The 56,242-nt window shown below is 41.1% G+C and carries 63 protein-coding genes, 1 tRNA gene, 1 riboswitch and 2 other annotated features (1 of these 67 cut by a window edge); of the genes, 26 read left to right on the top strand and 38 right to left on the bottom strand.

The window, feature by feature from the left end; translation table 11 throughout:
- The 4 genes in view from queD to M1F37_RS04530 are tightly spaced (at most 18 nt apart) and all read left to right on the top strand, a layout consistent with a single transcriptional unit that may run on beyond the window.
- Positions 1-201, top strand: the 3' portion of a protein-coding gene (gene queD / locus M1F37_RS04545; RefSeq protein WP_247934898.1) for a 6-carboxytetrahydropterin synthase QueD. The gene continues 243 nt to the left of window position 1, outside the view; the window shows 201 of its 444 coding nt (coding positions 244-444); its start codon lies off the left edge, out of view; its stop codon occupies positions 199-201.
- On the top strand, positions 194-910 hold the full coding sequence (gene queE, locus M1F37_RS04540) for a 7-carboxy-7-deazaguanine synthase QueE (protein WP_247934897.1): 717 nt from the start codon (positions 194-196) through the stop codon (positions 908-910). Before queD ends, queE begins: the two co-directional genes overlap by 8 nt.
- Positions 911-928: 18 nt before the next feature.
- Positions 929-1,420 (top strand): preQ(1) synthase, encoded by a 492-nt coding sequence (gene queF, locus M1F37_RS04535; RefSeq protein ID WP_004250766.1) that lies wholly within the window; start codon positions 929-931, stop codon positions 1,418-1,420.
- Between the two features lie 11 nt (positions 1,421-1,431).
- On the top strand, positions 1,432-1,581 hold the full coding sequence (locus M1F37_RS04530) for a hypothetical protein (RefSeq protein WP_247934896.1): 150 nt from the start codon (positions 1,432-1,434) through the stop codon (positions 1,579-1,581).
- 94 nt (positions 1,582-1,675) lie between these two features.
- On the opposite strand, the gene M1F37_RS04525 is transcribed toward M1F37_RS04530, so the two are convergent.
- Both M1F37_RS04525 and M1F37_RS04520 read right to left on the bottom strand, forming a co-directional pair.
- A complete protein-coding gene (locus M1F37_RS04525) occupies positions 1,676-2,344 on the bottom strand; it encodes an MIP/aquaporin family protein (protein WP_247934895.1) in 669 nt (222 codons plus the stop codon).
- 109 nt (positions 2,345-2,453) lie between these two features.
- Positions 2,454-3,245 carry a DUF2785 domain-containing protein gene (locus M1F37_RS04520; RefSeq protein ID WP_247934939.1) on the bottom strand — a complete coding sequence of 264 codons (792 nt, stop codon included), beginning with the start codon at positions 3,243-3,245 and terminating at the stop codon, positions 2,454-2,456.
- Between the two features lie 271 nt (positions 3,246-3,516).
- Here M1F37_RS04520 and M1F37_RS04515 point away from each other — a divergent pair, with 271 nt between their 5' ends.
- Positions 3,517-4,281 carry a (S)-acetoin forming diacetyl reductase gene (locus tag M1F37_RS04515; RefSeq protein WP_247934894.1) on the top strand — a complete coding sequence of 255 codons (765 nt, stop codon included), beginning with the start codon at positions 3,517-3,519 and terminating at the stop codon, positions 4,279-4,281.
- Positions 4,282-4,433: 152 nt separating this feature from the next.
- Here M1F37_RS04515 and pepF read toward each other — a convergent pair whose 3' ends face one another.
- The 6 genes from pepF to M1F37_RS04485 all read right to left on the bottom strand — a co-directional run bounded on the left by pepF (position 4,434) and on the right by M1F37_RS04485 (position 9,636).
- A complete protein-coding gene (gene pepF, locus M1F37_RS04510) occupies positions 4,434-6,239 on the bottom strand; it encodes an oligoendopeptidase F (RefSeq protein WP_247934893.1) in 1,806 nt (601 codons plus the stop codon).
- Between the two features lie 10 nt (positions 6,240-6,249).
- Positions 6,250-6,993, bottom strand: coding sequence for a 16S rRNA (uracil(1498)-N(3))-methyltransferase (locus tag M1F37_RS04505; protein WP_247934892.1), 744 nt, complete (start codon positions 6,991-6,993; stop codon positions 6,250-6,252).
- Position 6,994: 1 nt separating this feature from the next.
- Positions 6,995-7,945 carry a 50S ribosomal protein L11 methyltransferase gene (gene prmA / locus M1F37_RS04500; protein WP_247934891.1) on the bottom strand — a complete coding sequence of 317 codons (951 nt, stop codon included), beginning with the start codon at positions 7,943-7,945 and terminating at the stop codon, positions 6,995-6,997.
- Positions 7,946-8,083: 138 nt separating this feature from the next.
- The gene (locus tag M1F37_RS04495) at positions 8,084-8,518 is read right to left on the bottom strand and encodes an NUDIX hydrolase (protein ID WP_247934890.1); all 435 of its coding nucleotides are present in this window, start codon (positions 8,516-8,518) and stop codon (positions 8,084-8,086) included.
- Between the two features lie 49 nt (positions 8,519-8,567).
- Positions 8,568-9,110, bottom strand: coding sequence for a hypothetical protein (locus M1F37_RS04490; protein ID WP_247934889.1), 543 nt, complete (start codon positions 9,108-9,110; stop codon positions 8,568-8,570).
- Positions 9,111-9,165: 55 nt separating this feature from the next.
- Positions 9,166-9,636 (bottom strand): DUF3013 family protein, encoded by a 471-nt coding sequence (locus M1F37_RS04485; protein ID WP_219966991.1) that lies wholly within the window; start codon positions 9,634-9,636, stop codon positions 9,166-9,168.
- A 115-nt stretch (positions 9,637-9,751) separates the two neighbouring features.
- Between M1F37_RS04485 and M1F37_RS04480 the strand changes: the two genes are divergently transcribed.
- The 7 genes from M1F37_RS04480 to M1F37_RS04450 all read left to right on the top strand — a co-directional run bounded on the left by M1F37_RS04480 (position 9,752) and on the right by M1F37_RS04450 (position 15,381).
- Positions 9,752-11,023 (top strand): replication-associated recombination protein A, encoded by a 1,272-nt coding sequence (locus tag M1F37_RS04480; RefSeq protein ID WP_247934938.1) that lies wholly within the window; start codon positions 9,752-9,754, stop codon positions 11,021-11,023.
- 264 nt (positions 11,024-11,287) lie between these two features.
- Positions 11,288-11,360: transfer RNA gene (locus M1F37_RS04475), tRNA-Lys, on the top strand.
- A 95-nt stretch (positions 11,361-11,455) separates the two neighbouring features.
- Positions 11,456-11,872, top strand: coding sequence for a helix-turn-helix domain-containing protein (locus M1F37_RS04470; RefSeq protein WP_247934937.1), 417 nt, complete (start codon positions 11,456-11,458; stop codon positions 11,870-11,872).
- 223 nt (positions 11,873-12,095) lie between these two features.
- On the top strand, positions 12,096-12,611 hold the full coding sequence (locus M1F37_RS04465; protein ID WP_021767032.1) for a DUF308 domain-containing protein: 516 nt from the start codon (positions 12,096-12,098) through the stop codon (positions 12,609-12,611).
- Between the two features lie 521 nt (positions 12,612-13,132).
- Positions 13,133-13,576: a DUF1269 domain-containing protein gene (locus tag M1F37_RS04460; protein WP_247934936.1), complete on the top strand. Its 444-nt coding sequence runs from the start codon at positions 13,133-13,135 to the stop codon at positions 13,574-13,576.
- Positions 13,577-13,604: 28 nt separating this feature from the next.
- Positions 13,605-14,021 carry a helix-turn-helix domain-containing protein gene (locus M1F37_RS04455; RefSeq protein ID WP_148130190.1) on the top strand — a complete coding sequence of 139 codons (417 nt, stop codon included), beginning with the start codon at positions 13,605-13,607 and terminating at the stop codon, positions 14,019-14,021.
- Positions 14,022-14,235: 214 nt separating this feature from the next.
- The gene (locus M1F37_RS04450; RefSeq protein ID WP_247934888.1) at positions 14,236-15,381 is read left to right on the top strand and encodes a low temperature requirement protein A; all 1,146 of its coding nucleotides are present in this window, start codon (positions 14,236-14,238) and stop codon (positions 15,379-15,381) included.
- Positions 15,382-15,773: 392 nt separating this feature from the next.
- Here M1F37_RS04450 and M1F37_RS04445 read toward each other — a convergent pair whose 3' ends face one another.
- Positions 15,774-16,430 carry a hypothetical protein gene (locus tag M1F37_RS04445; RefSeq protein ID WP_247934887.1) on the bottom strand — a complete coding sequence of 219 codons (657 nt, stop codon included), beginning with the start codon at positions 16,428-16,430 and terminating at the stop codon, positions 15,774-15,776.
- Positions 16,431-16,656: 226 nt separating this feature from the next.
- Here M1F37_RS04445 and M1F37_RS04440 point away from each other — a divergent pair, with 226 nt between their 5' ends.
- Complete coding sequence (locus tag M1F37_RS04440) at positions 16,657-17,190, top strand: hypothetical protein (protein WP_247934886.1); 534 nt, start codon at positions 16,657-16,659, stop codon at positions 17,188-17,190.
- A gap of 102 nt (positions 17,191-17,292) precedes the next feature.
- On the opposite strand, the gene M1F37_RS04435 is transcribed toward M1F37_RS04440, so the two are convergent.
- The gene (locus M1F37_RS04435; RefSeq protein ID WP_247934885.1) at positions 17,293-18,774 is read right to left on the bottom strand and encodes a M protein trans-acting positive regulator PRD domain-containing protein; all 1,482 of its coding nucleotides are present in this window, start codon (positions 18,772-18,774) and stop codon (positions 17,293-17,295) included.
- 297 nt (positions 18,775-19,071) lie between these two features.
- On the opposite strand from M1F37_RS04435, the gene M1F37_RS04430 reads away from it, so the two are divergent.
- The 5 genes from M1F37_RS04430 to M1F37_RS04410 all read left to right on the top strand — a co-directional run bounded on the left by M1F37_RS04430 (position 19,072) and on the right by M1F37_RS04410 (position 21,033).
- The gene (locus M1F37_RS04430) at positions 19,072-19,308 is read left to right on the top strand and encodes a GlsB/YeaQ/YmgE family stress response membrane protein (protein WP_247934884.1); all 237 of its coding nucleotides are present in this window, start codon (positions 19,072-19,074) and stop codon (positions 19,306-19,308) included.
- An 82-nt stretch (positions 19,309-19,390) separates the two neighbouring features.
- On the top strand, positions 19,391-19,963 hold the full coding sequence (gene amaP, locus M1F37_RS04425; protein WP_247934883.1) for an alkaline shock response membrane anchor protein AmaP: 573 nt from the start codon (positions 19,391-19,393) through the stop codon (positions 19,961-19,963).
- A gap of 11 nt (positions 19,964-19,974) precedes the next feature.
- Entirely contained in the window at positions 19,975-20,145 is a 171-nt protein-coding gene (locus tag M1F37_RS04420) for a DUF2273 domain-containing protein (protein ID WP_247934882.1), read from the top strand.
- 53 nt (positions 20,146-20,198) lie between these two features.
- Positions 20,199-20,807, top strand: coding sequence for an Asp23/Gls24 family envelope stress response protein (locus M1F37_RS04415; protein ID WP_247934881.1), 609 nt, complete (start codon positions 20,199-20,201; stop codon positions 20,805-20,807).
- Between the two features lie 22 nt (positions 20,808-20,829).
- A complete protein-coding gene (locus tag M1F37_RS04410) occupies positions 20,830-21,033 on the top strand; it encodes a CsbD family protein (protein ID WP_247934880.1) in 204 nt (67 codons plus the stop codon).
- A gap of 201 nt (positions 21,034-21,234) precedes the next feature.
- On the opposite strand, the gene M1F37_RS04405 is transcribed toward M1F37_RS04410, so the two are convergent.
- Complete coding sequence (locus M1F37_RS04405; RefSeq protein ID WP_247934879.1) at positions 21,235-21,690, bottom strand: GNAT family N-acetyltransferase; 456 nt, start codon at positions 21,688-21,690, stop codon at positions 21,235-21,237.
- 69 nt (positions 21,691-21,759) lie between these two features.
- Between M1F37_RS04405 and M1F37_RS04400 the strand changes: the two genes are divergently transcribed.
- The gene (locus tag M1F37_RS04400) at positions 21,760-22,419 is read left to right on the top strand and encodes a prepilin peptidase (protein WP_247934878.1); all 660 of its coding nucleotides are present in this window, start codon (positions 21,760-21,762) and stop codon (positions 22,417-22,419) included.
- Here the strand turns inward: M1F37_RS04400 and trpA are convergent.
- From trpA to M1F37_RS04330, 14 genes are all read right to left on the bottom strand, one after another.
- A complete protein-coding gene (gene trpA / locus M1F37_RS04395) occupies positions 22,391-23,167 on the bottom strand; it encodes a tryptophan synthase subunit alpha (protein ID WP_247934877.1) in 777 nt (258 codons plus the stop codon). The two genes, M1F37_RS04400 and trpA, sit on opposite strands and share 29 nt — an antisense overlap.
- A complete protein-coding gene (gene trpB, locus M1F37_RS04390; protein ID WP_247934876.1) occupies positions 23,160-24,383 on the bottom strand; it encodes a tryptophan synthase subunit beta in 1,224 nt (407 codons plus the stop codon). Before trpB (M1F37_RS04390) ends, trpA begins: the two co-directional genes overlap by 8 nt.
- The gene (locus M1F37_RS04385) at positions 24,361-24,960 is read right to left on the bottom strand and encodes a phosphoribosylanthranilate isomerase (RefSeq protein ID WP_247934875.1); all 600 of its coding nucleotides are present in this window, start codon (positions 24,958-24,960) and stop codon (positions 24,361-24,363) included. The genes trpB (M1F37_RS04390) and M1F37_RS04385 overlap by 23 nt, the downstream gene beginning before the upstream one ends.
- The gene (trpC, locus tag M1F37_RS04380; RefSeq protein ID WP_247934874.1) at positions 24,947-25,714 is read right to left on the bottom strand and encodes an indole-3-glycerol phosphate synthase TrpC; all 768 of its coding nucleotides are present in this window, start codon (positions 25,712-25,714) and stop codon (positions 24,947-24,949) included. The genes M1F37_RS04385 and trpC overlap by 14 nt, the downstream gene beginning before the upstream one ends.
- The gene (gene trpD, locus M1F37_RS04375) at positions 25,711-26,715 is read right to left on the bottom strand and encodes an anthranilate phosphoribosyltransferase (protein ID WP_247934873.1); all 1,005 of its coding nucleotides are present in this window, start codon (positions 26,713-26,715) and stop codon (positions 25,711-25,713) included. Before trpD ends, trpC begins: the two co-directional genes overlap by 4 nt.
- A 10-nt stretch (positions 26,716-26,725) precedes the next feature.
- Entirely contained in the window at positions 26,726-27,292 is a 567-nt protein-coding gene (locus M1F37_RS04370; RefSeq protein WP_247934872.1) for an aminodeoxychorismate/anthranilate synthase component II, read from the bottom strand.
- Positions 27,289-28,650, bottom strand: coding sequence for an anthranilate synthase component I (gene trpE, locus M1F37_RS04365; RefSeq protein ID WP_247934871.1), 1,362 nt, complete (start codon positions 28,648-28,650; stop codon positions 27,289-27,291). Before trpE ends, M1F37_RS04370 begins: the two co-directional genes overlap by 4 nt.
- 71 nt (positions 28,651-28,721) lie before the next feature.
- Positions 28,722-28,953, bottom strand: a binding site (T-box leader).
- Positions 28,944-30,122 carry a tryptophan synthase subunit beta gene (gene trpB, locus M1F37_RS04360; RefSeq protein WP_000208440.1) on the bottom strand — a complete coding sequence of 393 codons (1,179 nt, stop codon included), beginning with the start codon at positions 30,120-30,122 and terminating at the stop codon, positions 28,944-28,946. Its footprint overlaps the feature before it by 10 nt.
- A gap of 161 nt (positions 30,123-30,283) precedes the next feature.
- Positions 30,284-30,514, bottom strand: a binding site (T-box leader).
- Between the two features lie 34 nt (positions 30,515-30,548).
- The gene (locus tag M1F37_RS04355) at positions 30,549-31,778 is read right to left on the bottom strand and encodes a DegT/DnrJ/EryC1/StrS family aminotransferase (protein ID WP_247934870.1); all 1,230 of its coding nucleotides are present in this window, start codon (positions 31,776-31,778) and stop codon (positions 30,549-30,551) included.
- Positions 31,779-31,820: 42 nt separating this feature from the next.
- Entirely contained in the window at positions 31,821-32,513 is a 693-nt protein-coding gene (locus M1F37_RS04350; RefSeq protein WP_247934869.1) for a sugar transferase, read from the bottom strand.
- 107 nt (positions 32,514-32,620) lie between these two features.
- Complete coding sequence (locus tag M1F37_RS04345; RefSeq protein ID WP_247934868.1) at positions 32,621-34,363, bottom strand: ABC transporter ATP-binding protein; 1,743 nt, start codon at positions 34,361-34,363, stop codon at positions 32,621-32,623.
- Positions 34,353-36,098, bottom strand: a complete 1,746-nt coding sequence (locus M1F37_RS04340) for an ABC transporter ATP-binding protein (RefSeq protein WP_247934867.1) — start codon at positions 36,096-36,098, stop codon at positions 34,353-34,355. Before M1F37_RS04340 ends, M1F37_RS04345 begins: the two co-directional genes overlap by 11 nt.
- Before the next feature lie 54 nt (positions 36,099-36,152).
- Positions 36,153-36,788, bottom strand: a complete 636-nt coding sequence (locus M1F37_RS04335) for a DUF421 domain-containing protein (protein ID WP_045611060.1) — start codon at positions 36,786-36,788, stop codon at positions 36,153-36,155.
- Entirely contained in the window at positions 36,785-37,240 is a 456-nt protein-coding gene (locus M1F37_RS04330) for a DUF3290 family protein (protein WP_247934866.1), read from the bottom strand. The genes M1F37_RS04335 and M1F37_RS04330 overlap by 4 nt, the downstream gene beginning before the upstream one ends.
- Before the next feature lie 133 nt (positions 37,241-37,373).
- Between M1F37_RS04330 and M1F37_RS04325 the strand changes: the two genes are divergently transcribed.
- The 4 genes from M1F37_RS04325 to M1F37_RS04310 all read left to right on the top strand — a co-directional run bounded on the left by M1F37_RS04325 (position 37,374) and on the right by M1F37_RS04310 (position 40,828).
- Positions 37,374-38,201 carry an exodeoxyribonuclease III gene (locus M1F37_RS04325; protein WP_247934865.1) on the top strand — a complete coding sequence of 276 codons (828 nt, stop codon included), beginning with the start codon at positions 37,374-37,376 and terminating at the stop codon, positions 38,199-38,201.
- An 11-nt stretch (positions 38,202-38,212) separates the two neighbouring features.
- Positions 38,213-38,599, top strand: coding sequence for a bleomycin resistance protein (locus M1F37_RS04320; protein ID WP_247934864.1), 387 nt, complete (start codon positions 38,213-38,215; stop codon positions 38,597-38,599).
- Between the two features lie 133 nt (positions 38,600-38,732).
- A riboswitch (purine riboswitch) is annotated at positions 38,733-38,828 on the top strand.
- A 156-nt stretch (positions 38,829-38,984) separates the two neighbouring features.
- Positions 38,985-39,566, top strand: a complete 582-nt coding sequence (locus tag M1F37_RS04315; RefSeq protein WP_247934863.1) for a xanthine phosphoribosyltransferase — start codon at positions 38,985-38,987, stop codon at positions 39,564-39,566.
- On the top strand, positions 39,566-40,828 hold the full coding sequence (locus M1F37_RS04310; RefSeq protein WP_247934862.1) for a nucleobase:cation symporter-2 family protein: 1,263 nt from the start codon (positions 39,566-39,568) through the stop codon (positions 40,826-40,828). Before M1F37_RS04315 ends, M1F37_RS04310 begins: the two co-directional genes overlap by 1 nt.
- A 32-nt stretch (positions 40,829-40,860) precedes the next feature.
- On the opposite strand, the gene M1F37_RS04305 is transcribed toward M1F37_RS04310, so the two are convergent.
- The 3 genes from M1F37_RS04305 to M1F37_RS04295 form a co-directional block, all read right to left on the bottom strand.
- Entirely contained in the window at positions 40,861-41,265 is a 405-nt protein-coding gene (locus M1F37_RS04305; RefSeq protein WP_000651221.1) for a PaaI family thioesterase, read from the bottom strand.
- A 69-nt stretch (positions 41,266-41,334) separates the two neighbouring features.
- Positions 41,335-42,816 (bottom strand): UDP-glucose--hexose-1-phosphate uridylyltransferase, encoded by a 1,482-nt coding sequence (locus tag M1F37_RS04300; RefSeq protein WP_247934935.1) that lies wholly within the window; start codon positions 42,814-42,816, stop codon positions 41,335-41,337.
- 18 nt (positions 42,817-42,834) lie between these two features.
- Positions 42,835-44,013, bottom strand: a complete 1,179-nt coding sequence (locus tag M1F37_RS04295) for a galactokinase (protein ID WP_247934861.1) — start codon at positions 44,011-44,013, stop codon at positions 42,835-42,837.
- Positions 44,014-44,177: 164 nt separating this feature from the next.
- On the opposite strand from M1F37_RS04295, the gene galR reads away from it, so the two are divergent.
- On the top strand, positions 44,178-45,179 hold the full coding sequence (gene galR, locus M1F37_RS04290; RefSeq protein WP_247934860.1) for a LacI family DNA-binding transcriptional regulator: 1,002 nt from the start codon (positions 44,178-44,180) through the stop codon (positions 45,177-45,179).
- Positions 45,180-45,246: 67 nt separating this feature from the next.
- Here galR and M1F37_RS04285 read toward each other — a convergent pair whose 3' ends face one another.
- The 3 genes from M1F37_RS04285 to M1F37_RS04275 form a co-directional block, all read right to left on the bottom strand.
- A complete protein-coding gene (locus tag M1F37_RS04285; protein WP_247934859.1) occupies positions 45,247-46,284 on the bottom strand; it encodes an alcohol dehydrogenase catalytic domain-containing protein in 1,038 nt (345 codons plus the stop codon).
- Positions 46,285-46,638 (bottom strand): stress response transcriptional regulator NmlR, encoded by a 354-nt coding sequence (gene nmlR, locus M1F37_RS04280; RefSeq protein ID WP_247934858.1) that lies wholly within the window; start codon positions 46,636-46,638, stop codon positions 46,285-46,287.
- A gap of 228 nt (positions 46,639-46,866) precedes the next feature.
- On the bottom strand, positions 46,867-47,757 hold the full coding sequence (locus M1F37_RS04275) for a cation diffusion facilitator family transporter (protein WP_247934857.1): 891 nt from the start codon (positions 47,755-47,757) through the stop codon (positions 46,867-46,869).
- A gap of 132 nt (positions 47,758-47,889) precedes the next feature.
- On the opposite strand from M1F37_RS04275, the gene M1F37_RS04270 reads away from it, so the two are divergent.
- Positions 47,890-48,426, top strand: coding sequence for a TetR/AcrR family transcriptional regulator (locus M1F37_RS04270; RefSeq protein WP_247934856.1), 537 nt, complete (start codon positions 47,890-47,892; stop codon positions 48,424-48,426).
- 288 nt (positions 48,427-48,714) lie between these two features.
- Here M1F37_RS04270 and pnuC read toward each other — a convergent pair whose 3' ends face one another.
- From pnuC to M1F37_RS04235, 7 genes are all read right to left on the bottom strand, one after another.
- Entirely contained in the window at positions 48,715-49,521 is an 807-nt protein-coding gene (pnuC, locus tag M1F37_RS04265; RefSeq protein WP_247934934.1) for a nicotinamide riboside transporter PnuC, read from the bottom strand.
- Between the two features lie 271 nt (positions 49,522-49,792).
- Positions 49,793-49,963: a hypothetical protein gene (locus M1F37_RS04260; RefSeq protein ID WP_247934855.1), complete on the bottom strand. Its 171-nt coding sequence runs from the start codon at positions 49,961-49,963 to the stop codon at positions 49,793-49,795.
- Positions 49,964-50,051: 88 nt separating this feature from the next.
- Positions 50,052-51,572 (bottom strand): ABC transporter permease/substrate-binding protein, encoded by a 1,521-nt coding sequence (locus M1F37_RS04255; protein WP_247934854.1) that lies wholly within the window; start codon positions 51,570-51,572, stop codon positions 50,052-50,054.
- Positions 51,565-52,293 (bottom strand): ABC transporter ATP-binding protein, encoded by a 729-nt coding sequence (locus M1F37_RS04250; protein ID WP_247934853.1) that lies wholly within the window; start codon positions 52,291-52,293, stop codon positions 51,565-51,567. Before M1F37_RS04250 ends, M1F37_RS04255 begins: the two co-directional genes overlap by 8 nt.
- 14 nt (positions 52,294-52,307) lie before the next feature.
- The gene (locus tag M1F37_RS04245; RefSeq protein WP_247934852.1) at positions 52,308-53,072 is read right to left on the bottom strand and encodes a nuclear transport factor 2 family protein; all 765 of its coding nucleotides are present in this window, start codon (positions 53,070-53,072) and stop codon (positions 52,308-52,310) included.
- A 3-nt stretch (positions 53,073-53,075) separates the two neighbouring features.
- On the bottom strand, positions 53,076-53,519 hold the full coding sequence (locus M1F37_RS04240; protein WP_247934851.1) for a MarR family transcriptional regulator: 444 nt from the start codon (positions 53,517-53,519) through the stop codon (positions 53,076-53,078).
- Positions 53,520-53,662: 143 nt separating this feature from the next.
- Complete coding sequence (locus M1F37_RS04235; RefSeq protein ID WP_247934850.1) at positions 53,663-54,856, bottom strand: O-antigen ligase family protein; 1,194 nt, start codon at positions 54,854-54,856, stop codon at positions 53,663-53,665.
- 284 nt (positions 54,857-55,140) lie between these two features.
- Here M1F37_RS04235 and birA point away from each other — a divergent pair, with 284 nt between their 5' ends.
- A complete protein-coding gene (birA, locus tag M1F37_RS04230) occupies positions 55,141-56,076 on the top strand; it encodes a bifunctional biotin--[acetyl-CoA-carboxylase] ligase/biotin operon repressor BirA (RefSeq protein WP_247934849.1) in 936 nt (311 codons plus the stop codon).
- Positions 56,077-56,242: the final 166 nt, after the last annotated feature.

The raw sequence follows: 56,242 nt of genomic DNA, 5'->3' as shown, positions 1-56,242 counted from the left end.
TTAGAGCCCCACTTGGATCATCGCTATCTCAATGAAACCCTGCCCTATATGAACACGACTGCTGAAAATATGGTTTACTGGATTTTCCAAACCATGAACCAAGAGTTGCCAGACAAGCGCGGTCTCCGTTTGGAATACGTTCGCCTCCATGAGACTCCAACTGCCTTTGCAGAGTTTAGACGGGAGTGGTTAGATGACTAGGGAACGTGTCCTTAAACTACCAGTCCTGGAAATTTTCGGTCCAACCTTCCAAGGTGAAGGTCGTGCTATTGGGCAGAAAACCATGTTTGTCCGTACTGCAGGTTGCGACTACCACTGCGACTGGTGCGACTCTGCCTTCACTTGGGACGGCTCTGAAAAGCCAACTCGCATGACAGCTGACGAGGTCATTGCTGCCTTAGATAAACTAGGAAGCTACGACTATGTAACCCTATCTGGGGGAAATCCTGCTATCCTAGCAGCCAACATGGCCGAGCTAGTCACCAAACTCAAGGAACGCGGTGTCACTCTGGCTGTTGAGACCCAAGGCTCCCGCTGGCAAAATTGGTTAAAAGACATCGACCAAGTCACCCTAAGTCCCAAACCTCCCTCATCCAAGATGGAAGTCAATTTTGAGACCTTGGATTTTATCGTTTCCCAATTGGATCCAAATAAGGTTACCTTTAAAATTCCTGTCTTTGATGATGCAGATTTGGCCTTTGCCAAAGGGATTCAAGAACGCTACCAACCAGATGTCCTCTTCTTATCGGCAGGAAATCCTGAGCCCAAGGCTAGAGGCAATATTGTCCAAGACCAACTGGACCGCCTCAAAGAACTCTGGGAACGCGTCGCTGCTGACGACAGCTGGGGCAATGTCCGCGTCCTTCCCCAACTTCATACCCTCCTCTACGATAACCAACGTGGTGTTTAAGATTAGAAAGAAAAAATCATGTCACAACAAGAAGAAATGAAAAACCTCAGCCTCCTCGGCAACAAAGAAACCAACTACATTTTCGAATATCAACCAGATGTCCTCGAATCCTTTGACAATCGTCATGTGGAAAATGACTATTTCATCAAGTTCAACTGTCCTGAATTTACCTCACTTTGTCCCATCACTGCTCAACCAGACTTTGCAACTATTTATATTTCCTACATTCCTGACAAGCTCTGTGTCGAGTCAAAATCCCTCAAACTCTACCTCTTTAGCTACCGAAACCATGGAGATTTCCATGAAAACTGTATCAACACTATCGGGAAAGACTTGGTCAACTTGCTAGACCCTCGCTATTTAGAAGTCTGGGGAAAATTTACACCTCGCGGTGGCATTTCAATCGACCCCTACTACAACTACGGTAGACCTGGAACCAAGTATGAAGGATTGGCAGAACAACGTCTCTTCCAACATGACCTCTATCCAGAGAAAATTGACAACCGTTAAACTCATACTCAATGAACATCAAAGAGCAAACTAGGAAGCTAGCCGCAGGTTGCTCAAAGCACTGCTTTGAGGTTATAGATAAGACTGGCGAAGTCAGCTCAAAACATGGTTTTGAGGTTGTAGATGGAACTGACGAAGTCAGTAACATATACATACGGTAAGGTGAAGCTGACGTGGTTTGAAAAGATTTTCGAAGAGTATCATACGAAAAAGCCCTGTTTCTCAAGATGAGAAGCAAGGCTTTTTAAGTTTCAATTATTCTTCAGTTCCAAGGAAGTTTTTAGCAACAAGGGCTGCAAGAACTCCACCAACGATTGGTGCAAGGATGAAAATCCAAACTTGTTGAAGTGCTGCGCCACCTACCAATACAGCAGGAGCCAAGCTACGAGCTGGGTTTACTGAAAGTCCAGTGATGTTCAAGCCAGCTAGAATCAAAGCTGTCAATGACAAACCGATCACCAAACCAGCGATTGCGCCATTCCCTTTGCTTGCTGAAGTTACAGTCATGATCACCAAAACAAACAAGAAAGTTGCGATGACTTCAAACAAGAAACCACCAAAGACAGTTACACCGTTTGCCAAGGCATTTTCACCAAGACTTGCAGTTGACATACCTGAATTTGCCAAGAGGAAGAATACAGAAACAGATGCTAAGAAAGCACCAACTACTTGACCAAGGATGTAGTTTACAAGTTCTGAAGATGACAAACGTTTGTTAACAAACATAGCGATAGAAACAGCTGGGTTCAAGTGAGCACCTGAAACAGTTCCGATTGAGAAAGCTGCAACTACGATTGCCAAACCAAAGGCAAGAGCAATCCCAAGGTGTCCAAGACCTTCAACACCATTTCCAAAAACAACAGCTCCTGTTCCGATGAACACAAGCATAAAAGTACCGATCAATTCAGCAACAAATTTTTTCATATTAAGTCTCCTTTTTTCAAACTATGTATTAGTCTATCAGAAGGAGGAAAGGGTTTCAAGAAAAGTGCTTGGAAATTTTGTGCAAGTTTTCACATTTAATAGTCGAAATCTAATATTGAAAAGATTGAATAGCTTCTTTCAAGTCATCTTGTAAACTATTTCTCTGGTCGAGTTGAACATAGACTTCTAAGAGACAGGATCTGAAATTGGAAATTTTATAAAAATCTTCCCTATCTTCTATCGGGAAATCAAGGGACTTTATCCAAGAAGCCAGTGTCGCTTGCTCCACCTTTCCTTGCAAAATAGGTTCATAAAGCACTCTGGCCAAGCGCCAGTCCTCATCATCAATAAACCGAATCGAAACTCTTTTAAACATAGGACCAAGGATCTCAAACACCTCATCAATTCGACTTGCAGAAAAGTCTGGATGACAAACAACTTCAGTCAAAAGATCAGCCCCATGAGCAAAAGCATGCACCCAACCATATTGACTTGAAAAACCTGTCGTATCCTCTTCTTTTTCAAGGTAATGCAACCCTTGATCGAGCATCGTATTTCTGATATCAGTCTTAAGCACTTGATAAAAAAGAGACTGTTGATTGCCATCGGCAGATAAAAGATTAGCATAAATAAGTGCCCTAAAAGAACGTTCAAGCGTTGAAGCTCCTGTCTTATCACTCTCTTTATCTAGCCCACCATCAGAGACAATCTCAGCAGCAATCAACTGAAATTGCTCCTTAGTAAATAACTCTTCTTGAATCCCCCTAGCCAGACTGGTAAAAACCAATTCATCACGAATATCTGGATTGGGATCCCCTAAGTGCTCAAGTAACCATAGGAGTTCTTCTTGACGATAGCTCGGTTTTTCTTCTATTACTTTTCTTTTCAATTCTTGATACATCCCCATACCTCCAATCATACACATCTATTATACAACATTCTTTTCTAGCTATCATCATTATAAAAGATAAATAGGTTAGTCTCAGATATTTTTTCACTCTTAGAGGGTTGATTTTTTCCAAAAAGTAGGTATTTGTTTGACACAAATTTCACAAAGGTATATACTAAAAAGTGATAGGACTTCTTTTAGAGTCTATCACAACTCACTTATAACCCTTTGCTGTTCTTTTATGAACGTTTGAATGGTATCACGGATACCAAGGAGGAATCATATGTCTAAAGTAGCTATCGTTACAGGTGCAGGTCAAGGGATCGGTTTTGCAATCGCAAAACGCTTGGTTCAAGATGGTTTTAAGGTTGGAGTTTTAGACTACAACGCTGAAACAGCTGAGAAAGCAGTTGCTGAATTGTCAGCAGATAAGGCTTTTGCTGTTGTAGCTGATGTGTCTAAACAAGCAGAAGTAGCTGCAGCTTTCCAAAAAGTTGTCGATCATTTCGGAGACTTGAACGTTGTTGTAAACAACGCTGGTGTCGCTCCTACTACACCTCTGGATACAATTACAGAGGAACAATTCGCTCGCACATTTGCTATTAACGTCGGTGGTGTGATTTGGGGAGCACAAGCTGCTCAAGATCAATTTAAAGCACTTGGTCACGGTGGTAAAATCATCAATGCTACTTCACAAGCAGGTGTTGTCGGAAATCCAAACTTGACTGTTTACGGCGGTACAAAATTCGCTGTTCGTGGTATTACTCAAACATTGGCGCGTGATTTAGCAGAGTCAGGTATCACTGTCAACGCCTATGCTCCAGGTATCGTTAAAACACCAATGATGTACGATATCGCTCATGAAGTTGGTAAAAATGCAGGAAAAGATGACGAGTGGGGTATGCAGACATTTGCAAAAGATATTACCCTAAAACGTCTATCTGAACCAGAAGATGTAGCTGCAGCAGTTAGCTTCCTTGCTGGACCAGATTCAAACTACATTACAGGACAAACCATTATCGTTGATGGTGGTATGCAATTCCATTAAGATCAAAAAAGTGAGGTTGGAAAACAATCCAACCTCTTTTAATATCTGGCGATTCTAGATAGGAATCTTTTTTGTTCTAGAATTTTATTTTTAAAGCATATAAAATGAAGTACATTCTATATCTTTATCATTATCCAAAGATATCTCTTACCCTAGACTTCCAATTCCCCCAACTGGGCACTGTAGGCAATAATCTGATCAACTGTGTCTGACAAGAACTGGATGGTATCACGAAGTGGTTTGTCCGTTGAAATGTCCGCTCCGATAATCATGGCTGACTCAAGCGGTGTCTTGCTACCACCTGATTTGAGGAGATTGAGCCAATCTTCAGCTCCAGTTTCTGAATGTTTCAGATGGAGGTAACCCGCAGTCGAAATCACTAGTCCTGCTGAGTAGGTGTAACTATACAAGCCCATGTAGTAGTGAGCTTGACGCATCCAAGTCAAAGCTGCATCATCATCAATCTCAATGGCATCGCCCCAGAAATCCGTCAAAACTTCCTTCATAATGCTGTTGAGCTTGCTTGCTCCGAAGGTTTCTCCTTCTTCAATCAATGTATAAACCTTACGTTGGAAGGCTGCTTCCAAAAGGTGAGTGATAAAGTTATGGAAGTAGGTGTCTGTCAAGCGGTGAGCAAGGGCAAAGCGTTTTTGACGAGGGTCATCAGACTGGTGCTCTAAGTAGTCACTGAGAAGCAATTCATTGAAAGTTGACGGCGCTTCAACATAGTAGGTCGACATGTGGGCGTTAAAGTAGCTTTGATGATTATCTGAAAAGATGAATTGACCAGAATGTCCGATTTCATGAATTAAGGTATAGACATCGCTCAAACGGCCTGTCCAGCTCATGAGAACATAAGGATGCACGCGATATGGGTCCGCCGCATAACCACCAGAATCCTTGCCACTATTAGCAGCAAAATCCACCCAGCGCTCTTCTTGATAACGAGCAACTTCCTGACAATATTCTTGACCCAAAGGTTCTACCGACTTCATGACCAAATCATAGGCGTCATCAATAGTCACTTGAGGATTAAGGGCGCTATCCAAGTCCAATTTCCAGTCTGCAAAGGTCATCTTTTCAAGACCATTTACCTTGGCAACATGCTTGAGGTATCTCTGAGCAACGGGCGCAAAATCCTTCATGATGAGGTCAATCTGACGATCAAACATAGCACGGTCCACTTCTTGCTCAGCTAGAAGATAGTCAAAGACGGAGTCATATCCCTTCATATCTGCCAATAATTTTTCAGACTTGACTTGGGCTAGATAGGCAGCCGCAGCCGTATTTTGGTGCTTACGAAGCCCTTCTGAGAAGGAACAGAAAGATTTCTCACGAACCTCAGCATCCTCGTGGTTTTGGTAGAAATTCTCATAGGTCACAAAGCTATTTTTGTAGGTTTTGCCATGGGCTTCAAAGTCAGCCATTTCAAAATCCCCAGCTCGCATCTTAGTGTAAATATCCTGTGGACTGTAGAAAACTTCACCCAGATTGGTCAAGGCTTTTTCCACATCAGCCCCTAGATAGTGGGCTTTTTTGATTTTTGCCTGACGAATGGCTGCCGTTAAGTGAGGCAATTCCCCCAAACGGTCCAAGACTTCCTCGTCCGCTGCCACCAAGGCATCGTCAAAAAAGGTCAAGTCTACGCTGGCATCTGTTTCAAATTCCATCCCAGCTTGGGCAATGTTAGCAAATTCGTCATTGCTATAATCTGTCGTCTGAGGCATAAAACCATAGTTACCAATATGGCTCATCTGAATGTAGATTTGTTCCAATTCTGCAAAGGCCTTCTCGAAATCCTCAAAAGTGTGAAGATTGCCCTTGTAATCACGGCTAAACTGGTTGATGTCTTCGCGAGCCTTCTCGATCGCACGCAAGAAATCCTCACGGTCTTGGTATAGGGCTGTTAAATCCCAAAGTTCCTTCTCTGGAAACTCTGAACGGTGTTTTTGTTCCATTTTCTTCCTCTTATTTCTCTAATTCTAATAAAACACTAAGGGCTGATAAGGCGTAAAGCGGTGCTGTTTCTGCTCGCAAAATGCGAGGGCCAAGTCCTGCTAAGACTGATCCCTTAGCTTCAAAACTCTCAATTTCTGCAGGTGAGAGACCACCTTCTGGACCAAAGATAAAGAGCAATTTGTCTCCTTTCTCGAGTCCAGTAACTGCTTGTAAAAGCGCAGCGCTTTCTCCTTCTTTAGCTGATTCTTCATAGGCCACTACGATAGAGTCAAACTGGTCAAGTTGGGCTAGAAAGTCTGCTTTTTTCTCAAAAAGCTTGATACTTGGAACAACATTACGCTTGCTTTGTTCTGCTGCTCCAAGGGCAATTTTTTCTAGTTTTTCAACCTTTTTACCCAATTTCTTGCCATCCCACTTGGCGACCGACCAGTCAGCAGGGAAGGCCCAGATCTGGCTAGCTCCGAGTTCTGTTACTTTCTGAGTGATGAACTCCAGCTTGTCTCCCTTGGGAAATCCAGATGCGATGGTCACTTGGACTGGCAGTTCCACATTGTCATCCAATTCCTCAATTAACTCAAACTGACGACCCTCTACATTTACCACGCGCGCCAAACGCTTAATGCCATCATCAAAGACCAAGGTTACCTGGTCATCTTCTTTCAAACGCATGACCTGAAACATATGCTTGCTGGTTTCCTTGTCCTCAATGGTGACAGGAGAGATTGCACTACCTTTAACAAAATACTGTTGCATGCTAGCCTCCAATCACACCTGAAATATCCTTGGTCTTCTTGAAAACATAGGCATTCCATTCGCCTTGAATCATATGGGTTTCAAGGAAAAATCCAGCTGACTCAGCCGATTCGCGCACCATGTCCCACTTATCCTTAATAATCCCACTCATGATCAGGTAGCCTTCATCCTTGACCAAACGATAAGCATCCTCTGTCAGGTGAATGAGAATATCTGCCAAGATATTAGCCACGATAACATCTGCCTCAATCTCAACACCCTTAAGCAAGTCTCCTGTTGCTACATGGATGTTTTCCATACCAGGATTGAGCTCAATATTTTCCTGAGCGACTCGAACCGCCACATCGTCCAGGTCATAGGCAAAAATTTCTTTAGCACCAAGTAGCGAGCTAGCAATGGAAAGAACCCCTGAACCAGTCCCCACATCTAGTACCGTCTCACCACCACGGAGAACCTGCTCCAAGGCAAAAAGGCTCATCTTGGTCGTTGGGTGGGTTCCAGTTCCAAATGCCATTCCTGGATCCAGCTTGATAATCTTTTCTCCAGCAGTCGCCTCATAGTCTGTCCAAGACGGCACGATGGTCAAATCATGAGTAATACGAGCTGGTTCATAGTATTTCTTCCAATTGTCCGCCCAATCTTCCTCAGCCAAGGCAGTTGTCCCCATCTTGACCTCTCCCAGATCCATAAAATCTGTCAATTCTGCTAAGTGAGCCTGCAAATCTGCCTCAACCACTGCTATATCAACCGTATCAGGATAGTAGGCTGTCACCACGATTTCTTCCTGTTGCTCAACCTCAGGGAAAATCTCACCAAAGCGATCCACATTTCCCACATAGTCCATGCTGTCTTCGATTGCAACACCTTGGGCGCCTAACTCAATCAGGAGATTAGAGACCAGCTCCTCTCCCTCGCGCTTAACTGTAACTTTTAACTCTTGCCATGTTTCCATAATTAAGATACCAAGCCCGTAAAACACAAAGCCAAAATAGGAACTTCTCTGAAGACGCTTGTGTCTATGAGAAGTTTATCTTTTTTGTCACAGTGTTTAGGGCGAGTTCAGTTTAGAAATTTAACTGAACCATCCTTTCTAATCACTTACTTTTAAATAATCCCTCAATCTTCTCTGCAACTGAGGTATAACTTGACTGGAAGTAAGAAATTCCTCAACTTTCATCAGCTGATAGGCCTGCCCTTCATCTCCAAATACGATACTGTCAAACTGATCTTGACTTAGCTGACCAACCATAAAGACCGACTGCTTCCACTCAAAAAGCACACTTGAGTATACTTTACTCCAAAGCAGGCACTCTTCAGTTAGATGAATTCCTAGTTCTTCATAGACTTCACGCTGAGCGCAGTCAAAAGGACTTTCATCCCCTTCACGGCCACCACCTGGCAAATCCCACATGTTGGGACAAAGGATATCGTCCTTGTCATCACGTAAGATAGTCAAAACCTTACCCCCACAAATCAAGGCAATCTTAGAGCCTGTAAAATCCATTCTGCTATCCAATAATTCCATGATATTTACTCTTTTCTATGATAATAATTACTCTCTAAGAAAATACAAGCTAGTTTTCTTCGATTACTTTTTGGCACTCTACATCCCAGTACGCCTGCCATCTACCATGTTTTTTAGCAAAATAAACCGTAAACTCATCATTTACATAATCTGCAACATAGCGAAGATTAGGCGGGTTTTCCTCAAAACTTAATATCCAAGGATGGAAGTAAAATGTCCTTTCCCACTTCTTCTGAGTATAGCCGAGATCCTTAGCATACTGAGGGATGGGTTGTTGCAACTCACTTTCCAAATGGGACTGAATGGCATTGTCAAAACTATTCAAACGAGCTAATAGTTGCTGAAACTGCTCTTCTTCCTCCGTCTTAAAACCAACTAGAAATTCAAATTCCTCAAAATCTTCAGGAAATTCAAGTTCTGTGATTTTCCCATCCTCAGCATAGCGTCCTTCCTCATTAACAAGGCGACGAGCTCCTGATTTCAATACTCTCTCGAAATCCAGATCCGCAAAGCGATTGCGGGGAAGAATATCAACTGACGGCTCAGTTTTAGCTGACCTTCTCCTGAAAAACTGTTTGACTTTTTCTAGCATAGTCTCCCCCTTCTCCTTGAATTCATTATTTAAAAATGTCCACTTAGAATCTTTTCTAATACCTCGGATAAGGATAAAATTCTCCCTCTTCCAAGCCTGCTTTTCCTTCTTCAAAGACTTCTTGGTTCCATTCCATGACAAATTCTTCTGCTTCTGGGTCTTCCAAAAAGTCCATGAGAGCATCTAGTCCAACCTCTGCAGTATCTTTGAGAAATAGCGCAAAATAAGCTAAAAATTCACGAGAAAAACCTTTCTTCGGCAGGTAAGGGATGACCGTGAGATAGTCTTCTTCATTAACAGTTGACTTGGCAGGGTTGTAAAAAAGTACCGCTTCTTCAAAAAGGATATCATCTGACGAAACCTCTCCGTCTTCATCTAACATCTCCACCCCTGCAGCATTTTGTGCCTCTAACAGAAAACTCACTTCCACCGCATGATTGCGCTTATCCCAGCTAATCTCATAATCAAAAGGAAAGTTCTTGTCCAACTCTTCTTGTAAAACATCTAAAAATCCGTATGTTGCCATTTTGTCCTCTTTCTATACGACTCTTTAATCGCCCCGAATACTCGGAAATATGCTAAAATAGATACTACCATATTACCACATTCGTATCAGAAAATCCATGTTAGAAAGGACTGCTATGCCAGACAATCTCGCGCTTCGTATGCGCCCCAAAACCATCGACCAGGTCATCGGTCAGGAGCATCTAGTTGGACCAGGCAAGATTATCCGCCGCATGGTGGAAGCCAATCGCCTATCCTCTATGATACTCTACGGGCCTCCGGGTATCGGAAAAACCAGTATCGCTTCGGCCATCGCTGGAACGACCAAATATGCCTTTCGAACCTTCAATGCAACTGTTGATAGTAAAAAACGTCTCCAAGAAATTGCTGAAGAAGCTAAATTCTCAGGTGGCCTTGTACTGCTACTGGACGAGATTCATCGTCTTGACAAGACTAAACAAGACTTCCTCTTGCCTCTCTTGGAAAGTGGACTGGTCATTATGATTGGAGCGACGACTGAAAATCCTTTCTTTTCTGTCACGCCAGCCATCCGCAGTCGTGTTCAGATTTTTGAGTTGGAACCCCTGTCTAACCAAGATGTCAAGGAAGCCATTCAAATCGCCCTAACTGACCCTGAACGAGGTTTTGATTTTCCAGTTGAGTTAGATGATGATGCCCTTGATTTTATCGCAACATCTACCAATGGAGATCTCCGTTCTGCCTTCAACTCACTGGATTTGGCCGTTCTTTCGACTCCGGCAAATGATGACGGTATCCGTCACATCACGCTCGATATCATGGAAAATAGCCTGCAGAGAAGCTACATCACTATGGACAAGGATGGGGATGGACACTATGATGTTCTCTCTGCTCTGCAAAAATCCATCCGTGGCTCGGATGTCGATGCCAGTCTCCACTATGCCGCTCGCTTGATAGAGGCCGGTGATCTTCCTAGTCTCGCTCGTCGCTTGACCGTCATTGCCTACGAAGATATCGGCTTGGCCAATCCTGAAGCGCAGATTCATACCGTCACTGCTCTGGATGCGGCGCAGAGGATTGGTTTCCCTGAGGCTCGTATCCTCATCGCCAATGTCGTCATTGACCTGGCACTCTCACCTAAGTCCAACTCAGCCTATGTGGCTATGGATAAGGCTCTAGCTGACCTTAAAACATCAGGTCATCTGCCAATTCCTAGACACCTAAGAGATGGTCACTATAGCGGAAGCAAGGAACTTGGCAACGCCCAAAACTACCTCTATCCTCATAACTATCCAGGTCACTGGGTCAAACAAGAATACCTACCAGAAAAAATCCGTGACCATAGCTACTTTTCTCCAGAAGATAGTGGAAAATACGAACGGGCCCTGGCTCAACGCAAGGAAATCATTGATAAATTACGAAACTTGTGAAATCCTTTTCAAAAAATTGCATTTTCCTCTTGATTTTTTTTGAAAAAGTGGTATCATATAAACATAGAAACGCTGTGGTGTACGACTTCACACTTAAGTGTTGACCGACTATTTTTTGTATTATTAGGGAAACAAAAGTCTTCTAACAGCATGTAGGCCGTCTCACACGGAAACAGCTTCAGTTAGAGCGAGTTGCCCACCTGCTTAATTGCGCGGGTTCAATACAAACCGTGAAGTTTCGGCACCAATACAGCTTTTTTGTTTGCCTCCTTAGCTCAGCTGGCAGAGCAGCGGACTCTTAATCCGTGGGTCACAGGTTCGAGCCCTGTAGGGGGCATCTAAATCAACAGGAAAAAGCCTTGATTTATAAGGCTTTTTTGCTTGTCTATAACTGATTTGCCCCATCATTTGCCCCACATTTTTTTATGAGCAATCTTTCCAAACATCTCTGATTACGAAAAACAAAAAAGCTATCCTACCTTTGCAAATTTGGATAAGATAGCAGAATATTTTAATGCAACTCCAACCCAACTATTTGGAACTAGTAAAGAGATTGAGTTAGAAAAGAGTGTTCTTGAATCTAATGAATACTCTGATAAAGTAAGTGAGATTTTAAAAGCTGTCAAATACATCGAAGATTTTCTAGAAACTGATGGACAGTACTTAGAGGATTTACTTTACTTAACAAGAGGCAACCAACTATACACAGAAGATGGAGAAGAGTTGTATATTGATCCAACTTCTCAGAAAAGAGCACTTCATAACCAATATGAACCTGGTTTTATTGTAGCAAGGGATAAATCTCCACTAGAACTCTTAATTGAAAATAAGGAATTGTTTGATAAATAGAAAAAGCGAGGATAACCTCGCTTCAGATTGAAGTTAAAATCTTTAGAAGACACTTTTATAAGGACTTTGTCTTCAATCTGTGAAAAGGAGTGAAAACTCCTTTTCTTTTTGTAAGTCAGACTGAAACTTCCAAATTGTTTATTTATTTTATTGACATTTTCTATAAAAATAAGTACAATAGTTTTATTAGCAAACTATACTATACTATATAGGGGGTATTGAAATGAAATTTTCTAATCGTTTACTGCTATTCCTTGCAGGAGTTGTTTTTGTCCTTTTAGGACTTTTCCTATTTACAAACCCAGTAGCTAATCTTGTTGCTTACAGCTGGTGGATTGCATTTGATTTACTGGTTTCTTCTATAGCAGCTATTTTAGGCTATTTCTCTGCACCAAAAGAGCTTCGCTCACCTGTTTATCTTTTCCAAGGATTTGTTAGTCTTCTCTTAGCTCTTTACCTCGTTGCTTATGGCTTTTTGACCCTGCCGGTCGTCATTCCGACCATTGTAGGAATTTGGTTAATTGTAGAAGCCATTATTGCTTTCTTTAAAGGCAATCGTCTAGGATTGATTTTCCCTATTATTGGTAGCAATATCACGTGGGTAGCCTTGCTTGAATTTTTACTAGGTCTAGTGATTCTGTTCAATCCAGTGGCTACAGGTGTCTTTGTCGTTTATGTCATTGCCTTTGCATTTTTAGTTACTGGCTTCACCTACATTATTGAGGTCTTTCGTAAATAGTCTAGTTGCTATTTCTATCGCATTCAAAAAAGCTGGGAAATCATATTCTCAGCTTTTTTGTCTCTTTAATTATCACTTTTTCGCATTCCATTCTGCGTAGAATTGCTCCAAGTATTCTTCCAAAAAGTGATGGCATAGTGCTCTAGCATTCGATAAGTTGCAATAATAACCGGTCGAGAACGGGGCATCGACTCAATCATACCGAAAATAAAAGAGCGAATGTTATCTGCAAAAAGAAAGCTTAGATTCTTTGCGATTTCAACAAAAAAAGCACTGTTTGTACTGACCCCAAAAAGTTAGACAAGTAATTTAAGTGAAGGATTTAGTTCTGTATTTCACAGGACTAATGTAAGTGGCTCATTTGGACTATCCTCCTGTTTTGTTTTGTCACTTACAGTATAGTCCTTTTAGGCTTTTCAGAATTAAAACAGTTTGTTCAAACTGAAAATACAAAATTAGCTCAGGCTTCAATTGTAAAAGCTGAAAATGGTGTTGTTAACGTCAAAGATAGCTTTGATTTGATGAATTCCCTAGGAGATGATTATTTCGAAGGCGGATTAATTGGTAGTTTAATCGGAATTTTAGGTGGACCACTAGGTGTTCTCTTTGGTTTTGCTACTGGTGGAGCAATTGGCGCCTCCGTTGGTTCAGACAAAGAATTGATCAATTCGGCATTAACTACAACCGTTAGTAAAAAGTTGACTAATGGCGAAGTAGCTATTATTGCACTTGTACAAGAAAATGATGAATCTGTTTTAAATGCTATTTTTGAAAAGTATCAGGTTGACATTGCTAGATGGGATGTCGCTACTGTTGCGGCAGAGATAGAGTCAGCTCTCAAAATTCAAGAAGATTTAGAGCATCAAGCTAAAGCTCGCTTAATTGCGGATAAAAAAGAAGCTCGTCGTGAAAAATTTGATAAATTGAAAGCTAGTATTAAAGAGAAATTTTCGAAAAAAAATTAACAGACTGAAGAGACTGAGGTAATTAGGAATCGGTAAACAGTCCATCTCTGATTACGAAAAACAAAAAAGCTATCCTACCTTTGCAAATTTGGATAAGATAGCAGAATATTTTAATGCAACTCCAACCCAACTCTTTGGAACGAGTAAAGAGATTGAGTTAGAAAAGAGTGTTCTTGAATCTAATGAATACTCTGATAAAGTAAGTGAAATCTTAAAAGCTGTCAAATACATCGAGCATTTCCTACATACTGATGGACAGTACTTAGAGGATTTACTTTACCTAACAAGAGGCAACCAACTATACACAGAAGATGGAAAAGAGTTGTATATTGATCCAACTTCTCAGAAAAGAACACTTCATACCCAATATGAACCTGGTTTTATTGAAGCAAGAGAAAAATCTCCACTAGAACTCTTAATTGAAAATAAGGAGCTATTAGATTAAATAAAAAAAGCGAGGATATCCTCGCTTTTCTATTGTAAAATCTTATTCTTCATTATCAATCATCAAACACTCCGCCTGTAATCTGGTACATGAGGTAAATGTGCTCCAAGATTTTGACAATTCGCGCCACATGAAATTATTTAAGCATATCCTTTTCTCTCATTACCATTTTCTGTTATAATAAATAGTACTTCTAAAATAGAAAGGTCTTAAGATGACAACTCTTATTAAACATAAACGTGTAGAATTTTCAGAACTTTTTTATGACTTAGTTTTTGTTTTTGCAATTTCAAAAGCAACTGCTTTAATTCACCCTCTTCATAGCGGTGTTGTGGCTTGGGATTCTTTACTTGATTTCTTCATCTCTGTCATGGTTATCATCAATTCCTGGATGATTCAAACCATTTATACCAATCGCTATGGAACAAACTCGTTATTTAACATGGTAATCATGTTTATCAACATGGGACTTATGCTCTTTATGTCCAATATGATTGGATACAATTGGCAACAATGGTTCTATTATACCTGTTGGGCTGTTGGTACATTGACCCTTACCTTATTTTTTCAATATTTGGTTGAATTTTTTAGAAAATCAACCGATAATACTGATCGGGAAAGTATCAAAGGTTTTCTATGGTTAACAGGTCTAGGAAGTTTAGGAGTCTATCTGGCAGCTCTTTTTCCTATTTACGTTGGAGTCTATATCTTTATTGCTAGTATTCTGCTAACATTTATTGTGCCAATTTTCTTGATTACTAAAGATGAGCATTTCCAGGTAAATCTTCCCCATTTAATCGAGCGCGTCTCCCTTCTTGTGATTATTACGTTTGGAGAGATGGTTGTTGGGCTAGCTAGCTTCTTTACAGTCGAGAATTTCTCGATTTATTCGGTTCTCAATTTCGTTATCATGCTTTCCCTGTTCTTGTTTTATTTTGGCGAATTTGACCATGCTATTGATGAAGGATCTAGTCAAAAGGGATTATTTGTAATTTATAGTCACTATCCTATTTTCATCGGGCTTATGTTGATGACAGTTTCGATGGGTTATCTCCTGAATCCCGAGGCTAATCTTCTCGTTGCAATCAGCTTCTTTTATATCGGAATTGGCCTCTTCCAAGCTGCTGTCCTAGCAAATGGGCCCTATAACAAAAACTATCTTCGCTATCCGAGAAGTTACTACTGTGCTCAAGCGACACTCTATCTGGCTGCCTTGATTCTCTCTTTGATTTTCGCTTCTAATCCTATAACAGTGTTGAGTATTGCAACCATTTTAGCTCTAGCTATAGCCATTCATTTTATTTATTTTTATATGACACAGAATAAAAAATATTCCAAATCTAACTGGGGGATATTTTAATGAGTTTATAACATTAAAAAGCTTTGGGAACCAAGGCTTTTTTTTCATTAATTTGTTTTTCCATTTTATCCTCCGATTTGAACTCGCACTGACATTTATTTATAACAACACTATATATCTAGTATGGCATAATCATTAGGTATTATAGGTTTTCAAACCAAATGTGAGTCATTCGTTTTTGCCCCACTTTTGCCCCATTTTTAAATCCTGACATTGAAAACACCTAAAAGTATTTCCCTAAAATCAGCTATATTTCAACATTTTTGTTTATTTTCAATATGAAAAGTTCTTACAAATTCATGCAGGGGGCATCTAAACAACAGGAAAAAGCCTTGAAATCAAGGCTTTTTTGTTTATCTAAGTATTTAGGGGCTATCCCAAAAGATAGATGGTCAATGTTCCACTTCTTCCTTAAAGCGTACCTTTCCTTGGCTATATAATCCCATAATCTTTACAAAACGAACTGCATTGTTTTGGTTATACATAAGAAAAATTGTAAAGAATAACATGCCAGCAAACCACAAAGCATAGCTTTCATCAATCGGTCGACCAAATTTTCGAGGAAGAGTCAAGAAATACAAAAAATAATAGATAGACACTATATTTATTAGATAGCGAGCAAATCGAAAAGGTAAAGCAGACAGTTGTCTAGGATCAAACTGATTTTTTACAAACAAATTATGAGATGCGGCATAGTAAAAGACTTTCTCTGTCGTCGGCTGTGCTTTGCGAACATTTTTATAGAGTGCTCGTTCAAGTAAAGCAACCAACGAGAAAAACTGCATCAACCAAAATAGAAAAATACAAGCTAGACTAAACCAGTTATAGACACCAACAAACTTGAGTGAAAAGAAGCCCGAAATTGCGGGTCCACCTGCTAGTAAGAGAATTACCAAGTCAGGAATAAAGGAATTCGTGTCACCAGCTTTTTCAGTATTGAGCAACCTACTCTTTGGAGCAGCTAAAGCCTCTCCTGTCTTTTGGTCATAATAAACAGCTTGACCGTCACATTCGCCGATAAAGACACGACGGCGTCCAAGAAAAAACATATTAACCTCTTTCTATTTATGAACATAAGCCTTCAAATTTCTGAATTTATTATCCTAGTATACCATAAAGGTCATAGGATAGCTAAGAGCCACATCTTGCTAAAAGGTTGACAGAACTTCGCTCCATAGGATATGATGGGAATACCTAGAATTTTAACTCTGCACGACCTATACGCCTTCTACTGAAAAAGCGTTGGCGAGTTCAATTCTATATCTGGAGGTTTCTATGAAAATCTATTATTCAAAATTTGTCGGTATCGGCTATCTAGTCTTTGCAGTGGGTGTATTCTTTCAATTTTTCTTTTTTCTCGCACATGGATTGATCGACTTTTCCCAGCTTAGTCTTCTCACAGTAGTTCCAACCATTCTCTTTTTCGCTGCTATCTATTCAACGATTGCAGGCATCAAAAGACTTTCTAGCCGCAGACTCTCCTTTGAATTCACCTTTGAAGGTATTTATGTCTACCCCGGACTCTTCTTTTCCAAGGAAATCTTCATCCCAAAAGAAGAATTATTACGGGCATCGTATGTTGAAGTGGATGTCAGTGACCCTGACCATGTCAACAGCAAGGCTTACTATTTAGACTTCGATCTGAGAGAGGTGACCCAGCTAGAAGATATCTCTAAGTCAAACGTCATCATCGATACAAGTACCCTGATATTACGTCTCGCCCTTAGCCTTTGTCGATTTAGAGAGGAAGAAAAAACCGAGTTAGCAACCTATCTAAAAGAAAACTACGGAATTGATTTCTTATATTAAAACGACATTAAAAAGCCCTGATGTGTACTGCCCCCAAAAGTTAGACAAAAAATCTAACTTTTGGGGTACAGTTCAAATCCAAGGCTTTTTTGTTATTCTTAGTTACTCGTCTAATCGAATAAACATCATTGCATTAAGCAAAGAGATGAGAGCGACTGTATTGACATTATTGGAATAGATCAGTCTCTTATTTTCAATAGGTGGAATAATAAAATTAGAAATAATGATGTCGTAAGATGATTTTTTTAGAGCATCAAGGGATAACTCTAATTCACCCCAAACCTCCAGCTCAAAATTGTTACTGCAATAGTAAGCAAGTGTCTCAGCTACTGATTTTGCATGATACTGATCAAAATTACTCATGACCAAAACCTTTAATTTAGGTTGATTTTGTAAAAGATTTAGCACTAAGTGTTTGCTATGAGTGATAAAAGTATAGGACAAATGATTGACTTTCATTGAACTGTCTTCCATTTCCAAAGTCTTTAGATAATGTTTAATCCCTTCCTTCACCTCTGAAACAAAGCGAGGAAAAATATTTTGAAAGTTTTTAATTGTATTGCCTTTTTGATCAAATAGGATAAACTCTGTAGATAATTCCTGACGATGCAGATGTGCCGTATTATGCAGGTGCCAAATCAGATTATCTTTATTGTCTACTTGGAGATTATAGTCTCTTGATACCTGATCCACTAAATCTCCCAATAATTGATACGATTTTTTAACATAGCTTTCTGTTTTTGCATAGTTCAGAAATACTTCTTCATCTATGAAAAACATTTTTTGAAAATAGGATACAAATAGTTGACCTAGCACTTTTTTATTCAGAGAGATATGATATTCAGAATCAAAGCTCGCTACAATGTCTTCGATTTCTTCTGCCTGCATGAACGATTCTAACAATTGATTGTTAAAAGAATCTCTCTCAACTTCCATGAAATGACCAAACTTTATGCGATATAGATTGGTTACTAGGAGCAACTTTAGCATTCTATGAGTTGACAAATTCATCGGGAAAGAAGTTACTTTATAGACTAATTCCAATAATTGAGACAAGGGTTCTGGAGAAAAATCTTCAAATGGCAATTCGAGGAAATAATATTTCTCTGAAAAATACTGGGCAAAAAAGTAACGGATATCAATCTCATTTCCAGTGATTTGAACTGGATTGAGGCTAATTTCAAAACGATATTGTTTCTTAATAATTTTATTAATATGACGGATGATACGGTAAAGAGAGGAAGCACTGATATAAAACTCTTTGCAAATATTCTCAGCATCACATCCTTCATTGAAGAAGACAAATTCTAAAATTGAAAAGTGAGTTGAATGATTAAAAAAATGGTGATAGACCATTTCAATATCACTATCATCAGTATTTATGATACGTATACCATTTGTCGAGGAATGAAATATCAAGTCAGGAAAAGAAGATTTGACATGGGATAAGTCATCTTTTACAGAACGTTCTGAATAATGCAATACTTCTGCTAGTTCCGAAATATGAAACCAGCGTTTGTTTTCAAATAGTAATTCTAACAATTCTAATTGTCTGTGACTTTTTTTAGATAATAAATCTCTCATGGATAGCTTTTCTCTCTTTATAATAAACTAAACGATTATTTTTCAATTTTCATATATTATAACATATAATAAGGCATATCTATCCCCCTACAACTATTTTTGCTTGCTATAAAATCACTAACCTAACTGCTAAAAATTGAACACAAACAATATTTTCTTATTTATATGTACCTTAAGTACATTTTTTAAACAATTATTTCGAGGCAAAATGATACCCTTCCTAATTAAAATATTATATAATTAACTTAATCAAAGAAATTTATTCTTTGATTTAGAATTAGAAAAGGAGGATACACTATGTTATGGTCCATTATTGCTGGAGGACTAATTGGACTTGTAGCAGGTAGAATCACCAAAAAAGGCAGCTCTATGGGCATTATTGCAAATGTATTCGCAGGTTTAGTCGGAGCATCTGTAGGTCAGTCTTTGTTGGGTAGCTGGGGACCAGTAATAGCTGGAATGTCTCTAGTCCCTTCAATAGTAGGTGCAGTAATTGTTATTACTGTAGTATCATTTATTACAGGAAGAAAATAATAAATGTTCACTTAAGTTACTAGACTATTTTTAAATAAACTCAACAGGAAAATAGTCTAAATGTTAAATTGAAAGGATGCATATGTCAAAAGCAAAGAAAATATCTTTAATTATTTTCTGTATTTTAATCTTGACAATTTTCCTTCCTATTTTGATAGACTACCATCAAGTCAGCGATTTAGGTATCCAGCTATTCAGCTGGAGGCAGAACGATTTAATTGAATTCTATCTTGCTAGGTATATTTTTTGGGGTATAGTTGTTCTATCAACTTTAGTTTTATTATGGATGTTAGTTGTGTTGTTTTATCCTAAGCGTCATTTGGAAATTCAACTTGAAACAAAACATGATACCTTAAAATTAAAGAATTCAGCAATCGAAGGTTTTGTTAGAAGTTTGGTGAGCGATCATGAATTGATCAAAAACCCAACTGTCCACGTAAATTTACGAAGAAATAAATGTTTTGTTAAGATAGAAGGTAAAGTTCTTCCTTCGGACAACATCGCTAACAGATGTCAGCTAATTCAAAATGAAATAGCTAATGGTTTGAAGCAATTTTTTGGTATTGAGCGACAGGTTAAACTAGAAGTTTTAGTAAAAGACTATCAGCCTAAACCGAAACCTCAAAAGAAAAAAGTTACTAGTCGAGTAAAGTAAGGAAGTAAAAAATGGAATGGATTAGACATTATCGATATCCAATCATAGCTGGTCTAATAGGTGTGTTTCTCGCTTGTTTGATTATTTCCTTTGGCTTCTTTAAAACAATATTTGTTTTAATCTTAGGAGCGTTAGGGGTTGCAGCTGGATTGTATATACAAAACAACTATATGGACAAATAACTATCTATATAGAAAATAAATAAATAATAAATAATTTAATAAAGGAGTTTCCTATGTCAAACGAAAAAAACACTAATGTTAATGTAGAAAAGAAAGATTCTACTGTTGTATCTCAAGATGTTAAAGGCGAACTTACTTATGAAGATAAAGTAATTCAAAAAATCATCGGTCTATCTCTAGAGAACGTTTCAGGGCTTTTGGAAATCGATGGTGGTTTCTTTGCTAACCTACGAGACAAAATTGTCAATACTGATAGCGTAACTAGTGGTGTTAATGTGGAAGTTGGTAAAACACAAGTTGCAGTTGATCTAAACGTTGTTGTTGAATACCAAAAAAATGTACCTACTTTGTATGAAGAAATTAGAAAAGTAGTTACTTCACAAATTTCCAAAATGACAGATTTAGAAGTTGTTGAAGTTAATGTGAACGTTATCGACATCAAAACTAAAGAACAACACGAAGCTGACTCTGTAAGCCTCCAAGATCGCGTATCTGATGTTGCTGGATCAACTGGAGAATTTGCTTCAGAACAATTTGAAAAAGTAAAATCTGGTCTTGGTAACGGTGTATCTACTGTCCAAGAAAAAGTTGGTGAAGGTTTCGAAAACGTTAAAAATGCAGCAACTGGGACAGTAGCTCACGAAAACTCTCGTGTAAAATAATCTAATAAATGGAGGTATCATCATGTCAGTAGAAGAAAAACTTAATCAAGCCAAAGGTTCTATCAAAGAAGGTGTTGGTAAAGCCATCGGTGATGAAAAAATGGAAAAAGAAGGGGCAGCTGAAAAAGTTGTTTCTAAAGTAAAAGAAGTTGCCGAAGATGCTAAAGACGCTGTAGAAGGTGCTGTAGAAGGTATCAAAAACATGCTTCATAAAGAAGAGAAATAAGGCTTAGACTTTATATATTGTTTTAAGATCAAAATAGAGAACGTTATTGAACTGTATCACAAAAATCAGACAAAAAACCTAATTTTTGGAGTCAGTACATATTCGTTCTCTTTTTTATTTATGAAATTCTAACAACATATGAAACTGTATCAAAAGTAATTATTAGTCAGAAAAGCCTTGACTTCAAGGCTTTTTTGCTTTCTATCTAAACTTTTTCATAATGTATTTTCTTTCAGTGGCTTCAATAGTCTCTACGATTTCAAATCCTTCTTTTTGATAGAGGTGCTTGGCTGCTTGATTTGCCTCGAAGACATTTAGAGAAATACTATCTATGTCTCCATTTTCAAAAGCCAAGCTAACAAATTTTCTTACAGCCTGGCTACCTAAGCCTTGCCCCTGCTTCTGGGGGTTGATAAAAAATCTTCCAATATGAAGATTACTGTCTTCTAGCCTGATTTTCTGGATAAGCCCCACAAACTCTTGTCCATCAAAGATAGAAAAGATTCCTTCCAAATCTTGCAAAACTTGAATGGTCAAGGGAAAAGGAATCATTGTTCCCATCCATTGTTCTTGAAAGGATTTGCCAAGGGAATTAGACCATTGGCATAGGAGTTGAGCGTTTTCTGTGCTCACCTTTTCTTCAAAACGAATTGTCATATTTGCCTCACCATCTTATCTATGTTTCCCCATTATACTACTTTTCCTATTTTTTACGAATAGATAAGTATGATTGATTTTTATTTTTTTCTTGTCGGGAGCATTCTCGCTTCCTTTCTTGGTTTGGTCATTGACCGTTTTCCAGAGCAATCCATTATCAGTCCAGCCAGTCACTGCGATTCCTGTCAGACTCTCTTGCGTCCCTTGGATTTGATTCCGATTCTGTCGCAGGTTTTTAATCGCTTTCGCTGTCGCTACTGCAAGGCTCCTTATCCTGTCTGGTATGCCCTCTTTGAATTAGGCTTAGGACTCCTCTTTCTGGTTTACTCTTGGGGATTACTTCCCTTGGGGCAAGTCATCCTAATCACTGCTGGTTTGACCTTGGGCATCTACGACTTTCGCCATCAGGAATATCCCCTACTGGTCTGGATGGCTTTCCACCTAATCCTCATGGTTTCCTCTGGCTGGAATTTGGTCATGGTCTTCTTCCTTGTCCTTGGAATTTTAGCTCATTTTATCGATATCCGTATGGGCGCAGGGGATTTTCTCTTTCTGGCTTCTTGCGCTCTCGTCTTTAGTGCGACCGAATTACTCATCTTGATTCAGTTTGCTTCTGCGGCAGGAATTCTAGCCTTTCTCCTGCAAAAGAAAAAGGAAAGACTTCCTTTCGTGCCTTTCCTCTTACTCGCTGCTTGTGTCATTATTTTTGGTAAGCTACTGCTTGTTTGATAAAGTCCTCAATTGGCTCTCCTTGGTGGAGAGCTTTTACAATTTTCGAACCGACGATGACACCATCTGACACCGCATTGAAGCGTTCTACATCAGCTTGACTAGATACGCCAAATCCTGTCAAGACGGGGATGTCGGCCACTTGATGCAATTGTGCCAAGTGCTTGTCCAAGTCTGCACGGTAATTGCCTGATTTCCCTGTCACTCCATTGATAGCAACGGCATAGACAAATCCCTCCGCCCCTTCAATCAACTCCTTCTGACGCTCAATCCCTGTCGTCAAACTAACTAGGGGAATCAAGGCGATGTCTGTGTCTGCCAAAAATGGCTCTACGAAATTAGCATGTTCATGAGGCAGGTCTGGGATAATCAATCCTTTAACCGCTGTATCTGCCAAATCTTTGACAAAGTTTTCCACACCGTACTGAAATAGGGGGTTAAAGTAAGTCATGATAACAAGTGGAACTTCTGTTTCAATAGTCTTCAAAGTCTCAACTAGAGTCTGTGTCGAAGTACCATGAGCTAGACTACGCAAACCAGCTTCTTCGATAACAGGTCCATCTGCAACAGGGTCTGAAAAGGGAACTCCTATCTCAATAGCAGACACACCCAAATCTTCTAAAAAGCGGATTGTTTCAGCGAGTCCATCCAAACCTTTTTCATGGTCTCCAGCCATGATATAGGGAACGAAAATTCCTTTTCCTGCTGTTTTAATAGCGTTCAATTTTTCTGTTAAAGTCTTAGGCATGAACTTCTCCCTTCTTTGCTGCGTCTGCTTCCAAGCGGTCTTTGACTTGAACCACATCCTTGTCACCACGTCCAGACAAGCAGACAATCATGGATTTGTCTGGACCAAGTTCTTTGGCCAATTTCACTGCGAAAGCGATAGCGTGACTGGATTCTAAGGCTGGGATAATCCCTTCCACACGAGACAAGAGTTGGAATCCTTCCAAAGCTTCCTCGTCTGTCACTGGTACATAGGTCGCACGTTTGATATCGTGGTAGTGAGAATGCTCTGGACCGATACCTGGATAGTCCAAACCTGCTGAGATAGAGAAGGCTTCAAGAATTTGACCATGAGCATCTTGGAGCACATCCATAAGAGAACCGTGAAGGACACCTGGACGACCCTTGGTCAAGGTAGCTGCGTGGTGCTCCGTATCCACACCAAGTCCAGCCGCTTCAGCCCCATACATGGCTACAGACTCATCTTCTACAAATGGATGGAAGAGCCCGATAGCATTAGAACCACCACCAACACAGGCTACTAGGGCATCTGGCAGATCTTGTCCTGTCAAATCGCGATACTGTTGTTTGGCTTCCCGACCAATGACACTTTGGAAGTCACGAACGATTTCTGGGAATGGATGAGGCCCCAAAGCAGAACCAAGGATATAGTGGGTATCATCGATATTAGCTACCCATGAACGAAGGGCTGCATTGACCGCATCCTTGAGCACGCGCGAACCGTCTGTCACAGCCTCTACCTTAGCTCCCAAAAGCTCCATACGGAAGACATTGAGGGCTTGGCGTTTAACATCCTCTTCACCCATATAGATGGTACATTCCATATTAAAGAGGGCTGCAGCAGTTGCAGTTGCCACACCGTGCTGACCGGCTCCTGTTTCAGCGATAATTTTCTTTTTTCCCATGCGTTTGGCAAGTAAAACTTGTCCTAAGGCATTGTTAATCTTGTGGGCACCTGTATGGTTAAGGTCTTCACGTTTGAGGTAAATCTTGGCTCCTCCGGTATGCTGGGTCAAATTTTTTGCGTAGTAAAGGGGAGTTTCACGTCCCACATACTGGCGTAAGAGTTGATTAAATTCCTCTTGGAAACTTGGGTCTGCCTGACTTTCACGATAGGCCTTCTCCAACTCTAAAACTGCTGTCATCAATGTTTCTGGGACAAAACGTCCGCCGAATTTTCCGTAAAATCCATCTTTATTTGGTTCTTGATATGCCATGCTTTACCCTCTCTATAAATCTTCTAATCTTTTCATGATCTTTTTGTCCATCTGTCTCCACTCCGCTTGATACATCTACTGCATAGGGAGTAAAGTGTTGAATTGCTTTTACTACATTGTCTTCATTAAGGCCACCTGCGATAAAGAAGGGCTGCGCTAGTCCTGTCGTATCCAGTTGACCCCAATCAAAGGTCTGGCCACTCCCTGCCACAGGGGCATCAAAGAGGAGATAGTCTGCCCGAGAATGGGGTACATGTCCCTCTCCATCGACTTGAACAGCCTGAATGCTGGCACAAGGCAAATCCTCAAACAAATCATCCTCCACCTGGCCGTGAACTTGAATCAAGTCCAAGCTAACTTTGTCAATGGCTTCTAGCAGTTCTTCCCGACTTGGTGAAACAAATACGCCAACCTTTTTGACATCTGCAGGAATAAGCTTTGCCAGCTCAGCAGCCTGATCCAAGGTCACCTGTCTTTTACTGACTGCAAAGACAAAACCGATGTAGTCTGCTCCTGCTAAAACGGCTGTTTCCACCGCTTCTTTGGTCGATAATCCGCAAATTTTAACCTTTGTCAATCTGCAACTCCTTGATTCTCTGGGCCACATCTTCTGCCTGCATGAGAGCTGTCCCAACTAAAATTCCGTTAAAGTATGGTGCAACACGTTTTGCATCCTGCCCTGTAAAAATAGCAGATTCGGAAATGTAGAAGCAATCATCTTTGAAGTGTTTAACCAAATCTACACTGGTCTGCAAGTCAACCTCAAAGGTGGTCAAGTTGCGGTTATTGACCCCAATAATCTCAGCTCCAAGTCTGTGGGCTACTTCCAGTTCAGCTAGATTATGGGTTTCCACCAAGACTTCCAGACCAAGCTCTGTCGCATAGTCGTAAAGTTCCTTGAGACGTTCTTCTGACAAGGCAGCCACAATGAGCAAGATAACTGTCGCACCAGCATTGCGAGCACGGATGATTTGCTTTTCATCTATGATAAAGTCCTTGTTGAGCGTCGGAATGTTTACCTGACTGGAAATTTCCCGCAGATAATCCAAATGCCCTTTAAAGAAAACCTCATCTGTCAAAACTGAAATCATCACTGCGCCGTTTGCTTCATAAGTCTGGGCCTGTTGCACAATATCCACATCGAGATTGATATCTCCCAGACTAGGACTAGCTTTCTTGACTTCAGCGATTACCTGCAAGCGGTCTTGACGATTCTTCAAAAAGTCAGCCAAGCGGTAGGTCTGGCGCAAGGGCTGGATTTCCTCCAGCTCCATCTGCTCGACCTCACGCGCCTTCTGCTCTAGGATACGTGATAAAAATTCCTGACTCATTTTTGGTACTCCTGTAACAGTCTAAGTTTTTCAAGGGCCTTGCCACTAGCAATCACTTGACGAGCCAAGGCAACTCCTTCCTTGATACTAGCCACCTTACCATTAGCATAGAAACCAAGACCAGCATTTAAAACTGTAGTCTCCAAGAATGGACTTGGTTCGTTTTTCAAAACGCTGAGCAAAATTTCTGCATTTTCCTGAGCATTCCCTCCACGAATATCTTCGATAGCGTAGCGTTGCATTCCCAAATCCTCTGGAGTAAAGCTTGACAAGGTGATTTCACCATTTTCAAGAAGAGCAATATTGGTTGTTCCATTCAAACCAGCTTCATCCAGTCCTTCTGGTCCAGCAACCACAATGGCACGTTTGCGACCCATATTTTTCAAAACCTGAGCAGTACTTTCCAGAAGTTCTGGACGACTAATCCCAAGAAGCTGTGTTTCCAAGGCCATTGGGTGAATCAGGGGACCAGTCAAGTTCATAATCGTTGGAATTCCCAATTCCAAACGAGCCGGCATGATGTATTTCATAGCTGGGTGCATATTTTTAGCAAAGAGAAAGACGATTCCAGTCTTATCAAAGACCTTACCTAGTTCAGCTGGTTTGAGGTCTAGGTTGATTCCCAAGGCTTCGAGGACATCTGCAGAACCAGATTTAGAAGAAATCGAGCGGTTACCGTGTTTTGCCATATGAACACCGCCACCAGCCAAGACAAAGGCTGCAGTTGTAGAAATATTAAAACTGAAGGACTTGTCTCCACCTGTACCACAGTTGTCCATGGCATCATGAATCTCAGTTGGAATGTGTTGGGCATGTCCTCTCATGACTTGGGCAATGGCTGTGCGTTCTTCAGGTGTTTCTCCCTTCATCTTAAGGGCCAAGAGGAGAGAAGCAATCTGCGATTCTGTTACACGTCCAGTTACGATACGCTCAATGACATCCGTCATTTCCACACCTGATAAATTTTCAAATTTTGCTAGTTTTTCAATAATCTCTTTCATCCTAGTTTCCTCACTTTACAACCTTCTCGATAAAATTCCGAATAGAAGACAAGCCATCTGGCGTTCCGATACTCTCTGGATGGTACTGGAAGCCATAAATTGGAAGGGTTTTGTGTTGAATACCCATGATAGCTTGATCATCAGTCGAACGGGCTGTCACCTCAAACTCTTCTGGCATTTCTTCAATCAAAATACTATGGTAACGCATGACCGCACGGCCATCCTCGATGCCTTGATACAAAACAGATGGCGCTTCAAAGCTGATATTGCTCTGTTTCCCATGCATGACTTTTGGAGCCAAGCCTAGCTTACCGCCAAAGACTTCTGCTATGGCTTGGTGACCCAAACAAATCCCAAGAATCGGCTTCTTACCTGCAAAGTCACGAATCATATCTTCCATCTTTCCAGCATCAACTGGCCAACCTGGACCGGGAGAAAAGACCAGACCATCTGCTTTTTCAGCTTCTTCATACAGCTTAGCATCATCATTTCTCAAAACCTGCACTTCTGCAAAATTCCCAATGTATTGAGCCAAGTTATAGGTAAAAGAATCATAGTTATCAATTAATAAAATCATGGTCTTAGTTCTCCAATTCTAGTCATAGATTTAGCCTTGTTAATGGTTTCTTGGTATTCGTTTTGGGCGATGGAGTCGTAGACAATCCCTGCCCCAGCCTGCACATAGGCTGTTTGATTTTTAAGAATCATGGTTCGGATGGCGATAGCGAAATCCATATCACCCGTCGCAGACAAGTAGCCGATTGCCCCTGCATATACACCTCGTTTTTCCGTTTCTAGTTCATAGATGCGTCTCATAGCCCGAATCTTTGGTGCTCCAGAAACAGTTCCAGCAGGAAGGGTTGCTTTCAAGGCATCCATAGCAGTGAGTTCTGGAAGCAAACGTCCCTTGACCACACTGGTCAAATGCATGACATATCGGAAAAGCTCCACTTCCATATACTTAGTGACTTGGACACTGGCCGTTTCAGAGATGCGGCCAATATCATTACGACCTAAGTCTACTAACATTCGATGCTCTGCTGTTTCCTTTTCATCAGAAAGCAGGTCTGTTGCCAAAGCCTTGTCTTCTTCATCCGTTGCTCCTCTTGGCCGTGTTCCTGCAATCGGATTGGTTGTCACGATGCCATTTTTGACGGAAACCAAACTTTCTGGACTGGCACCGATGATTTGATAATCCCCAAAATCATAGAAATAAAGGTAATTAGATGGATTGGTCACGCGAAGATTTCTGTAGAAGTCAAATGGATTTCCAGTAACTTCTGCTGAGAAGCGCTGACTGAGCACGCATTGGAACATATCCCCATTTCGAATCAAGTCACGAGCTATTTCCACCATTTCCTCAAACTTCTGAGGAGCGATATGGGGTTTGAAGTCCAGTGGCGATAAATCCAAATCTTCAAATTCATTTGGAGCAGGAATGCGTAATTCCTCAAGTACTTGGTTCAAGGCTTTTTCCAAGTCTTCTTGACTGCGCTCGCTATAGAGAGCATCTTCGATGACATGGATTTTCTCCTTCTTGTGGTCAAAGACCATGTAACTCTCATAGACGAAGAAATGCATGTCTGGCGTCCCAATTGTATCTTCAGGGATTTGGCCAATTTCTTCATAGAGAGAAATCATATCGTAACCAACAAAACCAATAGCTCCCCCACCAAAAGGTAGGTCTGAGTGGTGTTGGCTCTTATGGGTCACTTCATAAAGGAAATTCAAAGGATCACGATCAATCACTTGCCCATTTTGATAAAGAACTCCATTTTCAAACTTAATCTCAAAAACTGGATTATAGGCTAGGATAGAAAAACGAGCTGTTTCCTTGTCTCTCGGAATACTTTCAAGTATGACCTTGTGTTGCCCCTTTAAGCGCATATAAGCCAAAATTGGCGATAAGACATCTCCATGAATGATTCGTTCCATTGTAATTTCCCTTTCAGTTCTTCTTAAATTCCGTGTTGATTCTACAAAAAATCCCCACGCAAAATAATTTGCGTGAGGACGAAATTCGCGGTGCCACCTCAATTATAGGATTTCTCCTATCTCTCATTCCTGTCTCAGATACTTCCTGTAACAGGCTGTGCAATAAAGGGCACTCCCTTGAGAATTATGTTTTCTTCTCTTGTTTCAAATGGACCCAACCTTACAGCTTTCTCTGCTTGTTTCCAGCAACCACAAGCTCTCTGTGAGAGAAAGGACTGTAATTTTTCCATCTTTTATTTTTTAGCTTCTAGGTAGTCTGCAATCGCAGCTACGTCTTTGTCTCCACGACCTGAGACATTGATGATGATAATCTCATCTTTACTTAGTTTCGGCGCACGTTTGACTGCTTCAGCGATAGCGTGTGAACTTTCGATCGCAGGGATGATTCCTTCTGTTTTACTTAATAAAAGCAAGGCTTGAACCGCTTCTTCATCCGTCGCAGCCACATATTCCACGCGACCTGAGTCTTTGAAGTAGGCGTGTTCTGGGCCAACCCCTGGATAGTCTAAACCAGCTGAGATAGAGTAAACTGGAGCCAGCTCTCCATCTTCCTTAAAGACTGCATAGGTCTTCATACCGTCGACAATTCCAATACTACCTTTTGTCATAGTAGCTGCGTGCTTGTCTGTATCAAGTCCGTGACCAGCAGCTTCGACCCCAACCAATTTGACTTCTTCATCAGCCACATACTGTGAAAAAGCACCGATGGCATTGGAACCACCACCTACACAGGCAATGACGTAGTCTGGTAAACGGCCTTCTTTTTCTAAAATTTGACGACGAGATTCTTCACTGATGACCTTTTGGAATTCGTGAACGATAGTTGGATATGGGTGAGGTCCAACAGCAGATCCCAAAACGTAGAAGGCTTCAAGGTCATTCATCCAAGCTCCAAAGGCTGCATCAACCGCATCTTTGAGGGTACGAGTTCCTGTTTCAACTGCATGAACTGTCGCTCCCATCATCTCCATACGGAAAACATTGAGACGTTGACGTTCCACATCTTCTGCCCCCATGTAGACATCACAAGCCATACCAAACTTGGCTGCAGCTGCAGCTGTCGCAACACCGTGCTGACCAGCTCCTGTTTCTGCGATAACACGTTTTTTGCCCATACGTTTGGCAAGAAGAATTTGCCCTAAAACGTTGTTGAGTTTGTGAGAACCAAGGTGGTTAAGGTCTTCGCGCTTGAGATAAATCTTAGCGCCACCTAAGTGATCTGTCAAACTTTCCGCAAAATAAAGCGGTGTTTCGCGACCTGAATAGTCCTTTAAGTAATGGCGAAATTCTGCCAAAAACTCTGGATCATCCTTGTACTTGTCAAATGTCACTTCCAACTCATCCAACAAAGCCTGAATCGGCTCCGGTACAAAACTACCACCAAATTGTCCAAAATAACCTTTAGTTGTCATAAAATTTTCCTCTTTCTATATTAATTCGGCTTTTTGTTTGCTTTTAGTAGTAGGCAAGGAGCTGCAGATAGAACTTAAGTTCATCAAAGCGACTTAACGCCCTAATAAAAGAAAAACAAAATGACCGAAAGAAAAAAGCCCACACACAGAATTAAACTCCGTGTGAGGGCGTTGGTAACGCGGTGCCACCTCAATTATAAAGGGACTATCCCCTTTACATCTCTACCTTGTCTAACAACAAGTTGCACTGTAAGGTGTGCGCACCGAATTTTCATTGTTTCAAATTCATTTTTAAAATCAGCCCACTTTCACTACTTCCAACCACCTGTTCACAATCACCACAGGCTCCCTGAAGATCAAAAATAGTTACTTTTCTGATTTGTTGAACTTATTTTAATACTTTGTTTTTTCTTTGTCAAGACTTTTTTACAATTTTTTTGATGAAGCTAGCACTTTTTCAGAAACTGTTTTGAAAGTCTCAATGATATAGTCCACTTCTTCATCGCTTAATTTAGTGTGAAGAGGGAGCGTAATTTCATTTTCAAAGAAGGCATAGGCCTTGGGATAATTCGCCATATCAAAGCCAAGATTCTTATAGGCTGTCAAAAGGGGAAGCGGTTTATAGTGGACATTACTTGCAATTCCTGCTTTGGCCAATTCTTGGATGATAAGGTTGCGCTCTTCTAAACTTGCTCCTTCTACATGGGTGATGTAGAGGTGGCGTGAAGATTCTACAGTTTCAGTCTTGTGTGCCAATGGACGGATGCGAGAACCTGCAAAACAACGATCATAGCGGTCCACAATGTCCTTACGACGTTGCAACAAACTTGGATAGCGGTCCAATTGTACCAAACCAAGAGAAGCCATGATATCAGTCATATTGCACTTGTAGGCTGGTGTTACGATATCGTATTCCCAAGAGCCCAGTTGCATCTTAGCAAGAGCATCCTTAGTTTGCCCGTGAAGAGAAAGGATTTGGAATTCCTTGTACATCTCTTCATCATCAATCGCTGGATTGTCTTTCCAAGTGGCACTTCCACCTTCTGCCGTTGTAAAGTTCTTAACCGCATGGAATGAGAAGGAAGTAAAGTCAGCTATAGAACCAGCTGGTTGTCCTTTATAAGTTGATCCCAAAGCGTGGGCACTATCAGAGACAATCACAATACGGTTAAAGGCCTTTTGCCACTTGCTTGAAGCAGTAAAGAGGTCACGTTTCTTCTCTACAACTTGGAACAAACGGTCATAGTCGCAAACAATCCCTGCAAGCTCTACTGGGATGATCACCTTGGTCTTTTCAGTGATGGCTTGCTCCAGAAGGTCATGGTCCATCTCAAACGTATCTGCTTGGATATCTACCATGACAGGGGTCGCTCCTACATGAGTGATAACACTACATGAAGCTGTATAGGTCATGGCTGGAACGATGACTTCATCACCAGGCCCCACTTCCAAGACGCGCAAAATCAACTCAAGAGCGGCAGTCGCAGAGTTTAGGCAGACAGTCTTAGGCGTCTGTGTGTATTGAGACAAACGACGCTCCAATTCTTTGGTCTTAGGACCTGTTGTGATCCAACCAGAACGCAGGGTATCCGCTACTTCAGCAATTTCTGCTTCCGTAATATCGGGTGGTGAAAATGGAATATTGTAATTTGGCATTGATTTGCTCCTTTTATCTGTACTCATTCTCTCATGACTACTTTATTTTAGCACTTCAAACACGGTTTGAAACATGATTTTGATGTCTCCAAGGAAACTGAATTCTCGGAGATAAGCGAGATTATAGCGCATCTTTTCAGGAAGGACGTGTTCGACATAGGCTTGGTCAACCGACAGGCCTTTCTCCGTCATTTGACTGATGATAGTGTCCTCATCCTTGTAGTGAATGCTGGCCGGAGAGGTAATTCCTGCTGGCAAGAGCAAGGTCGCCATCATTTCAGGGCTATACTGCTCCGTGTAGCGTGGCACTTCAGGTCGTGTACCGACAAAGGACATTTCGCCTTTAAGGACATTGACCAACTGAGGTAGTTCGTCTAAACGAACACGGCGGATGAAATTTCCAACCTTGGTAATGCGGCTATCATTAGCAGAAGTCACCAGACTCCCCTTTTTGTCTGCATCCGTCACCATGGTACGGAACTTCCAAATCTTGAACCGACGGTTATACTGGGTCACGCGCTCTTGTTTGTAAATCACAGGCCCTTTACTATCCAACTTGATCCAAATACTCAAGATGAGAAAGATTGGAGAGGTCAGAACCAGTACGACTAAGGCCAGAACCCAGTCCAAACAACGCTTGAAAATCAGTGAGCCTTTTCTTCTAGACACAAGCTGGTAGTATGGTTTTACCTCGCTCAATTGCATTTCTTGAGGTAGCTCATCCCATTTCAGCATGCACATTCTCCTCTGTTTTTTTATATATAATCTTTATTAACATTCTACATTATACCACAAAATGAAAGAGGCAGTGCAAGAAATCTGTGTTTTAAAGGAATTCTTCCCTAGGAAAGAGCACCTGCCTGCAAACTATACATCTTGTGATAGGTTCCTCCTAATGCTAGGAGTTCCTCGTGGGTTCCACTCTCAATGATCCGTCCCTTATCAAGAACATAGATACAATTAGCATCTTGAATGGTAGAAAGGCGATGGGCGATGGCAATGGTTGTTCGACCTTGTCTCATCTTAGCTAGGGAATTTTGAACCAAGGCTTCTGTTTCAGAGTCGATATTGGCTGTCGCTTCATCCAAAATCAGGATTTTAGGTTGACTGGCAACAGTTCTAGCAAAGGCAAGAAGCTGACGTTGCCCGGTTGAAAAACTCGAACCACGCTCAGACACAGGGGCATCATAGCCTAATGGAAGATCCTGAATGAAAGAATCTGCATCGACAAATTCTGCTGCTGCCTTAACCTGGTCATCGCTGATATCTTGGTACATGGCGATATTGGACTTGATGGTCCCATGATAGAGGAAGGGGTCCTGTAGAACCAAACCGATGTTTTTTCTCAACTCCTCTTGACTATACTCTCGAATATCCACACCATCTAGGAAAACTCGACCTGACTGAAATTCATAAAAACGCATGAGAACATTGATGATAGAAGATTTCCCAGAACCTGTATGTCCGACAAAGGCAATGGTTTCACCTTTATTGACGGTAAAGGAAATATCATCGAGAATTTGGTGTTTTCCATCATAGGAGAAGGACACATGTTCAAAGCGAATATTCCCTTCTTGAATCTCAGCTTGTCCATTTTCTTGGACCGGTTCATAGTTGGACTCATCGATAAGTGCAAAGACACGACCTGCTGACACCATGGATGTCTGAAGAGTAGAAAAGTTCTGTGTTACCTCGATCAGGGGATCAAAGAGACGATTGATATACTGGATAAAGGCATACATAGTTCCTGCCGTTATTCCTAGATAAAGTCCGCGATAGCCAAAGTAGGCCATCAAAACCGCATATCCCAACAGCTTCAACAAACTCATGGCCGGACGTAGGAAGAGAGAGTCAAGGGCTACCGAACGGTTGGCGTAGACCAGGTGCTCCTGGTTTATCTCATCAAACTCTTCTTGCAGGCGCTTTTCTTGATTAAAAGCTTGAATAATGCGAATCCCTTCGATATTTTCTGCCAGCTTACTGTTAATATCTGACAAGAGACTTCTGGTTTTTTCAATGACCTTGACCGATTTTTTTCGGTAGAGATTAACCAAAAGGAAAATCAAGGGTAGAAAGAGCAATACTAAAGCTGTCAGACGATAGTCCAAAACAAGCATGGTATAAAGGGTTGTCACAAAGATAAAGACTGCCGAGATAAAGCTAGATAAGATCCCCGAAAACATATCACTGATAGTCTCGGTGTCATTGGTCAAACGCGAAACGATAGAACCTGCAGGCGTTTTATCAAAGTAAGACATGCCTAGCTTCTCCATATTGGCAAAGGCATCACGTCGGATATCTCTAACGATGCTGTAGGACACGCGCGCAAAGAGAAGGTTTCCCACATATTGGACAATAGTTTGAAGAATGTATAGACCATAGTAGGCCAGTAAGACTGTAACGGCAAGCTGGTTGAGATTATGTAGATACTGGTCGATAAAGTGAGAAGCTACCAAGGGGATAATACTCTTAACAACAGTCGTCGCAAGGAGAAAAGCAAGGGCTAAAAAGGTTAGGAGACTATAGGGCTTAAGATAAGACAACAAACGCTTTAATACAGCCCATTGTTCTTGTTTATTCCGCATCTTCTTCTCCTTTCATTTCTAACTGTTGAGACTGGTAGGTTTGGGCATACCAACCATCCAAGGCTAGTAAGTCTTCATGCCTACCTCGTTCAATGATACGACCATCCTGCATGACCAAAATCAAATCTGCATGAACAACTGCACTGAGACGATGGGCAGTGATGATAGTCGTTTTATCTTTGCGAGTTTCCTTGAGATTATCGATGATCGCGAACTCTGTCTTAGCATCCACAGCTGACAAGGAATCATCTAAAATCAAGATATCAGGATTTAAAATCATAGCCCGACTCATAGCCAGACGTTGCTTTTGTCCACCAGATAGACTAACACCTTTTTCCCCGATAACTGTATCAAATCCCTCAGGCATGGCTTGAATGTCTTGATAGACTTGAGCCAACTTTGTCGCTTCTTCTACTGCTGAGAAAGGTAAGTCGGGATTTCCAAAACAAATATTCTCTAAGATAGAACTAGCAAAGAGAAATTGGTCCTGTGGGACGTATCCCATCAAACTTCGCAAGTCAGCTAGTCGATAGTCACGAATGTCATGACCATTTAGATAAATACCACCTTGGTCAACGTCATACTCACGTAGGAGCAATTTAATCAAAGCAGTTTTCCCTGAACCAGTTTGCCCAACCAAGCCCAAGGTTTGCCCCTTTTCGAGACTAAAATGTATATCTCTCAGCGTCTCTTCGTCTTCAAAGGCAAAACGATCAATAGCATAGTCTAAGCGCCCATTTTCAATCCCGTTAAGTGGAGATTCTGGATCTTTGACAGGTGACTCTTGGGACAAAAGACTCTCAATTCGTTGATAAGAAACCTTCCCTCTTTGAGTAATATTAAAGAGGAAACCAATCGCCATCAAGGGCCAGACTAACATATCCAAGTAAGAGATAAAGGTGACAAGGTTTCCGACAGTTACTTGTCCTGCTTGCACCATAAAGGCACCGACTAAGAGAGTTAAGGCATAGGAAGAACCAACAAAGAGTAGAACCATGGGGTCAAAGAGACTATCATATTTCATGGTTTGCAGATTCTTTTGGAAGGTCAAATCATTGACTTCCTGGAAAGATGCCAATTCATCAGACTGATATCCAAAGGACTTGGTTACCTTGATACCTGATACAGACTCCTGAACCTTATTGTTAAGTTCCGAAAAGGCAGCTTGAGATTCGCCAAAGGCCTTATGAGTCTTTCTCCCTAAACGACTGGTCGCATAAGCCATGAAAGGCAGGGGCAAAATGGCAACCAGAGTCATCTGCCAGGAAATGCTAAAAAGCATGGTCAGCAAAGTCACCAAAGCCGTGATAGAGGCATCCACTGCTGACATGACACCTCCACCTGCGAGACGAGTTAGGGCATTGATATCATTGGTTGCGTGTGCCATCAGATCCCCCGTCCGATAGGTCTGATAAAAGGCCGGAGACATTTTTGTGAAATGCTCAAACAAGCGAGACCGCATAATCTGCCCCAAACGATAGGAAGTTCCAAGGATATACATACGCCAAACATAGCGCAGATAGTACATCCCAAAGGCCGCAAGCAGCAAGTAAAATAGGTCAAGAAGAAGGTCCTGCTGGCTTAATTGTCCCGATGTGATAGCATCAATGACCCGACCCATAACCATGGGGGGAATAAGATTGAGGATGGAAACCAAGACCAGGGCCACAATTCCGATAAGATAACGGCGTTTTTCTAACTTGAAAAACCACCAAAGTTTTTGAATAATGGACATAAAATTCCTTTCTAGTTACAAATGGAAACCTGAGGCCACGACCCCAGGTTCTTCTTATTCATAAGTTACGACTGTGACCGCACCCTTGTCATACTCAGCGATAAAGATATTGGCTACATTTTCATGCCCTTGTTTGCTGAGATTATCAAGCAGCCACTCTTCGCTACGGCCAATCGATTCCAAAACATCGACTTGGATCACACCGTCAGTAACAACTGGATACTTAGGATTTTCATCTCCCATTTGGACCACGATGAGTTGACCATTTTGCTCCTGCACAGCGCGTTTGACCTGCTTCATCTGGAAAATCCCTTGACTACGAAGCTTGAGGGCTACATCCGCTGCAGACAAACCAACTGAACGACAGGCTTCTGGGTCAATCTGCCCATTTTTGATGAGGAGAGTCGGTTTTCCATCAATCAAGCGTTTGACAAAACGAACATTGTTATTGAGCCACTTGAGTGTCAAGACCAAAATCGTCCACATCATCAAAATCACTGCGTACTGCAGGATACTGATTGAACTGTTGTAAATCACCCCACCGATGATACCACCAAGAACATAGTTCTGAATTTGATCTGTCGCAGAGTTGGGCGCCAGATTTCCCTTTCCTGTCACATTGATAACAAAAACAAGCGAGAAAAGACCCAAGGCCAGTTTGATTAAAATTTCCATATAGTTGAGTGTCACTTGTTTACCTCCACCAATTCAATAGCGTCTGTTTGATTCAATTCTAATTTTTCTAAAAGATACTTGTCTGGTTCACTCCCGTTCATAGCGCGGTAGAACTTTGGACCCACCTTGATTAGCGCTCCATCAGTGGCTGCAGAAGTATTGACATAAACTTCTGATTTATCCACTCCCAAGTCTTTGGAAATGACCTCTATGAAATGAAGGGAAGTTTGAAATTGATTGTTAGAGACTTGATTGGTCTGGTATTTTGAGATTGTCACCAAAAGCATGGCTACCAAAGTCAAAGCTAAAATCATGACCAATTCCCGAAACTTAGTCCCCTTTTTATCTCGATAGGCTTTAAAAGCAAAAAATCCTGTGATAGCTAGGAGAATAATCTCAAAACCAATCATGATGCCATTTTGCTGACTGATTTGGCTAAGCACATAGTCATATGAGTAAAATTTCAATTATTTTCACTCCCTTTCATAAAATCATTCTTCATTATAAACGAAAGAGGGTGATTTTTCAAACCATACGTTGGGGAAATAGACCTTTTTTTGGTATAATAAAATCTATAATCTGAATGAAAAAGGTAACTTTATGAAACTGATCTCATGGAATATTGATTCCCTCAATGCTGCCCTAACTAGTGACTCAGCTCGTGCCAAATTGTCCCAAGAAGTCCTACAGACCTTGGTCGCTGAAAATGCTGATATCATCGCTATCCAAGAAACCAAGCTTTCTGCCAAGGGGCCTACAAAGAAACACTTGGAAATTTTAGAAGAACTCTTCCCAGGCTACGAAAATACGTGGCGCTCTTCCCAAGAGCCTGCCCGTAAAGGCTATGCTGGAACCATGTTCCTCTATAAGAAAGAACTCAAACCCACTGTCACTTTCCCAGAAATCGGTGCTCCTTCTACCATGGACTTGGAAGGCCGTATCATCACCTTGGAATTTGATGCATTTTTCGTGACCCAAGTTTACACACCAAATGCTGGTGATGGTCTCAAACGCTTGGAAGAACGTCAAGTCTGGGATGTCAAATACGCAGAGTATTTGGCTGAACTGGATAAACAAAAGCCAGTCCTTGCAACAGGAGACTACAACGTAGCCCACAATGAAATCGACCTTGCAAATCCTGCTAGCAACCGCCGTTCACCAGGATTTACTGACGAAGAACGTGCTGGATTTACCAACCTTTTAGCCAAAGGATTTACGGACACCTTCCGCCATATCCATGGCGATGTGCCAGAACGCTATACTTGGTGGGCGCAACGCAGCAAGACTTCAAAAATCAACAACACAGGCTGGAGAATCGACTACTGGCTCACAAGTAACCGTGTAGCAGATAAGGTTACCAAGTCTGACATGATTGACTCAGGTGCTCGCCAAGACCATACACCGATTGTCATGGAGATTGAACTCTAAGGAGAAACCTAATGGACTATCAAGCTGTCATCCCCGAATTTGTGGTATCCAACATCGAAAAGTCGCGCTACTTCTACTGCGACTTGCTGGGCTTCTCTGTCGAATACGAACGCCCCGAAGAGAAATTTCTCTTCCTCTCCCTTGAAGACTGCCAACTCATGTTAGAAGAAGGCGATGCAGAAGAATTAGCTCAGCTGACTTATCCTTTCGGGCGTGGTGTCAATATTTCCTTTGGCATTGAGGATGTTCCTCTGCTCCACCAAAAACTGCTGGAAACTGACTATCCCATCCATCGTCCCCTGACAAAAAGAGAATTTCGTGTGGGAGATAGTTTTATTTATCCCCATGAATTTGCGATTTTGGATCCTGATGGTTATTTTTTAAGATTTAGCGAGTAGAAAAATAGAAACCTACAATACTGTATCGTGTTGTAGGTTTCTATTCGTTCGCTTTTTTTATCTAAATTCTAACAAAACATTTGATTTCTAAAATTATTTAGTGTAAAATAAAAACATTGGCACAAGCCTATTTAAAATTGAATATCGTTTTACTTGTTTATGTCGTGAATTGGCACGACGTTTCTACAAGGTGCCGGAACACCTAACAATAAGTAAGTCCGAAGTGAGGTATGGTCGTTTTTGCCATGCCTATTTTGGGGACTTACTTGGAGATTAAGTAGGTCCTTTTTGAATATTTTGGTTAAATATATAGTACTAGCAAACTGGATCACTATAGAATCAGTTAACCAACAAGTAAACTGGCTTTTAGACTTTAGGAGGTCTTATGAAATTATTAGAAGAGCGCATCCTCAAGGATGGGCATATCTTGGGTGACAACATCCTCAAGGTGGATTCCTTTTTAACCCACCAAGTTGACTTTGGCTTGATGCGAGAAATCGGTAAGGTTTTTGCGGAAAAATTTGCTGCTGCTGGTATTACCAAGGTCGTAACCATTGAAGCGTCGGGTATCGCCCCAGCTATTTTTACAGCTGAAGCCTTAAACGTTCCCATGATTTTCGCCAAAAAAGCTAAGAACATCACTATGAACGAAGGAATCTTAACTGCCCAAGTTTACTCCTTTACCAAGCAAGTGATCAGCACCGTTTCTATCGCAGGAAAATTCCTCTCACCAGAGGATAAGGTCTTGATTATCGACGATTTCCTTGCTAATGGACAAGCTGCTAAAGGCTTGATTCAAATCATCGAACAGGCTGGAGCCACAGTTGAAGCTATCGGTATCGTGATTGAAAAATCCTTCCAAGATGGTCGTGATTTGCTTGAAAAAGCAGGCTACCCTGTCCTATCACTCGCTCGTTTGGATCGTTTTGAAAATGGTCAAGTTATTTTTAAGGAGGCAGATCTCTAATGCAAACTCAAGAAAAACACTCGCAAGCAGCCATTCTTGGCTTGCAGCACTTACTCGCCATGTACTCAGGATCTATCCTGGTTCCCATCATGATTGCGACAGCCCTTGGCTATTCAGCTGAACAGTTGACTTACTTAATCTCTACAGATATCTTCATGTGTGGGGTGGCCACCTTCCTCCAACTCCAACTCAACAAATACTTTGGAATTGGGCTACCAGTCGTTCTCGGAGTTGCCTTCCAATCAGTTGCTCCTTTGATTATGATTGGACAAAGTCATGGTAGTGGTGCTATGTTTGGTGCCCTTATCGCATCAGGAATTTACGTGGTTCTTGTTTCAGGCGTCTTCTCAAAAGTGGCTAATCTCTTCCCATCTATCGTAACAGGATCTGTTATTACCACGATTGGTTTAACCTTGATCCCTGTCGCTATTGGAAATATGGGAAATAACGTTCCAGAGCCAACTGGTCAAAGTCTCTTGCTTGCTGCTATCACTGTTCTGATTATTCTCTTGATTAACATCTTTACCAAAGGATTTATCAAGTCTATCTCTATTTTGATTGGTCTGGTGGTTGGAACTGCCATTGCTGCTAGCATGGGCTTGGTTGACTTCTCTCCTGTTGCGGCAGCACCACTTGTTCATGTCCCAACTCCACTCTACTTTGGGATGCCAACCTTTGAAATCTCATCTATTGTCATGATGTGTATCATCGCAACAGTTTCTATGGTTGAGTCAACTGGTGTTTATCTGGCCTTGTCTGATATCACAAAGGATCCAATCGACAGCACGCGCCTGCGTAACGGTTACCGCGCAGAAGGCTTGGCTGTACTTCTCGGAGGAATCTTTAACACCTTCCCTTACACAGGATTTTCACAAAACGTTGGTTTGGTTAAATTGTCAGGTATCAAGAAACGCCTGCCAATTTACTACGCAGCTGGTTTCCTGGTTCTTCTTGGACTCCTTCCTAAGTTCGGAGCCCTTGCCCAAATCATTCCAAGCCCTGTCCTCGGTGGTGCCATGCTGGTAATGTTTGGTTTTGTATCGATTCAAGGGATGCAAATCCTTGCCCGCGTTGATTTTGCTAACAATGAACATAACTTCCTTATCGCAGCTGTATCAATCGCTGCAGGTGTCGGACTCAACAACAGTAATCTATTTGTCAGCATGCCGACAGCCTTCCAAATGTTCTTCTCAAACGGAATCGTCGTAGCCAGCCTACTCGCCATTGTCCTCAATGCCGTATTAAATCATAAAAAGAAATAAGAAAAAGAGGTGCGAGCCTCTTTTTTGTTTATCTATATCCTTACCTGTCTGTCTTCTGACCGTTGGCCTGTGACAAACATGGTGAAGGTTGCCTTGCAGACATTTCTGCCATCTTGATTGGTGATATCGACATCTACTACACAGGTTGTGCGACCTTGATGGACACATTCTCCTTTAATGGTCAGCACATCGTCAAGTTTTCCTGCTTTGAGGTAGTTGATAGAGGACTGGAGTGTCACTCCATCAAGTCCCAGCGAGATGACCACCAAACCACTAATCTGGTCGCAAAGGGTAAAGAGATAGCCACCATGGGCATTGCCATAGTAGTTGAGCGAAGAGTCCACTACTTTCGTCGTCACCACAACGTGACCATCTCTCATTTGTTCAATTTCATAATTTTCAAAGGCAGATATAGCGTCAAAATGAAAATCTTTCATGGTTTCCTCCTGATATTTCAAACGACACTATGATACTACTTTTTATAGGACTGTGCAAGGAGAAAGCTCCTAGTCTGGTAAAATTCCTACTTGTTCTACAAAGCGCATAAAGGCTGCTTGTCCTTCTATAGTTTGCTTATATACCCCTGCATCTTCTAAAACACGAGCAAAGATTTTACCGACAGATTCTTGGACGATTTCAAGAGCTCGATCTTTATCGCTCAAATCAGGATTGGATTTTTTCAACTCATCTGACCATTCTTGGTGATAATATGCAACTGAAACATCCTCTCCGACTAGATAAGCTGCTACTTGATCCACTTCTTCCTTCAAGCGTGGTGGTAAGATAGCCAATCCCATGACCTCAATCAAGCCAATATTTTCCTTCTTGATATGCTGGACATCCTTGTGGGGATGATAGATACCATCTGGATGCTCAGGTGATGTTTGATTGTCCCGCAAGACCAAGTCCAACTCAAACTGTTCATCACGCTTACGAGCAATGGGTGTGATGGTGTGATGCGGTGTCCCGTCTGTCTCTGCCAAAACCTGCACTGCAGGATCTGAATACTGGCGCCATTCCTGCAAAATCTTGTCAGCCAAGTTGATCAAATCCTCATTGGAATCCGAAGTCAAACGCAGCACTGACATAGGCCACTTGACAATCCCAGCCTTGACCTGTTCAAAACCAGTAAATCGGAAGGTCTTTTGCAAGGGAGCCAATTCCATAGGAAATACGTGACGACCTCCCTGATAGTGGTCGTGGGTTAAAATAGAGCCTCCCACAATCGGTAGGTCGGCATTTGAGCCCGCAAAATAACCTGGAAACTGCTCTACGATAGCTAACAGACGCTCAAAGCTCTGCCGACTAATAGCCATGGGACGATGCTGCCCATCTAAGAAAATACAGTGCTCATTAAAGTAAGCATAGGGAGAATACTGGAAGCCCCACTCCTGACCCTCCATTTCAAAACGGATAATACGGTGGTTGCTACGAGCTGGGTGGTTGACCCGACCATGATAGCCCTCATTCTCTAGACAAAGCTGACACTGAGGATAATTGCTGGCTTGTACCAACTTGGCTGCTGCAATCTCTTTTGGATCTTTTTCAGGCTTAGAGAGATTGATGGTAATCTCAAGATCTCCGTAGTCAGATGGAACACGATAAGCGATATTTTTAGCAATGGCCTTGAGTTTGATGTAGTCATTTTTCTGACTGAGTTGATAAAAATCCTCTATCGCCTGCTCAGGAGAGTGGGCATAGGTTTCCCAGAAGTCACGATTGACCTGACTGGGACAAGGAGTCACCAAGTCCATCAATTCAGCACCAAGGATTTCACGTGCAGTCTGACTATCCTCAATCGTCTCTAATCGAACGGCTTCCTCAACCAGCTGGTCCTTGAGGTCAATCACTTTATCCAGATCCGTCTCAACTTCCAAAACACCGTCTCCCACTCGTGCCAAGACACGATTGGTCAGGTAGATTCGATCCATTTCCTCAAATGAACTTTCAGAAATGACATGTGTTACAAATTTATCTACTAAAGTCACCATAAAGCCTCCTTTTGACTAGTCAAGGACGCGAGTGCCACCTGCAACTTCAGCGATATAGAAACTTGGAGCGTAGCCAACTACTTCCTCGTAGTGTTTGCCTACAGCTTCCTTAAAGGCATCAACAGCATCTTTTTGCACCAAGGCAATGGCACATCCGCCAAAACCTGCCCCTGTCATACGAGCACCGAGAACTCCTTCTTGTGCCCAAGCTGTGTGAACAAGAGTATCCAATTCCAAACCAGTTACTTCATAATCATGCTCCAGAGAAACGTGTGACGCATTCATCAAACGACCAAATGTTTCCAAATCACCTTCTTGAAGGGCTGCTTGCGCTTTAAGGGTACGTTGGTTTTCAAGCACAGCATGGCGAGCACGTTTCAAACGATTTTCATCTTTAATCAGATAGCTGTATTGGTCAAAGGTCCACTCATCCAATTCACCCAAGGTCTGAATATCTAAGGCAACTTGCAATTCTTCCACTGCTTTTTCACACTCAGCACGACGTTCATTGTACTTAGAGTCAGCCAATTCACGGCGTTTATTGGTGTTCATGATAACAACGACATTGTCCTTCAAATCAAGTGGCACCAAGTCGTATTCTAAAGTATTGGTATCTAAGTAAATAGCACGTTGGTCAGCTCCCATACCAATAGCAAACTGATCCATGATACCAGAGTTGACTCCGATAAAGTTATTTTCTGTTTGTTTTCCGATTTTAACTAAATCGAGACGCTCTAATTTTAAATCAAAGAGATGCTCTGCCACAACCCCTGTCAAGAGTTCAAGGGATGCTGAAGAAGACAAGCCAGCACCATTTGGAATATTCCCATAAACATAAAAATCAAAACCTTTGTCAATCACATGCCCAGCTTCTTGCAAGAAATGAAGAACTCCTTTTGGATAATTGGTCCAGTTGTGCTCTTTTTCAAACTTGAGGTCAGCTAAAGGTACTTCGATGATGCCCTTGTCCTCAAAGTTTGCTGAGTAGAAACGCAAGACTTGGTCGTCACGCTTGCGAGCTGCACCGTAAGTTCCCAAGGAAATAGCAGCAGGAAAAACGTGCCCACCGTTGTAGTCTGTGTGCTCACCAATCAAGTTGATACGACCTGGTGAAAAGAATGTTTGGTCTGCTTCTTGACCAAAAACAGCAAGAAAGTCTTTACGAAGGGCTTCTGCAGTAAGATGTTGTGTCATATAATTTCTCCTTTTACTGTCCGTTAAGTCACCTTAACGTGTAATCGTTTTCTTCTATTGTATCCAAGGGATTTCCTAAGGTCAATCCTTTTTACTAAAATTTTACTAAATTATCAGTAAAAAGCAGAAAAATATGATATACTAACCTTAAAGAAGGAGGATTTATGGCTACCTTAAAAGACATTGCACAGCTAGCCTCTGTCTCTATCGCGACCGTATCCCGTGTCCTAAACCGCGACCAGAGCCTATCTGTTACAGAAGAAACCAGGCACCGTATTTTAACCGTTGCTGAAGAGCTGGGCTACACCAAGCACCTCAAGACAGGCGAGTCCCACAAACCCAAGCAAAAGATTGCCATTATCCAATGGGTCAGTGAACAAGGGGAGCTGGACGACCTCTACTACTACCAGATTCGCCTAGGCATAGAAAAAAGAGCCCAAGAGTTGGACTACGATATCTTGCGCTATTTTAATGACCATCCTTTTACCCTAAGCGAGGAAGTCATCGGGATTCTCTGCATCGGAAAGTTTAGTCGAGCTCAGATTTCTGCCTTTGAAGAATACCAAAAGCCTCTTGTCTTTCTAGACAGTGATACTCTTTCACTAGGACATACCTGCATTATCACGGACTTTTACACTGCTATGAGACAGGTTGTCGATTATTTTCTCAGCCAAGGGGTGAATCGCATTGGGATTCTAACAGGTCTTGAAGAAACAACTGACCAAGAAGAAATCATTCAGGACAAGCGGCTGGAAAATTTCAGAAACTACAGTCAAGCGAAGGGAATCTATCATGATGAACTGGTCTTTCAAGGAAGCTTTAGTGCCCAGTCTGGCTATGACTTGATGAAGGAGGCTATTCAGAGTTTAGGAGACCAACTCCCACCAGCATTTTTTGCAGCTAGCGATAGTTTAGCCATCGGCGCCCTCCGTGCCCTCCAAGAAGCTGGAATCAGCCTGCCAGACCGCGTCAGTCTTATTTCCTTTAACGACACCAGCCTGACCAAGCAAGTATATCCTCCCCTCTCTAGCATCACCGTCTATACCGAAGAAATGGGCCGAGCAGGTATGGACATTCTTAACAAAGAAGTACTCCACGGTCGCAAAATCCCTAGCCTGACCATGCTGGGAACCAGACTGACTCTGAGAGAGAGTACTCTGCCATAACTCCACAAATTAAACATGACAAAAAATCCTAATAGAGAGTCTCAAATCTCCACTAGGATTTTCTTTTTTAGTCCATCACAATCATAGACTTAATGGTCTTACGTTCATCCATATCTTTATAAGCTTGATCAATATCTTCTAATTTATAGCTTGAAGTAAAGACACGGCCTGGGTTGATATCGCCATCAAGAACGGCTTTTAGTAATACTTGTTTGTCATAAGTTGTGACAGAAGCTGGACCACCTCCGATTATTGTATTTTGACCAAAGGTTGAGCCAATGGCACGATTTTCATAGTGCGGTACACCAACAAAGCCCATGCGCCCTCCATTATGGAGAACACCAAGTGCTTGATCAATCGCTGCTTCCGTTCCAACACATTCAAGTGCTGCGTCTGCTCCCCCACCGAGAATTTCACGCACCTTGGTAATTCCTTCTTGACCACGTTCAGCTACAACAGCTGTCGCACCTGACTCCAGAGCCATCTTTTGACGATCTTCATGACGACTCATAAGGATAATTTGCGATGCTCCACGCATTTTAGCTGCGATGACAGCACATTGACCAACAGCCCCATCACCGATAACAACAACCTTGTCCCCTTTTTGAACATTTGCAACGCGCGCCGCATGATAGCCTGTCGGCATCACATCAGCAAGAGTCAAGAGGGACTTTAGCATACCTTCGCTATAATCTGAAGGTTGTCCTGGAATTTTAACCAGCGCCCAATTGGCATAGTGGAATCGGATATATTCCGCCTGGACACCACCTGACCAGTTGTTACCAGGATGATTATCACACGAACCATCAAAACCAGCACGGCAAGCATCACACTGACCACAACCATGTGTGAAAGGGGCAATGACAAAGTCACCTGGTTTTACTGTAGTAACGTTCTCACCAACTTCTTCGACAATTCCGATCGCCTCATGACCGCTATTTCTATGTCCTTCTTCGATTTCGGGATTCCGGTAACTCCAAAGGTCCGAACCACAAACGCAAGTACGGACAATGCGGATAATAGCATCATCTGCTTCGATAATTTGCGGACGTTCAATTGTAGCAAGTCCAACCTGGCCTGCCTTTGTATATACTGCTGATTTCATTTAAAATTTTCTTTCCTTATAAAGTTTAATTTTGAGATTTAAACGATTTAAAGCCGTCTGTAGCTGAGACAAGCGCTCCTCTAATTTTTGCTTTTCCTCTTCTAAAATACCAAGCCTCTCCTCTCTCGTTTCATCCCCCTTTTGGTAGAGCGACATATAATCAACTAAACTGTCTACAGAGACACCCGCCGAACGAAAACACTTAATAAATTCCAGTGCTTCGATATCCTGAACTTGAAAATCACGAATCCCAGTCGCGGTACGAGTAATCGGTGGCACAAGACCAACCCGTTCATAATAACGAATTGTATCCGCTGAAATTCCCAACAAATCACTAGCAGATTTAATATTCATAGACTAACCTCCTCTCATTTCATTCACTGAGTTTAAGCTATTCTAACTCACTTATCTTATTATATAACTTTGAGTTGACTCCAAGTCAAGCATTTTGCATCTAAACGAAAAAAATTTTTCATTATCAGTTCTCTTATTGACATACCTTTTCATCAATCAAAGAAAAAAGTTGGGAAAAGCGTCTTTCAAATCAAATATCAAAAAGACCTCAACAAAAGCTTGCTTTTTCTAATGTTGATGCCCATGGGACTGCTCTAAGGCTGTTACCCTCCGTTTATGTTGCGCATGATTGCTTTGACTGGCGTCCACTTCGATGGTAATATTCTGAATTCCTCTTTCTTCTAAGAGATGACGTACTTGATTCTTTGTTTCCATCATCTGCTCCCAATCCTCTAAACAGAGATGGATAATGGCATTATTTTCCAAACCATCCATGGACCAAATGCTAAGTTGATTGACACTTTTGACATTGATCAGAGCATCCAAATCCTTCTCCAAATTACCTGTCTCTACTCCTTCTGGCACAGCATCCAAGAAAATCTTGAGTGCACTCCAAAATCGAGGAATGGCTTTTCTTAGAATGAAGATAGAAATGACAAGAGATAAGAGTGGATCAAGGATATACCAATCTGTAAATTTGAGGATAATCGCCATTAGAATGACAGTCAACCAACCAAGAGTATCTTCCAAAAAGTGCAAGCTCAAAATTGACTCGTTCTTTGTCTTTCCCTTACGAACTACTAGACTAGCTAGCAGATTAATACTTACTGCAATGATTCCTAGCCAGAGGATGCCTTCATCATTAACGGGCTGTGGATTAAAAAGTTTAGTTATATTTTCCAAAATCACTAGGATGGATCCTGTGATAAGAATCACAGCAGTCACCAGAGCCCCTAAAAGACTAAATCGTTTGTAACCCAATGTGTACTGCCTATCTTCTTCTCGATTTGAGATTGTTTCCAAAAAGGCCGATATGCCAATGGCTATAGCATCTCCCAAGTCATGGACAGAATCAGCAAGAACAGCACTCGAACCAAAGATTCCTCCAGCGATAAACTCAACAATGGCATAGCTTAAATTTAAGAAAAAAGCTACCCAAACAGTATATTTTGCCTTCATCTTTCTCATTCCTTTGTTATAATAGATTTATGAACACCTTGTTCATTATCATTATCTACTAAAACTCAAAGAAAGGATAGAAGCAAAACGTCAGCTTTATTCAGTTCTGAACAATCTGCCTCAAGTGTCCATATGACTAACATTGACCGCCGTGTCAGCAAAACAAAAAAAGCCATCTATCAAGCTTTTCTACAACTTTTAAACGATAAGGGTTACGAAGCCACTACAGTTCAGGATATCATTGATCTCGCAGATGTGGGACGTTCCACCTTTTACTGTCACTATGAGAGCAAGGAACTACTTCTGGACGAGCTTTGCCGCTACCTCTTCCATCACCTCTTTGAAAGAGAACAATCCGTTTCTACCGAGGATTATCTCGCCCACCTCTTTCTGCATTTTCAGAAAAACCAAGACCATATTACTAGTCTACTATTTTCCAAAAATGACTACTTCCTCCGTCAACTCCATAAAGAGCTAGAACACCATGTCTATTCCGTGCTAGCTGATGATTTAAAAAAAGCTCACCCGAGTCTACCTATTTCTTACCTCCAACACTTGGTCGTAACAAACTTTATCGAAACATTGGCCTGGTGGCTCAAAAAAGGACAAGACTTTACAGATCAGGAAGTTGTCCAGTTTTATCTAGACCTTCTCATTCCTAAAAATTGATACTCAATGAAAATCAAAGAGCAAACTAGGAAACTAGCCGCAGGCTGTACTTGAGTACGGCAAGGCGACGTTGACGTGGTTTGAATTTGATTTTCGAAGAGTATGAATACATAGTAGAGCTCGGTTGCCCTATTTCTAGGCTACTGAGTTTTTTATCTTTTCAACAACAAAAGAGGATTCGCCAATCCTCTTTTTCATAATATAATACTCTTCGAAAATAAAATCCTTGATTATCAACTCTATCTTTTTTAATCAAAATCTCAAAACAGCACTTTCAAAGATCTTTTCCTAGTTAGGTAAGTCAATATTCTGCTTAGCAGCCTTGCTCCATTGATACCAACCAACTAGACTATTAATGAGATAAATTAGATATTTCCCTTGAATTTGCAGGCTTTCTCCCCACCAGAGATAGATTGAAAAGACATTGGTAGCCGCCCAGAATATCCACTGTTCACGGTAAACAGCAGTCATGAGAATTTGGCCAACCCCATTGGTCGCATCTGTGATTGAATCACGATAGGGACGATTGGCACCAATAGACTGATAAATAAATCCAAAGGCCAACCACCAAAGCACACTAATGGAAAGATACTTTGTCCATCCCTTGCCGTCCAGTTTACGCGCGACAAACTCCTGCTTTTCCTTCTTAAACTGTGCCTGATAAATCCAAACCAGAAGTCCAATCGGCTGCATGACTGTGAAGTAAAGTGTCGTCAACACCTCACCATAAAAGCCTTTCTGTAGGGCCAAAATAAGGTAAATAACAGAATTAATCAAGCCAAAAAGATAATTACTTGCCCGACCTTCCGATACAAAAATAACACAGATAATCCCAGTTAGGCTACAAATCATCCCAATCCAGTCAACAATACGGTGTTCGTAAATCAACTCCAGCCAGAGAGGAAAACTTCCTAAAACCAGCAAATAAAGCCACTGGGCAAAACTGCGATGGGCAAAGAGATCATTCCAAATAGCCTTCATAGTTCCTGAAAATCCTAAATCAGCCATAGCCGCAACCATACGACGGTAACCACCTGACATTTCACCTAGAGTTGTTTTGATATTTTCAATTTTCTTTTGCAAATAAGTATGCATCATTTCTCCTTTTGTTTTTAAAGAGCCGTGTCTGGATAGACTTTCGGACGCAACGCTCTATTAGATAATGAACTGTCTATACACAAGATTTCTAACCTTAGTCGACATGAGCTGAAAATCCTTATTTGTTAAGTAGTTCACAACACATTATACACCTATTTTATGAATAGTCAAGTGTATTTACAGTAAAATTTTAGAAAATCATGAAAATTTTCTCTTTCTTTCCATTTTTAATGACATTCAATAACTCTAATCCTCTTCGAAAATCTCTTCAAACCACGTCAGCTTCGACTTGCTGTAGGTATAGGTAACTGACTTCGTCAGTTTCATCTACAACCTCAAAACCATGTTTTGAGCTGACTTCGTCAGTTTTATCTGCAATCTCAAAGTTGTGCTTTGAGCAACCTGCGGCTAGCTTCCTAGTTTGCTCTTTGATTTTCATTGAGTATAACATCAAAAAAGCCCAGACAACATTATCTGAGCATTCTTCTCTATGGTCGTTTAAAAAAGTTGAGTGAAGTATTTTCAAGCTATTTCTTCAACAAACCTTCTTCTTGTAAAAATTCCTTGGCTACTTGTTCTGCTGGCTTGCCTTCAACACCCACTTGATAGTTAAGCTGGCTCATCTGACTTTCTGTAATCTTACCAGCCAATTTATTAAGAACAGCTTCCAACTCTGGATGTTTCTTGAGAAGAGCTTCATTCATCAGTGGAGCCCCCTGATAAGGTGGGAAGAGCTGCTTGTCATCTTCCAAGACCTGTAAATCATAACGCTCCAATTCCGCATCAGTCGAATAGGCATCCGTGATTTGAATATCACCTGACTGAATTGCCTGGTAGCGAAGGGCTGGCTCCATGGTTGCTACATTGAGATTGAGACCATACATTGATTGCAATCCCTTATTGCCATCTTCACGGTCGTTAAACTCGAGTGTAAAACCGGCCTTCAACTGCCCTTCTGCTTTTTTCAAGTCCGAAATGCTCTTCAAGCCATATTCTTGAGCAATCTTTTTCGGAACAGCTACAGCATAAGTATTTTGATATGACATGGGTTTAAGATAGGCTAGATGATCCTGCTTGGCAATACCATCACGCGCCACTTGATAAACCTGCTCTGGCTCATGACTCACCTTGGGTGATGGTTGAAGCAAACTTTCAGTCACCGTGCCAGTAAATTCAGGATAGATGTCAATATCGCCTTTTTTCAGAGCTTCATAGAGAAAGCTTGTCTTTCCAAAATTCGGTTTAACAGTAGCAGTCATACTGGTATTTTCTTCAATCAACAACTTATACATATTGGCCAAAATTTCTGGTTCTGGACCCAATTTCCCAGCAATAATCAAGTTTTCCTTCTCTTTTTGAGCCAAGAGGGCTGGACTATAAGACAGACCCAGCAATACCGTCACCAAGGCAAAACCAGAGAAAATCGTCCGCAATTTCGCTTTTTCCATAACTTTTAGTAGGAAGTTAAAGGCAATAGCCAGCACTGCAGAAGAAAGTGCCCCAATCAAAATCAAACTAGCATTATTACGGTCAATCCCCAAAAGGATAAAGGAACCTAGTCCCCCTGCACCAATCAAGGCAGCCAAGGTTGCTGTACCGATAATCAAGACAGCTGCTGTCCGAATTCCAGACATGATAATAGGCATAGCAAGTGGAATTTCAAACTTCTTGAGACGCTCCCATCTGGTCATCCCAAAAGCAATCCCAGCCTCTTGCAGGTTCGGATCAATTCCCTTCAGCCCAGTGATGGTATTTTGCAAAATCGGGAAAATCGCATAAATCACTAGAGCTGTCAAAGCTGGTAAAGTTCCAATTCCCATCAAGGGGATAAAGAGCCCCAACAAGGCCAGAGACGGGATGGTCTGGAAAATCCCTGCAATCTGCAAGGCCCAGTCCGCCAACTTCTCATGATAGCGAAGATAAACAGCCAAGGGAATCGCAAGCAAAATAGCTAGTAACAAGGTCAAAAGTGACAACTGCAAATGTTGAGATAGGGCTGTCAACCAATCACTAAAACGATCCTGAAAAGTTGCAATTAAATTAGTCATGAACACTACCTCCAAATAAATCTGCAACAAAGTCTGTGGCAGGAGTTTTTAAAATGGTTTCGGGATTCGCCACCTGACGAATCTCTCCATCCTGCAAAACAGCAATACGGTCCGCCAACTTCAAGGCCTCATCCGTATCGTGGGTTACAAAAATCGTTGTCATCCCAGACTCTTTATGCAATTCTTTAGTCAGAACCTGCAACTGTTTTCTCGAAATAGCATCCAAGGCTGAAAAGGGTTCATCCATGAGGAGAATCTTTGGCTGGCCAATCATAGCACGGACAATACCAACTCGCTGCTGTTCTCCACCAGATAATTCACTCGGAAGTCGATGCCCATACTCAGCTACTGGTAAGCCAACCTTAGCCAAAAACTCTTCTGTTTTACGAGCAATTTCTTCCTTACTCCACCCCTTCATTTCAGGAATCAGGGCAATGTTTTCCGCAACTGTTAGATTTGGAAAGAGGGCAATAGCCTGTAAAACATAACCAGTAGAAAGACGAAGTTCTCGCTCATCATAATCTTTGATGCGCTTGCCATCCATATAAATATTTCCATCAGTTGGTTCCAAGAGACGGTTGATCATCTTAAGCATGGTTGTCTTACCGGATCCAGAAGGCCCAACTAAAACCATAAACTCCCCATTCTCAATCCGTAAATTAACATCTCTCAAGACATCTTTTTCTGTATAACGTAAAGCTACATTTTTGTATTCAATCATTCTGTATCCTCAATTTAAAACTTGCCTCGATTGGTCAAGTCTTCTACCTTAGGCATAACTTCCTTATTGTCCCAATGCTCCACAATTTTCCCGTCTTCTAGACGGAAGATATCGTACTGGGCATAAGCAACTCCATCAATCTGAGTCTGACCATAGCTAACCACATAGTTTCCTTGTCCTAATAGTTGGAAAACAAAGTCAAAAGTGACATCATGCTCAGTAACATAGTTTTTATAAGCATCACTTCCTTGGCCAATCTCATGATGATGCTGAATCAAATCGTCCGCTACATAATCACTCCACTGCTCTAGCTCCCCATTTTGGAAAATTTCTGTCAAGAAACGACGAACAGTTTTTTTATTTTCTGCTTTTTTATCCACATCCTTGATTTCAAAATCGCCAAAGATTTGGTCTAACTGCCCATTTTCTGGAGTGCGATAGTAGTCAATGACATCCCAATGCTCCACGGTACGACCATTCTCATCCGAACGGAAAGTATCCGTTGTCACCCATTGAGCTTCCCCACCATTCAGATATTGATGAACATGAACAAAGACCAGATTGCCATCCTCAATAGTGCGGACAATCTTAATCTGACGCTCTGGATGGCGCTCGAAGAAATTCGCAAAGAAAGCTGCAAATCCTTCTTTCCCATCAGGCACACCTGTCGAATGTTGGATATAGGTATCCCCTACAGACTGGGCTTGAGCCTCAGCAACTCGTCCGTCTTGAATAGCATGAATGTATAGGTTGTGAGCATTTTCAACTTGTTTTGACATATTCTAATCCTCATTTCCCTGCTCTTTCAGATTAGCCAAAATTCTTTCTTGAAAACCTTCATACTGACAAATTTCTTCCTCTGAAAATCCTTTGTAAAAGATAGTATCCAATTTCTGACTGACACGATGCCCCACTTCTTTCTGAGACTTCCCCAACTCTGTTAAAACCAAATACTTCTTACGTTTGTCTTCTCCACATGGGCTAACAGTTACAAGATTTTGCTCCTCTAACTTTTTTATCATAGTCGTCAACGTATTATTAGCAAACCCAGTCGCCAAAGCAATGTCTGTTGCAGTTGCACAGCCCGTCTCACTATTCCATAAAACTGCTAAAATCTTGCCCTGCTCACTCCTATAAAGAGCTTTAGGATCTTGCCTCAGTAACTTTTGAAAAATCCGCCCATTCAACAAACGAATATGATGGGCTACCAAATGATTATCTTTCATGACACCTCCAATTTATTTCTATACCGAAATGAATAAACATATTGTAACACTCATTGTTCCATCTGTCAACTATTTCGATTTAGAAATAATTTTTCCCAGTAAAAAATCTCCCACCTCAGGTAGAAGATTTTAATCTTATAAACTTAATCCGTCATGTCCGAGACCAACGTTCGACGCTCCAACGGAATACTGCACATAACTAACAAGAAAATGAAGCCTGACTGGATCCAGAAGAGGGCCAAGTCAAAGATTCCGTGTACAGCAACCACTGTAAGGAAAGATAGATAAAGACCGATAATCGGACGTTTCCCCGACTCCTGACTCATATCCATCATCAAGCGAACAGGAGCAACAGAAGATAAAACTAATAAAATAGTTCCCACAATTCCGTAACTCAGAATCGTATCAATATAAAGGCTGTGAGCATGTTCATGATAAGGAGCATGTATCCGAGGATAAGAGTGCATATAGCTCAATGGCCCTTCACCCCAAAAAGGATTTTGCTTAAACAAGGCCATCCCAGCATCCCAGATAGAAATGCGTTCTTCCATAGAAGAATCTAAAGTCCCCATCCGAACTCCCAAATCACTAGAAAAGAGGAAACTCAAGCCAATCGCGAAGACTCCAATACTAAGCCAAAAGGCCTTCCAATTTTTAATGGTCGTAAAGAGATAAATAATTGCTCCAGCGATAATAGCAGGAAAGGCAGTTCGATTTTGAGTAAAGTTCAATCCAAAGAGATTCACAAAGCCTGCAATCACACAGAATACCTTCAACCAATTCAACTTGGTCGTTGTAAACAGATAGAAGGCAATCATAATACAGAAACAACAAATAATTCCATAATAATTAGGATTAAAGAAGGTCACTTCTGCACGATTCTGATGCCATACCTGCATATTGGGTGAAAGAAAAGCATAGTTGAATTTCTTCACAATTTGGAAATGTTCTAAACTCGCAAAAGCAGCTGATAATACGCTACCAAACAAGACGAGCTGCAAAATCAATCGAAAGAATTTATGTGATAAAATCGACTGATAGTGTAAAAAGAAAACAGTAAATAGAAAAATTCCTACTGAAGCCACAAGACCCATCCAATTTTGTGCAAAAGTGGATATAACAGTACTATAGCCAAGAAAAAGAAGCAGCATCGGATGCTCCCCCATTTTCTGAAGAATACTTTTCATGTCTCCTGTAAAAATCAAACTGATAATATATAAACAGAATACAACTACAAAAAGATAAAAGGGTAAAAAGATACTCAGGATAATTCCCAACAAAATCAGCTCTTTACTAGACAACCCTTTCAGCTTTTCAATAAAGCCTATTGATTTCAAAATGAATCCTTTCTCTCCAAATCAACTGATTCAGATAATAGTAAGCTATCCTATATTGTACCACTTTTTGAGCAATTTGAAAACAAAGGCAAACGTTTACTAGGTAAAAAAGGGAGCAAAAATACTGAGATTTCAAAACTCAAGCTTAATGATTGCATTTACTCTAAGAAAATCATGCCGTAAATACTAGGCATATGTTAAAATGGTAGTAATAAATTATAGATTAAGTGCAACTATCCAGACTAGATTCAAATCATATACTATTCATAAAGAAAGGCAACACTATGAAATCCTACCAAGCTGTCTACCAAATCCTATCTAAAGAAACCGACTATATTAGCGGAGAAAAGATAGCAGAAGAACTATCCCTAAGCCGAACATCAATTTGGAAAGCTATCAAGCGGCTAGAACAAGAAGGCATTGAAATTGATAGTATCAAAAACAAAGGCTATAAAATATTAAATGGTGACCTTATTCTTCCAGATATACTAGAAGAAAATCTTCCAATTAAGGTCAGTTTTAAACCCGAAACAAAATCAACACAGTTGGATGCAAAAGAAGCAATTGATTTAGGGAATGAGACGAACACTCTCTACCTAGCTTCATATCAAACCGCAGGACGAGGTCGTTTTCAACGTTCTTTCTACTCACCACAAGGTGGCATTTATATGACACTCCATCTTAAACCCAATCTCCCCTATGATAAATTACCATCCTACACACTACTTGTAGCAGGAGCTGTCTACAAGGCCATTAAGAACCTAACTTTAATAGATGTCGACATAAAATGGGTCAATGATATCTACCTAAACAATCATAAAATTGGAGGAATCCTTACTGAGGCAATGACCTCTATAGAAACTGGCTTAGTCACAGATATCATTATTGGAGTAGGAATCAACTTTACTATTAAAGACTTCCCCCAGGAATTAAAAGAAAAAGCTGCTAGCTTATTTAAAGCACCAGCTCCTATAACAAGAAATGAATTAATTATAGAAATATGGCGTGCTTTCTTCGAAACACCAGCAGATGAGTTATTATACCTATATAAAAAACAGTCATTTGTTCTAGGAAAAGAAGTTACTTTTACACTAGATCAAAAAGACTACAAGGGACTTGCTAAAGATATCTCTGAAAGTGGAAAACTTTTAGTTCAATGTGATAACGGAAAAGAAATTTGGATAAATAGCGGAGAAATTTCACTCAAGGCTTGGAAGTAATAGCAAAGTTGTACAACAAAAATAAACTATATAAAACGATTCTATACTATTTATAGTGGGTAAATCCCCTATGGATATTATGGAGCCTATTTTAGTGTAGAAAAAAGTCCCATAAGATCTATAATGAAAAGCAACCAAACCATCATTAGAAAGATTCATATGGAAC

Origin of the sequence: Streptococcus mitis (genome assembly GCF_023109105.1) — a bacterium.
Taxonomy (GTDB): Bacteria; Bacillota; Bacilli; order Lactobacillales; family Streptococcaceae; genus Streptococcus; species Streptococcus mitis_BW.
The sequence above is the reverse complement of the archived record's forward strand: the minus strand, read 5'-3'. Positions and strand labels throughout refer to the sequence as shown.

Bases quoted from the DNA above. Each gene is read 5' to 3' on its own strand.
- queE (WP_247934897.1), top strand. From the start codon at position 194: ATGACTAGGGAACGTGTCCTTAAACTACCAGTCCTGGAAATTTTCGGT.
- queF (WP_004250766.1), top strand. From the start codon at position 929: ATGTCACAACAAGAAGAAATGAAAAACCTCAGCCTCCTCGGCAACAAA.
- M1F37_RS04530 (WP_247934896.1), top strand. From the start codon at position 1,432: ATGAACATCAAAGAGCAAACTAGGAAGCTAGCCGCAGGTTGCTCAAAG.
- M1F37_RS04525 (WP_247934895.1), bottom strand. From the start codon at position 2,344: ATGAAAAAATTTGTTGCTGAATTGATCGGTACTTTTATGCTTGTGTTC.
- M1F37_RS04520 (WP_247934939.1), bottom strand. From the start codon at position 3,245: ATGTATCAAGAATTGAAAAGAAAAGTAATAGAAGAAAAACCGAGCTAT.
- M1F37_RS04515 (WP_247934894.1), top strand. From the start codon at position 3,517: ATGTCTAAAGTAGCTATCGTTACAGGTGCAGGTCAAGGGATCGGTTTT.
- pepF (WP_247934893.1), bottom strand. From the start codon at position 6,239: ATGGAACAAAAACACCGTTCAGAGTTTCCAGAGAAGGAACTTTGGGAT.
- M1F37_RS04505 (WP_247934892.1), bottom strand. From the start codon at position 6,993: ATGCAACAGTATTTTGTTAAAGGTAGTGCAATCTCTCCTGTCACCATT.
- prmA (WP_247934891.1), bottom strand. From the start codon at position 7,945: ATGGAAACATGGCAAGAGTTAAAAGTTACAGTTAAGCGCGAGGGAGAG.
- M1F37_RS04495 (WP_247934890.1), bottom strand. From the start codon at position 8,518: ATGGAATTATTGGATAGCAGAATGGATTTTACAGGCTCTAAGATTGCC.
- M1F37_RS04490 (WP_247934889.1), bottom strand. From the start codon at position 9,110: ATGCTAGAAAAAGTCAAACAGTTTTTCAGGAGAAGGTCAGCTAAAACT.
- M1F37_RS04485 (WP_219966991.1), bottom strand. From the start codon at position 9,636: ATGGCAACATACGGATTTTTAGATGTTTTACAAGAAGAGTTGGACAAG.
- M1F37_RS04480 (WP_247934938.1), top strand. From the start codon at position 9,752: ATGCCAGACAATCTCGCGCTTCGTATGCGCCCCAAAACCATCGACCAG.
- M1F37_RS04465 (WP_021767032.1), top strand. From the start codon at position 12,096: ATGAAATTTTCTAATCGTTTACTGCTATTCCTTGCAGGAGTTGTTTTT.
- M1F37_RS04460 (WP_247934936.1), top strand. From the start codon at position 13,133: ATGAATTCCCTAGGAGATGATTATTTCGAAGGCGGATTAATTGGTAGT.
- M1F37_RS04450 (WP_247934888.1), top strand. From the start codon at position 14,236: ATGACAACTCTTATTAAACATAAACGTGTAGAATTTTCAGAACTTTTT.
- M1F37_RS04445 (WP_247934887.1), bottom strand. From the start codon at position 16,430: ATGTTTTTTCTTGGACGCCGTCGTGTCTTTATCGGCGAATGTGACGGT.
- M1F37_RS04440 (WP_247934886.1), top strand. From the start codon at position 16,657: ATGAAAATCTATTATTCAAAATTTGTCGGTATCGGCTATCTAGTCTTT.
- M1F37_RS04435 (WP_247934885.1), bottom strand. From the start codon at position 18,774: ATGAGAGATTTATTATCTAAAAAAAGTCACAGACAATTAGAATTGTTA.
- M1F37_RS04430 (WP_247934884.1), top strand. From the start codon at position 19,072: ATGTTATGGTCCATTATTGCTGGAGGACTAATTGGACTTGTAGCAGGT.
- amaP (WP_247934883.1), top strand. From the start codon at position 19,391: ATGTCAAAAGCAAAGAAAATATCTTTAATTATTTTCTGTATTTTAATC.
- M1F37_RS04420 (WP_247934882.1), top strand. From the start codon at position 19,975: ATGGAATGGATTAGACATTATCGATATCCAATCATAGCTGGTCTAATA.
- M1F37_RS04415 (WP_247934881.1), top strand. From the start codon at position 20,199: ATGTCAAACGAAAAAAACACTAATGTTAATGTAGAAAAGAAAGATTCT.
- M1F37_RS04410 (WP_247934880.1), top strand. From the start codon at position 20,830: ATGTCAGTAGAAGAAAAACTTAATCAAGCCAAAGGTTCTATCAAAGAA.
- M1F37_RS04405 (WP_247934879.1), bottom strand. From the start codon at position 21,690: ATGACAATTCGTTTTGAAGAAAAGGTGAGCACAGAAAACGCTCAACTC.
- M1F37_RS04400 (WP_247934878.1), top strand. From the start codon at position 21,760: ATGATTGATTTTTATTTTTTTCTTGTCGGGAGCATTCTCGCTTCCTTT.
- trpA (WP_247934877.1), bottom strand. From the start codon at position 23,167: ATGCCTAAGACTTTAACAGAAAAATTGAACGCTATTAAAACAGCAGGA.
- trpB (WP_247934876.1), bottom strand. From the start codon at position 24,383: ATGGCATATCAAGAACCAAATAAAGATGGATTTTACGGAAAATTCGGC.
- trpC (WP_247934874.1), bottom strand. From the start codon at position 25,714: ATGAGTCAGGAATTTTTATCACGTATCCTAGAGCAGAAGGCGCGTGAG.
- trpD (WP_247934873.1), bottom strand. From the start codon at position 26,715: ATGAAAGAGATTATTGAAAAACTAGCAAAATTTGAAAATTTATCAGGT.
- M1F37_RS04370 (WP_247934872.1), bottom strand. From the start codon at position 27,292: ATGATTTTATTAATTGATAACTATGATTCTTTTACCTATAACTTGGCT.
- trpE (WP_247934871.1), bottom strand. From the start codon at position 28,650: ATGGAACGAATCATTCATGGAGATGTCTTATCGCCAATTTTGGCTTAT.
- trpB (WP_000208440.1), bottom strand. From the start codon at position 30,122: ATGACAACTAAAGGTTATTTTGGACAATTTGGTGGTAGTTTTGTACCG.
- M1F37_RS04355 (WP_247934870.1), bottom strand. From the start codon at position 31,778: ATGCCAAATTACAATATTCCATTTTCACCACCCGATATTACGGAAGCA.
- M1F37_RS04350 (WP_247934869.1), bottom strand. From the start codon at position 32,513: ATGCTGAAATGGGATGAGCTACCTCAAGAAATGCAATTGAGCGAGGTA.
- M1F37_RS04345 (WP_247934868.1), bottom strand. From the start codon at position 34,363: ATGCGGAATAAACAAGAACAATGGGCTGTATTAAAGCGTTTGTTGTCT.
- M1F37_RS04340 (WP_247934867.1), bottom strand. From the start codon at position 36,098: ATGTCCATTATTCAAAAACTTTGGTGGTTTTTCAAGTTAGAAAAACGC.
- M1F37_RS04325 (WP_247934865.1), top strand. From the start codon at position 37,374: ATGAAACTGATCTCATGGAATATTGATTCCCTCAATGCTGCCCTAACT.
- M1F37_RS04320 (WP_247934864.1), top strand. From the start codon at position 38,213: ATGGACTATCAAGCTGTCATCCCCGAATTTGTGGTATCCAACATCGAA.
- M1F37_RS04315 (WP_247934863.1), top strand. From the start codon at position 38,985: ATGAAATTATTAGAAGAGCGCATCCTCAAGGATGGGCATATCTTGGGT.
- M1F37_RS04310 (WP_247934862.1), top strand. From the start codon at position 39,566: ATGCAAACTCAAGAAAAACACTCGCAAGCAGCCATTCTTGGCTTGCAG.
- M1F37_RS04305 (WP_000651221.1), bottom strand. From the start codon at position 41,265: ATGAAAGATTTTCATTTTGACGCTATATCTGCCTTTGAAAATTATGAA.
- M1F37_RS04295 (WP_247934861.1), bottom strand. From the start codon at position 44,013: ATGACACAACATCTTACTGCAGAAGCCCTTCGTAAAGACTTTCTTGCT.
- galR (WP_247934860.1), top strand. From the start codon at position 44,178: ATGGCTACCTTAAAAGACATTGCACAGCTAGCCTCTGTCTCTATCGCG.
- M1F37_RS04285 (WP_247934859.1), bottom strand. From the start codon at position 46,284: ATGAAATCAGCAGTATATACAAAGGCAGGCCAGGTTGGACTTGCTACA.
- nmlR (WP_247934858.1), bottom strand. From the start codon at position 46,638: ATGAATATTAAATCTGCTAGTGATTTGTTGGGAATTTCAGCGGATACA.
- M1F37_RS04275 (WP_247934857.1), bottom strand. From the start codon at position 47,757: ATGAAGGCAAAATATACTGTTTGGGTAGCTTTTTTCTTAAATTTAAGC.
- M1F37_RS04270 (WP_247934856.1), top strand. From the start codon at position 47,890: ATGACTAACATTGACCGCCGTGTCAGCAAAACAAAAAAAGCCATCTAT.
- pnuC (WP_247934934.1), bottom strand. From the start codon at position 49,521: ATGCATACTTATTTGCAAAAGAAAATTGAAAATATCAAAACAACTCTA.
- M1F37_RS04260 (WP_247934855.1), bottom strand. From the start codon at position 49,963: ATGAAAATCAAAGAGCAAACTAGGAAGCTAGCCGCAGGTTGCTCAAAG.
- M1F37_RS04255 (WP_247934854.1), bottom strand. From the start codon at position 51,572: ATGACTAATTTAATTGCAACTTTTCAGGATCGTTTTAGTGATTGGTTG.
- M1F37_RS04250 (WP_247934853.1), bottom strand. From the start codon at position 52,293: ATGATTGAATACAAAAATGTAGCTTTACGTTATACAGAAAAAGATGTC.
- M1F37_RS04245 (WP_247934852.1), bottom strand. From the start codon at position 53,072: ATGTCAAAACAAGTTGAAAATGCTCACAACCTATACATTCATGCTATT.
- M1F37_RS04240 (WP_247934851.1), bottom strand. From the start codon at position 53,519: ATGAAAGATAATCATTTGGTAGCCCATCATATTCGTTTGTTGAATGGG.
- birA (WP_247934849.1), top strand. From the start codon at position 55,141: ATGAAATCCTACCAAGCTGTCTACCAAATCCTATCTAAAGAAACCGAC.